Origin of the sequence: Kitasatospora sp. NPDC056800 (genome assembly GCF_042789775.1) — a bacterium.
GTDB lineage: Bacteria > Actinomycetota > Actinomycetes > Streptomycetales > Streptomycetaceae > Kitasatospora.
The window spans coordinates 1-55,532 of the sequence record NZ_JBHUAL010000024.1; the positions used below are offsets into that span (position 1 = coordinate 1).

The 55,532-nt window shown below is 73.7% G+C and carries 52 protein-coding genes and 2 tRNA genes (1 of these 54 running past the window's edge); 31 read left to right on the forward strand and 23 right to left on the reverse strand.

Annotation, left to right across the window (positions count from 1 at the left end; all coding sequences use genetic code 11):
• Positions 1-11 precede the first annotated feature (11 nt).
• The 4 genes from ACFRQN_RS08240 to ACFRQN_RS08255 form a co-directional block, all read right to left on the reverse strand.
• Positions 12-95, reverse strand: a tRNA-Leu gene (locus tag ACFRQN_RS08240).
• A 312-nt stretch (positions 96-407) separates the two neighbouring features.
• Positions 408-605, reverse strand: coding sequence for a hypothetical protein (locus ACFRQN_RS08245; protein ID WP_049649391.1), 198 nt, complete (start codon positions 603-605; stop codon positions 408-410).
• 303 nt (positions 606-908) lie between these two features.
• Positions 909-1,910 carry an alpha/beta hydrolase gene (locus tag ACFRQN_RS08250; RefSeq protein WP_380739179.1) on the reverse strand — a complete coding sequence of 334 codons (1,002 nt, stop codon included), beginning with the start codon at positions 1,908-1,910 and terminating at the stop codon, positions 909-911.
• Between the two features lie 24 nt (positions 1,911-1,934).
• On the reverse strand, positions 1,935-3,002 hold the full coding sequence (locus ACFRQN_RS08255; protein WP_380739181.1) for an alcohol dehydrogenase catalytic domain-containing protein: 1,068 nt from the start codon (positions 3,000-3,002) through the stop codon (positions 1,935-1,937).
• Between the two features lie 97 nt (positions 3,003-3,099).
• On the opposite strand from ACFRQN_RS08255, the gene ACFRQN_RS08260 reads away from it, so the two are divergent.
• Positions 3,100-3,693, forward strand: a complete 594-nt coding sequence (locus ACFRQN_RS08260) for a CGNR zinc finger domain-containing protein (RefSeq protein ID WP_380739183.1) — start codon at positions 3,100-3,102, stop codon at positions 3,691-3,693.
• 74 nt (positions 3,694-3,767) lie between these two features.
• Here the strand turns inward: ACFRQN_RS08260 and ACFRQN_RS08265 are convergent, their stop codons facing one another.
• A complete protein-coding gene (locus tag ACFRQN_RS08265) occupies positions 3,768-3,908 on the reverse strand; it encodes a DUF397 domain-containing protein (protein WP_369808254.1) in 141 nt (46 codons plus the stop codon).
• Positions 3,868-4,821 (reverse strand): helix-turn-helix domain-containing protein, encoded by a 954-nt coding sequence (locus ACFRQN_RS08270; RefSeq protein WP_380739186.1) that lies wholly within the window; start codon positions 4,819-4,821, stop codon positions 3,868-3,870. The genes ACFRQN_RS08265 and ACFRQN_RS08270 overlap by 41 nt, the downstream gene beginning before the upstream one ends.
• 160 nt (positions 4,822-4,981) lie before the next feature.
• On the opposite strand from ACFRQN_RS08270, the gene ACFRQN_RS08275 reads away from it, so the two are divergent.
• Together ACFRQN_RS08275 and ACFRQN_RS08280 are read left to right on the forward strand one after the other, a co-directional pair.
• Positions 4,982-5,410, forward strand: a complete 429-nt coding sequence (locus tag ACFRQN_RS08275; protein ID WP_380739188.1) for an ATP-binding protein — start codon at positions 4,982-4,984, stop codon at positions 5,408-5,410.
• A 14-nt stretch (positions 5,411-5,424) separates the two neighbouring features.
• Positions 5,425-5,976 carry a hypothetical protein gene (locus ACFRQN_RS08280; RefSeq protein ID WP_380739192.1) on the forward strand — a complete coding sequence of 184 codons (552 nt, stop codon included), beginning with the start codon at positions 5,425-5,427 and terminating at the stop codon, positions 5,974-5,976.
• 117 nt (positions 5,977-6,093) lie between these two features.
• Here the strand turns inward: ACFRQN_RS08280 and ACFRQN_RS08285 are convergent, their stop codons facing one another.
• Positions 6,094-6,660 (reverse strand): LysM peptidoglycan-binding domain-containing protein, encoded by a 567-nt coding sequence (locus ACFRQN_RS08285; RefSeq protein WP_049649385.1) that lies wholly within the window; start codon positions 6,658-6,660, stop codon positions 6,094-6,096.
• 307 nt (positions 6,661-6,967) lie between these two features.
• Positions 6,968-8,326 (reverse strand): alpha/beta hydrolase, encoded by a 1,359-nt coding sequence (locus ACFRQN_RS08290; RefSeq protein WP_380739195.1) that lies wholly within the window; start codon positions 8,324-8,326, stop codon positions 6,968-6,970.
• Positions 8,327-8,394: 68 nt separating this feature from the next.
• Here ACFRQN_RS08290 and ACFRQN_RS08295 point away from each other — a divergent pair, with 68 nt between their 5' ends.
• The 4 genes from ACFRQN_RS08295 (at position 8,395) to ACFRQN_RS08310 (ending at position 12,909) form a co-directional block, all read left to right on the forward strand.
• On the forward strand, positions 8,395-9,012 hold the full coding sequence (locus tag ACFRQN_RS08295; RefSeq protein ID WP_380739197.1) for a TetR-like C-terminal domain-containing protein: 618 nt from the start codon (positions 8,395-8,397) through the stop codon (positions 9,010-9,012).
• 154 nt (positions 9,013-9,166) lie between these two features.
• Positions 9,167-10,498: a tetratricopeptide repeat protein gene (locus ACFRQN_RS08300; protein ID WP_380739199.1), complete on the forward strand. Its 1,332-nt coding sequence runs from the start codon at positions 9,167-9,169 to the stop codon at positions 10,496-10,498.
• 59 nt (positions 10,499-10,557) lie between these two features.
• Positions 10,558-11,589, forward strand: coding sequence for an LD-carboxypeptidase (locus ACFRQN_RS08305; RefSeq protein WP_380739201.1), 1,032 nt, complete (start codon positions 10,558-10,560; stop codon positions 11,587-11,589).
• Between the two features lie 105 nt (positions 11,590-11,694).
• The gene (locus tag ACFRQN_RS08310) at positions 11,695-12,909 is read left to right on the forward strand and encodes an alpha/beta hydrolase family protein (protein WP_380739203.1); all 1,215 of its coding nucleotides are present in this window, start codon (positions 11,695-11,697) and stop codon (positions 12,907-12,909) included.
• 12 nt (positions 12,910-12,921) lie between these two features.
• Here the strand turns inward: ACFRQN_RS08310 and ACFRQN_RS08315 are convergent, their stop codons facing one another.
• Positions 12,922-13,101 carry a hypothetical protein gene (locus tag ACFRQN_RS08315; RefSeq protein ID WP_147409168.1) on the reverse strand — a complete coding sequence of 60 codons (180 nt, stop codon included), beginning with the start codon at positions 13,099-13,101 and terminating at the stop codon, positions 12,922-12,924.
• Between the two features lie 216 nt (positions 13,102-13,317).
• Here ACFRQN_RS08315 and ACFRQN_RS08320 point away from each other — a divergent pair, with 216 nt between their 5' ends.
• Positions 13,318-14,517: a pentapeptide repeat-containing protein gene (locus ACFRQN_RS08320; RefSeq protein WP_380739206.1), complete on the forward strand. Its 1,200-nt coding sequence runs from the start codon at positions 13,318-13,320 to the stop codon at positions 14,515-14,517.
• A 60-nt stretch (positions 14,518-14,577) separates the two neighbouring features.
• Here ACFRQN_RS08320 and ACFRQN_RS08325 read toward each other — a convergent pair whose 3' ends face one another.
• Positions 14,578-15,312: an alpha/beta fold hydrolase gene (locus tag ACFRQN_RS08325; RefSeq protein WP_380739208.1), complete on the reverse strand. Its 735-nt coding sequence runs from the start codon at positions 15,310-15,312 to the stop codon at positions 14,578-14,580.
• 166 nt (positions 15,313-15,478) lie between these two features.
• On the reverse strand, positions 15,479-16,864 hold the full coding sequence (locus tag ACFRQN_RS08330; protein WP_380739210.1) for an aspartate aminotransferase family protein: 1,386 nt from the start codon (positions 16,862-16,864) through the stop codon (positions 15,479-15,481).
• Between the two features lie 118 nt (positions 16,865-16,982).
• On the opposite strand from ACFRQN_RS08330, the gene ACFRQN_RS08335 reads away from it, so the two are divergent.
• The 3 genes from ACFRQN_RS08335 (at position 16,983) to ACFRQN_RS08345 (ending at position 20,303) form a co-directional block, all read left to right on the forward strand.
• A complete protein-coding gene (locus ACFRQN_RS08335; protein ID WP_380739212.1) occupies positions 16,983-17,732 on the forward strand; it encodes an SDR family oxidoreductase in 750 nt (249 codons plus the stop codon).
• 304 nt (positions 17,733-18,036) lie between these two features.
• Positions 18,037-18,564, forward strand: a complete 528-nt coding sequence (locus ACFRQN_RS08340) for a hypothetical protein (RefSeq protein ID WP_380739214.1) — start codon at positions 18,037-18,039, stop codon at positions 18,562-18,564.
• A gap of 188 nt (positions 18,565-18,752) precedes the next feature.
• Positions 18,753-20,303: an AMP-binding protein gene (locus ACFRQN_RS08345; protein ID WP_380739216.1), complete on the forward strand. Its 1,551-nt coding sequence runs from the start codon at positions 18,753-18,755 to the stop codon at positions 20,301-20,303.
• A 230-nt stretch (positions 20,304-20,533) separates the two neighbouring features.
• Here the strand turns inward: ACFRQN_RS08345 and ACFRQN_RS08350 are convergent, their stop codons facing one another.
• The gene (locus ACFRQN_RS08350) at positions 20,534-21,385 is read right to left on the reverse strand and encodes a helix-turn-helix domain-containing protein (RefSeq protein WP_380739218.1); all 852 of its coding nucleotides are present in this window, start codon (positions 21,383-21,385) and stop codon (positions 20,534-20,536) included.
• A gap of 162 nt (positions 21,386-21,547) precedes the next feature.
• Here ACFRQN_RS08350 and ACFRQN_RS08355 point away from each other — a divergent pair, with 162 nt between their 5' ends.
• Complete coding sequence (locus tag ACFRQN_RS08355) at positions 21,548-22,753, forward strand: MFS transporter (RefSeq protein ID WP_380739220.1); 1,206 nt, start codon at positions 21,548-21,550, stop codon at positions 22,751-22,753.
• A 32-nt stretch (positions 22,754-22,785) separates the two neighbouring features.
• On the opposite strand, the gene ACFRQN_RS08360 is transcribed toward ACFRQN_RS08355, so the two are convergent.
• Positions 22,786-23,748 (reverse strand): GlxA family transcriptional regulator, encoded by a 963-nt coding sequence (locus ACFRQN_RS08360; RefSeq protein ID WP_380739222.1) that lies wholly within the window; start codon positions 23,746-23,748, stop codon positions 22,786-22,788.
• A gap of 15 nt (positions 23,749-23,763) precedes the next feature.
• Between ACFRQN_RS08360 and ACFRQN_RS08365 the strand changes: the two genes are divergently transcribed.
• Positions 23,764-24,414: a cysteine hydrolase family protein gene (locus ACFRQN_RS08365; protein ID WP_310593173.1), complete on the forward strand. Its 651-nt coding sequence runs from the start codon at positions 23,764-23,766 to the stop codon at positions 24,412-24,414.
• Positions 24,415-24,640: 226 nt separating this feature from the next.
• Here ACFRQN_RS08365 and ACFRQN_RS08370 read toward each other — a convergent pair whose 3' ends face one another.
• Positions 24,641-25,423, reverse strand: a complete 783-nt coding sequence (locus ACFRQN_RS08370) for an SDR family oxidoreductase (RefSeq protein ID WP_375873176.1) — start codon at positions 25,421-25,423, stop codon at positions 24,641-24,643.
• Positions 25,424-25,526: 103 nt separating this feature from the next.
• On the opposite strand from ACFRQN_RS08370, the gene ACFRQN_RS08375 reads away from it, so the two are divergent.
• Positions 25,527-26,459: a sigma-70 family RNA polymerase sigma factor gene (locus tag ACFRQN_RS08375; protein ID WP_380739225.1), complete on the forward strand. Its 933-nt coding sequence runs from the start codon at positions 25,527-25,529 to the stop codon at positions 26,457-26,459.
• 107 nt (positions 26,460-26,566) lie between these two features.
• Here the strand turns inward: ACFRQN_RS08375 and ACFRQN_RS08380 are convergent, their stop codons facing one another.
• The gene (locus ACFRQN_RS08380; RefSeq protein ID WP_049649370.1) at positions 26,567-27,142 is read right to left on the reverse strand and encodes a nucleosidase; all 576 of its coding nucleotides are present in this window, start codon (positions 27,140-27,142) and stop codon (positions 26,567-26,569) included.
• Positions 27,143-27,502: 360 nt separating this feature from the next.
• Between ACFRQN_RS08380 and ACFRQN_RS08385 the strand changes: the two genes are divergently transcribed.
• The 10 genes from ACFRQN_RS08385 to ACFRQN_RS08430 all read left to right on the forward strand — a co-directional run bounded on the left by ACFRQN_RS08385 (position 27,503) and on the right by ACFRQN_RS08430 (position 41,153).
• A complete protein-coding gene (locus ACFRQN_RS08385) occupies positions 27,503-29,044 on the forward strand; it encodes a hypothetical protein (protein ID WP_241853154.1) in 1,542 nt (513 codons plus the stop codon).
• 22 nt (positions 29,045-29,066) lie between these two features.
• Positions 29,067-30,035 carry a glutamate ABC transporter substrate-binding protein gene (locus ACFRQN_RS08390; RefSeq protein WP_079272766.1) on the forward strand — a complete coding sequence of 323 codons (969 nt, stop codon included), beginning with the start codon at positions 29,067-29,069 and terminating at the stop codon, positions 30,033-30,035.
• 293 nt (positions 30,036-30,328) lie between these two features.
• Positions 30,329-31,690, forward strand: coding sequence for a hypothetical protein (locus ACFRQN_RS08395; RefSeq protein ID WP_234348701.1), 1,362 nt, complete (start codon positions 30,329-30,331; stop codon positions 31,688-31,690).
• A 5-nt stretch (positions 31,691-31,695) separates the two neighbouring features.
• A complete protein-coding gene (locus ACFRQN_RS08400) occupies positions 31,696-34,221 on the forward strand; it encodes a tetratricopeptide repeat protein (protein WP_380739227.1) in 2,526 nt (841 codons plus the stop codon).
• A gap of 3 nt (positions 34,222-34,224) precedes the next feature.
• Positions 34,225-35,535 (forward strand): PP2C family serine/threonine-protein phosphatase, encoded by a 1,311-nt coding sequence (locus ACFRQN_RS08405; RefSeq protein ID WP_117489804.1) that lies wholly within the window; start codon positions 34,225-34,227, stop codon positions 35,533-35,535.
• A 110-nt stretch (positions 35,536-35,645) separates the two neighbouring features.
• Entirely contained in the window at positions 35,646-37,001 is a 1,356-nt protein-coding gene (locus ACFRQN_RS08410) for a VWA domain-containing protein (protein ID WP_049660919.1), read from the forward strand.
• Positions 37,002-37,074: 73 nt separating this feature from the next.
• Positions 37,075-38,388, forward strand: a complete 1,314-nt coding sequence (locus ACFRQN_RS08415) for an FHA domain-containing protein (RefSeq protein WP_074005559.1) — start codon at positions 37,075-37,077, stop codon at positions 38,386-38,388.
• A 201-nt stretch (positions 38,389-38,589) separates the two neighbouring features.
• Entirely contained in the window at positions 38,590-39,507 is a 918-nt protein-coding gene (locus ACFRQN_RS08420) for an ABC transporter ATP-binding protein (RefSeq protein WP_049657872.1), read from the forward strand.
• Entirely contained in the window at positions 39,504-40,640 is a 1,137-nt protein-coding gene (locus ACFRQN_RS08425; protein ID WP_380739230.1) for an ABC transporter permease, read from the forward strand. The genes ACFRQN_RS08420 and ACFRQN_RS08425 overlap by 4 nt, the downstream gene beginning before the upstream one ends.
• 108 nt (positions 40,641-40,748) lie before the next feature.
• Positions 40,749-41,153, forward strand: a complete 405-nt coding sequence (locus tag ACFRQN_RS08430) for a globin (RefSeq protein WP_049657871.1) — start codon at positions 40,749-40,751, stop codon at positions 41,151-41,153.
• A gap of 46 nt (positions 41,154-41,199) precedes the next feature.
• On the opposite strand, the gene ACFRQN_RS08435 is transcribed toward ACFRQN_RS08430, so the two are convergent.
• The 5 genes from ACFRQN_RS08435 to ACFRQN_RS08455 all read right to left on the reverse strand — a co-directional run bounded on the left by ACFRQN_RS08435 (position 41,200) and on the right by ACFRQN_RS08455 (position 46,961).
• Positions 41,200-41,886 (reverse strand): hypothetical protein, encoded by a 687-nt coding sequence (locus ACFRQN_RS08435; RefSeq protein WP_380739249.1) that lies wholly within the window; start codon positions 41,884-41,886, stop codon positions 41,200-41,202.
• Positions 41,887-41,921: 35 nt separating this feature from the next.
• The gene (locus ACFRQN_RS08440) at positions 41,922-42,365 is read right to left on the reverse strand and encodes a thioesterase family protein (RefSeq protein ID WP_049657866.1); all 444 of its coding nucleotides are present in this window, start codon (positions 42,363-42,365) and stop codon (positions 41,922-41,924) included.
• Between the two features lie 128 nt (positions 42,366-42,493).
• The gene (gene ettA, locus ACFRQN_RS08445) at positions 42,494-44,158 is read right to left on the reverse strand and encodes an energy-dependent translational throttle protein EttA (RefSeq protein ID WP_380739232.1); all 1,665 of its coding nucleotides are present in this window, start codon (positions 44,156-44,158) and stop codon (positions 42,494-42,496) included.
• A 403-nt stretch (positions 44,159-44,561) separates the two neighbouring features.
• Positions 44,562-45,998: a Cys-Gln thioester bond-forming surface protein gene (locus ACFRQN_RS08450; RefSeq protein ID WP_181970694.1), complete on the reverse strand. Its 1,437-nt coding sequence runs from the start codon at positions 45,996-45,998 to the stop codon at positions 44,562-44,564.
• A 354-nt stretch (positions 45,999-46,352) separates the two neighbouring features.
• Positions 46,353-46,961, reverse strand: coding sequence for a single-stranded DNA-binding protein (locus tag ACFRQN_RS08455; protein WP_380739235.1), 609 nt, complete (start codon positions 46,959-46,961; stop codon positions 46,353-46,355).
• 654 nt (positions 46,962-47,615) lie between these two features.
• On the opposite strand from ACFRQN_RS08455, the gene ACFRQN_RS08460 reads away from it, so the two are divergent.
• Positions 47,616-47,691, forward strand: a tRNA-Arg gene (locus ACFRQN_RS08460).
• Between the two features lie 250 nt (positions 47,692-47,941).
• Here the strand turns inward: ACFRQN_RS08460 and ACFRQN_RS08465 are convergent.
• A complete protein-coding gene (locus ACFRQN_RS08465) occupies positions 47,942-48,559 on the reverse strand; it encodes a TetR/AcrR family transcriptional regulator (RefSeq protein ID WP_380739237.1) in 618 nt (205 codons plus the stop codon).
• A gap of 75 nt (positions 48,560-48,634) precedes the next feature.
• On the opposite strand from ACFRQN_RS08465, the gene ACFRQN_RS08470 reads away from it, so the two are divergent.
• A complete protein-coding gene (locus ACFRQN_RS08470) occupies positions 48,635-49,183 on the forward strand; it encodes a GNAT family N-acetyltransferase (RefSeq protein ID WP_074005555.1) in 549 nt (182 codons plus the stop codon).
• A gap of 105 nt (positions 49,184-49,288) precedes the next feature.
• On the opposite strand, the gene ACFRQN_RS08475 is transcribed toward ACFRQN_RS08470, so the two are convergent.
• Positions 49,289-50,827 (reverse strand): MFS transporter, encoded by a 1,539-nt coding sequence (locus ACFRQN_RS08475; RefSeq protein WP_380739239.1) that lies wholly within the window; start codon positions 50,825-50,827, stop codon positions 49,289-49,291.
• A gap of 152 nt (positions 50,828-50,979) precedes the next feature.
• On the opposite strand from ACFRQN_RS08475, the gene ACFRQN_RS08480 reads away from it, so the two are divergent.
• The 3 genes from ACFRQN_RS08480 (at position 50,980) to ACFRQN_RS08490 (ending at position 53,266) form a co-directional block, all read left to right on the forward strand.
• A complete protein-coding gene (locus ACFRQN_RS08480) occupies positions 50,980-51,669 on the forward strand; it encodes a TetR family transcriptional regulator (protein WP_241853153.1) in 690 nt (229 codons plus the stop codon).
• A 35-nt stretch (positions 51,670-51,704) separates the two neighbouring features.
• Positions 51,705-52,514: an enoyl-CoA hydratase/isomerase family protein gene (locus ACFRQN_RS08485; protein ID WP_079272763.1), complete on the forward strand. Its 810-nt coding sequence runs from the start codon at positions 51,705-51,707 to the stop codon at positions 52,512-52,514.
• A 134-nt stretch (positions 52,515-52,648) separates the two neighbouring features.
• A complete protein-coding gene (locus ACFRQN_RS08490) occupies positions 52,649-53,266 on the forward strand; it encodes a hypothetical protein (protein ID WP_375873165.1) in 618 nt (205 codons plus the stop codon).
• Between the two features lie 37 nt (positions 53,267-53,303).
• Here the strand turns inward: ACFRQN_RS08490 and ACFRQN_RS08495 are convergent, their stop codons facing one another.
• A complete protein-coding gene (locus ACFRQN_RS08495; RefSeq protein WP_049655719.1) occupies positions 53,304-54,530 on the reverse strand; it encodes an acyl-CoA dehydrogenase family protein in 1,227 nt (408 codons plus the stop codon).
• Between the two features lie 125 nt (positions 54,531-54,655).
• Here ACFRQN_RS08495 and ACFRQN_RS08500 point away from each other — a divergent pair, with 125 nt between their 5' ends.
• Positions 54,656-55,279 carry a TetR family transcriptional regulator gene (locus ACFRQN_RS08500; protein ID WP_049655722.1) on the forward strand — a complete coding sequence of 208 codons (624 nt, stop codon included), beginning with the start codon at positions 54,656-54,658 and terminating at the stop codon, positions 55,277-55,279.
• Positions 55,280-55,366: 87 nt separating this feature from the next.
• A protein-coding gene (locus ACFRQN_RS08505; protein WP_380739241.1) for a cellulase family glycosylhydrolase crosses the window boundary here: on the forward strand, positions 55,367-55,532 show its 5' portion. The gene runs 1,292 nt beyond the window's last position; the window shows 166 of its 1,458 coding nt (coding positions 1-166); it begins with the start codon at positions 55,367-55,369; the stop codon falls past the right edge of the window.

The window sequence follows — 55,532 nt, forward strand, 5'->3', positions numbered from 1 at the left end:
CCGTTCATCTGTGCGCGAGGGGGGAGTTGAACCCCCACGCCCTTTCGGGCACTGGAACCTGAATCCAGCGCGTCTGCCTATTCCGCCACCCGCGCATCTGGGTGATGAGGAAAACTATAGACCATCCGGAGGGGTACCTCCGACCACCTCCGGGCAGACGGCCGGGGGCTACTCCGCTCCCAGGATTCGGAGGCCGTGCTCCTCCTGGAAGTACGCGTAGTCCTTCAGGTTCAGCGTCGCCAGCGGAAGGTCGTAGGTGAGACAGCAGGCCGCGATCCACATGTCGTTGACGGGACGCGGAAGACCGGCCTTCAGGCCGGCCGCCGAGAGCCTGCCCCCGCCAACCTGCGCTTGTGCGTCAGGGACGTGACGTCGGTGTCAAGAATGACAGGCTGCACCTTGCTCCCTCAGGCCACGTTCCGCTGGCGTTCGGCGCGGACGAACGCCAGGAACTCGTCGAGCTCTTCGTCCGACTCGAAAGTGTCGGCCTGGAGCTCATCGAGGGACCGTATGGGCTGCGTGTTCTTGGCTGCCAGCAGTTCCTCGACCGTGACTCGGGGGCGCGCGGGCGGGTAGATCGGGCGTTCAACTTCCGAGGCGCTCATGAGTGGCCTCCCGCAAGTGATCGGCTAGGGCTTACGAAAGCCATGATAGAGCCCGATCACACCGGGTGATGCCTTCGCTACCCGTCCGCCGCCCCTGGGCTCCGCAGGCGGGGAGCGGCCATGGCGGTGTCTCCTTCCGCGGCCGCTCAGGCCTGGAACTCGTCGATGACGACGGCACCGGTCGGGCCGTACGTCTCCAGGGACTCCAGCACGTCGCCCGCCTCGTGGAGGCTGACGATGCGGGTATAGACCATCCGGAGGGGCACTTCCGACCACGTCCGGGCAGACGGCGGGAGACCGGGTCTACGCCGGGAGCTGGGGACTCTGGGGCGCGGGGGCGCGGAAGTGGCGGGCGAGGTAGCCGAGCCAGGCCTGCTCGAAGCTCTCGGCGAGCTGTGACTCGGGGGCGAACAGGTCGAAGGCGTGGTACGCGCCGGGGTAGAGGTGGAGTTCGACGGGGACGCCGTGGGCGCGCAGGCGCATGGCGTAGTCGAGGTCCTCGTCGCGGAAGGAGTCGAGTTCGCCGACGGCGACGAAGGTGGGCGGCAGGCCGCCGAGGTCCTTCGCGCGGGCGGGGGCGGCGTACGGGCTGACCTGGTCGGTTCCGGCGCGGTCGCCCAGGATCGCCCGCCAGGCGAGGAGGTTGGTGGCGCGGTCCCAGATGCCGAGGTCGGTGATCTCGTGGCTGGACGCGGTCCGGTTCCGGTCGTCGAGCATGGGGTACATCAGCGCCTGGAACAGCGGCGTGGGGCCGCCGTGGTCGCGGACCAGCAGGGCGGTGGCCGCCGCGACTCCCCCGCCGCCGCTCTGGCCGCCGATGCCGATCCGGGTGGCGTCCAGGCCGAGTGCCCGCGCCTCGTGGAGGAGCCACCGGTGGGCGGTGTGCCCGTCCTCGGCGGCGCCGGGGGCGGGGGTCTCCGGGGCGAGCCGGTAGTCGACGGCGGCGACGGCGCAGCCGAGCCGTGTGCTGAGCCGCTTGAGCCAGGGGTCGTCCTGGGCGGCGAAGCCGAGTACCTGCCCGCCGCCGTGGAACCAGAGCAGGACCGGCAGCGGGCCGGGCCCGGCGGTGGTGGGCCGTAGCAGGCGGATCGGCACGTCTGGGCCGTCGGGCCGGGTCGCGCGGTGTTCGGTCACGGTGACCGACGGGTCGTCGGGGGTGGAGTCGGCGACGGCCGCGGCGAAGGCGCGGAGGGTCTCGCGGGTGGCGGGGATGTCGGTCAGGTCGAACGCGCCGTTGGGGGTCATCGGGACGGCGTCGAGGGCCCGGCGCAGTTCCGGGTCGACCAGCAGGCGGGGAACGGGCATGGTCGTGCTTCCTTCCACCGGTGCTCAGGCCCGGAACTCGTCGATGACGACGACGCCGGTCGGCCCGTACGTCTCCAGGGACTCCAGCACGCCACTCGCCTCGTGGAGGCCGACGGTGCGGGTGACGATCCGGCCGGGGTTGAGGCGGCCGGCCTCGATCATGTTGAGCATGGTGCCGAACCGCTGGCCCTGCATCCCGAAGGCGCCCAGGAACTCCAGTTCCTTGACCATCATCACGTCGATCGGTAGCCCGACGTCACCCTTCTCCGCACCGGTGGTGTGCCCGAGTTGGAGGTGGCGGCCGCGCGTGCGCAGGGAGAGGACGGAGTTGCGGCAGGCCTCGGCGATGCCGACGGCGTCGACGGACACGTGGGCGCCGCCCCGGGTGAGGGTCCTGACCGCCTCGGCCGGGTCGTCGGTGGCGGCGTTGACGGTGTGGACGGCGCCCAGGGCGCGGGCGGCGTCCAGCTTCTCCTCGGAGATGTCGACGGCGATGACGTTGGCGCCGGTGGCGGCCGCGATCTCCACCGTGGACAGGCCCATGCCGCCGCCGGCCCCGTACACGGCGACCCACTCCCCGCCACGCACGCGGGCCTGGTCGACGACGCCGTGGAAGGCGGTCATGTAGCGGCAGGCGAGGGCGGCGACATCGACGAATCCGACGGCCTCCGGCACCCGGACGAGGTTGACGTCGGCGAAGCGGACCATGACGTACTCGGCGAAGGCGCCCCAGTAGGAGACGCCGGGGACGAGCGAGTCCACGTGCTCGCACACGTGCTGGTTGCCGCTGCGGCACATCTCGCAGGAGCCCTCGCCGGGGTTCATCGGGAAGATGACCCGGTCGCCGTCCCGCCAGTCCCGAACGTCCCGGCCGACCTCCACGACGGTGCCGGCGAACTCGTGGCCGAGGACGAACGGGGGCTTGACCTGCGGCCCTCCCGTCCAGAAGTCCCCGGCCCACAGGGCCCAGTCGGTGCGGCAGATCCCATTGGCGCCGACCCGCACGATGGCGCCGTCGGGCGGGCAGACGGGGTCGGGCACGTCACGGATGACGAGGGGCTGGTGGAGTTCTTCGATGACTGCGGCGCGCATGGACGCGACCTCCTCGGGGAAAGTCCACCGGTTCAAGTGGTGGACCTTGAAGCTATGCGCCCGCTTCGCCGCGTGTCAACCGCTTAGAGTGGTGGACATGAGTGACGAAGACGGCCGACGAGAAGGGCGCCAGCGCGCCAAGACCGACTTCCGGTTCGACGACGCACGGCTGTGCTTCGCCTTCGCCGGCACGCTCGCCGACCGCGGCAAGGAACTGCACGTCGAGCGGCTCGCCGAACCGGAGGACCTGAGCCGGTGGAGCGTGGAGAGCGGCTGCACGACGGTGGCACCGAGGTGCGACGAGGCAGAGCTGGAGGGAGCGAGGCGGCTGCGCGAGGCGATCCAGCGGACGGGCGTCGCGCTGGCGGAGGGGGCGCCGCCCGCGCCCGAGGACGTCGTGGTGGTCAACGGCGCTGCGGCCGAGGCGACTTCGGCACCGGTGCTCGCTGCGGACGGGGCATCCGTGCGGTGGGACGGGGACGGGATCGCGGCCGTGCTGTCGATGGTCGCGCGGGACCTGATCGCGCTCTGCGCGTCCGACGAGCAGCGGACGCGCGTGCGCATCTGCGGAAACCCCGACTGCGGAACGCCGTTCGTGGACACGTCGAGGGCGGGCGCGCGGCGCTGGTGCTCGATGAAGACCTGCGGCGCACTCGCGAAGAAGCGCGCCTACCGGGCGAAGGCGAAGTAGTCAGGGGCGGAGAACGCCTCGGGGCGGGGCGCCAGTTGGCGCCCAGCCCCGAGGGAGGGATGTGGAGGGGTGACTCAGCCCTCGATCGGCAACTCGCCGGCCCGGACCGCCGCGACGAAGGCGTTCCAGGAGGAGTCGGGGAAGAGGAGGGAGGGGCCGCCGGGGTCCTTGGAGTCACGCACCGGGACGGCGCCGGGGAGGAAGCCAAGGGCCACCTCGATGCACTCGCCCGCGTCGCCCGTGCTGTAGCTGCTCTTGCTCCAAGCAGCCTTTCTCAGATCGACGTTCTGCAAAACGGTACTCCTCCATCGCATCGGCGATCAGGGCCCTGGTTTCTCCTGGCGAGAGTACACCGCCGCGCATCATGTCGAAGTCCCGCCTGGACTGCTCGACAACCGACGGGGCGTCGCTGAAGTGCCCGCGATACAGGCTCTCCGAGTACACCCACTCCCTGCCGTCCGGCATCAGCATCAGCACCAGCGAGGCAGATGGCGCAACTGGCATCGCACTGCCGAACGGCATCACCTCGACCACGATGTTCGACTGCTCCGTCACCGCGAGAAGATGCTCCATCTGCCGCCTCATCACACCCGGCCCTCCGAAGACCGTACGAATGGCAGCCTCATCGAGCACCACCATGAGGGTCGGCCCATCAGCGACCAGGAAGCGGTGCTGCCGCATCAGCCGGGTCTCAATCCGCTCGGCTAGCAACTTCGGATTGTTGCGCGCGTTTCCAGTCGCGAACATCGCGCGGACGTACTCCTCGCACTGCAACAAGCCATTGATCCGAGAGTACTGAAGCACCCGAATCGCCAGCGCTTCGTCCTCCAGTTCCATGAACTTCTCGAACCAGTCCGCGCTTTCGATGTCCGCCTGCCAGTCCACCCGCTCCCACAGCCGGACCAGCAAGCCCCCCATGGCCAGGATTTCGTCAGCCCTCTCGACGGTCTCCCGGTCCATCGACCTCCTCCCACCCTCGAACCGGGTGATCACCGTGCGGGAGAAGCTCAGGAGCTTCCCCAGCTGCTCCTGGGTGTAGCCGGCTCGCTCACGCGCGAAGCGGAGCGCTTCGCCGAACATCTCCGCCGGGTTCGCCGTCGGCTCGAGCCCAAGGCGCCGATGTGCCACGTGTTTCCCCCTTAGGTGCCACGGATCTCCGTACTCCGTTTTGGTCGCAACCGTAACTCCGACACCCTCATCATTGATGCCGGAATGCAATCTTTTGCATGCATAGCGTTACATCGCGCGCCCCCTTCACACCCCCTCCGCCCCCGTGAGGTGCTCCCCCATGCTCTCGCCCCGTCGGCCCCGCGCGTTCGTCGCGCACCTCGACTCCCGCGCCGAATCCGCGCCCTTGGCGCGCTACTTGCTCCGCGCGTACCTCTCCGGGCTGCCCTCCGGCGACCGCTACTCGGACACCGCCGAGCTGCTCCTCGGCGAACTGTTCGCCAACGCCGTCCAGCACTCCGACGCGCCGGACGACCGCCACATCGAGATCCGCATCGCCCTGATCAACTCCCGCCTGCGGCTGGAGGTCCACGACGCCGGCAGCGGACACCCCACGCTCCACACCCCCGCCCCTTCCGACGAGCACGGGCGCGGCCTGTTCCTCGTCAACAAGCTCGCCGAGCGCTGGGGCTGCACCTCCCGTCCCGACGGCATCGGCAAGTTCGTCTGGGTGCTCGTCGCCCCCGCGCCCGCCACCGCCCTCGCCTGAAAGCCCGAACCCCCATGCAGCTCACGACCCTGGCCCGGCACGCCCTCTCCCGGGGTGCCACCCCGGCCGCGGCCTTCGCCCTGATCGCCCGCCTGGGCCACCCGTCCCTGCCCGTCGCGCGCGCCGTCTGCCTCGCCCTCGACATCCCCCTCGCCGAGACCACCCGCCGCCTGGCCGAGTGCTACGACGCCCTGCTCTCGAACCCCCGCCCGGACTCCGAGAACGACACTGGTGAACTCCTCGAAGCCCTCGGTGTCTTCGACGTCCCCAAGTCGCTCACCGATACCGAACTCACCGTCGTCGAACACTTCCTGGCCGCCATCGACGCCCACGGCAGCCTCCGCCCCGGCCACCGTCACGGCCTCCAGCGCTGGTTCACCACCGGCAACCTCACCACGGCCTACCTCTCCCTGGCCGCCGCCCATCCCATGCCCCGCACCGGCGACCCGGCCCTGTACTGGGCCACGCTCGTCACCGCCGGCGAACTCCTCACCGCTGCCCCCGGCCCCGACAGCCGCATCAAGTACGCCCTCGCCCACTGCCGCACCCAGGCCGCCCGCACCTGAACGCCCTGCGTGGGAAGTCGGCGGGGCCGACTTCCCACGAGCCGGTCACCGGCACACCGGATCGACGATCCGGTGATCAGGGCGAGGTGCCCGGGCGCGGACGCCCGGACCGCACGATTACGGAATCGTCAGCACCTGACCGACGTTCACCAGGTCCGGGTCGTCGATGCCGTTGGCCTGAGCGATCTCCAGGTAGCGGCTGCCGTCACCGTAGAAGCGCTCGGCCACGGCCCACAGGGAGTCCCCGGGCTCGACGGTGTAGGTCTGCACCGCGACGGGCTCCGGGGTCGGGACCGGCTCCGGCTCCGCGACCGGAGCCGGGGCCGAGACCGGGGCCTCGGCGGCGAGGGGGAAATCGGTGTTGGTGTCCGTCGCCCACCGCGCCCCGCCGTCCCGGGCGTACAGCACCACGTTGCGGTCGGCCTGCACGACCAGGCGGTCGACGTCCTGGCCGTCGGTCCCGGTGGACCACGCCGCACCGTCGCCCTTGTAGAGCACGAAGTTGCCGTCCTCCTGGAGCACGGCCCGCTCGACGCCCTGGTTCTGGGTCTCGGTCGCCCACACGACGGCGCCCGGCTCGGAGAGCACCAGGTTCCCGTCCCCCTGGAGGGTCAGCGTGTAGGCACCGCCGGTCAGGGACTGGCCGAGACCGAGTTCATTGCCAGCGTACAGAGTGTCACTCATGGATATTCCTTTCGGATAAGGGACTTGGCGTCTTCGCGCCCGGCTAGCGGCACGTCAGAGAGAGGCAGCCTCACCGCCGCCGGCGCACGAACACCAGTCCTTGGACTCTAGGTGCCATCGGGGTTTGCACACAATTCACCGCATCGGGTGACATCCCCGGCACGGCGGCCCCGCCCCTGCGGCCGCCCGCGACTGCCCCCCGATCACCCCGCCCCGCACGAGAAGTCGACCCCGCCGACTTCCTGTGCAGAGCAGTCTCCCCCGGCACGGCCGCCGGCGGTCCACCCCGTACGCGGCTGCCGGGCCTTCACTCGTGGTCGCGCAGGAAGGCCGGAATCCCCTCGCGGGTCGGGGAGTTCGGCAGGGGCGCCGGCTGGTCCTGGAGGAACGCGCCGATCACGGCCGCGGCCCGGTCGTTGTTGCCGTCGAGGCCGTTCCACATGTGGTGCCCGACCCCCGGCATGAACTGGGTGCGCTGGATCGCGGGGTCGGCGGCGAGGACGGCGGTCGCCCATTGGCGGACCTGCGAGGAGCACTCGGCGATCATCAGCATCGCGGGGGTCCGGGACCGCCCCAACTGCGGTGCGATGGACGCCGAGTCCCTGACCGTCCGCTGGACGCGGAGGCTGGCGGCGGGGCTGAAGGAGAAGTTCCGCGCGCTGTCCTCGACGGGGATGCGGTGCGCGTCGCCCGCGCAGTAGGCGGATGCGGTGTCGCCGCCCAGGTCGGCGGCGGTGAAGGCGTTGTCGCCCTCGGCCTGTCCGATCAACCCGGTGCCGGGGCTGAGGAGTCCGAGCCGCATGAGGCCGAACGCCACGGCGTAGCGGGGGACGTGCGTCGATCGCGGCCCGGTCGGGTCCGGGGCGAGGCCGCGCGCGGATTCGCGGCCCTGGTGCCCGGCGGTCCGCGCGGTGGGGCCGTCCATCGGGCCGGGTTCGGCGATGACCGCCCGGTGCACGCGCGCGGCGGTTCCGGGATCGGCCAGGGCCCGGGTGAGCACGACCGCGCCCGAGGAGAACCCGAGGACGTCGACCGCGCCCCCGCCCAGGCGGTCGACGAAGGCGCCGAGGTCGCGGACCGACCGGTCGGCCGTGTACTGGTCCATGGGGAGCAGACCGCTGCGTCCGCCGCCGGGCTGCTCGTAGGCGTAGACGTCGTAGCCCTGCCCCGCCAGGAGCCGCAGGAACCGGTGGTCGAGCAGCGAAATGCCGCGCACTGGACCGCCGTTGAGGTACACGAGCGGGACGGGGTGCCGGGGGCCGGGCCCGGCGGGTGGGTAGTGGTACACCGCGACGCTGCTGCCGGTGTCCAGGCTCCAGTGCTCCGTGGCCACGAACGGCAGGTCCGGCGGGTACTGCCGGGCCGTGGGCACGGTCGGGACGCAGACCGGCGCCGTCAGCGCCGCCGCGACGACCACCGGCAGGAACGGCACGAGCCGGGCCACCCGGGTGCGGCCCCGGCCCCGGCTCCGGCTCCGGCTCCGCCACAGTGCGAGGGCGGTCCCGCCCGCGAGGACCGGCAGCCAGGCGGCGAGCCCCGAGCCCGCCCCGTCCGTGAGGACGACCAGGGCGAGGAAGGCAAGGACCGACGCCAGGACGGCGGCCAGGGCCGACAGCGAGCGGGCGGCGCGGCGTAAGAGGGTCGCGGGCAGGGCGAACGTGGACAAGGCGGAGCCCTCCTTGTTTCGTAACGCTGTTTCAAAACGACGTTATCAAAGGCGGTAGGCTCCCCGTCATGGGAAGGCCGAAGACGAACGACGAGACCGTCGGAGAGCGCCTCGTGGCGTGCGCGACCGAATGGCTCGCCACCCGCCCGCAGGAGACCGTCACGGTCCGGGCCGTCGCCGCGGCCGCCGGGACCTCGACGACGGCGGTGTACTCCCTCTTCGGCGGCAAGGACGGACTGATCGCGGCCGTCCGCGACCAGGCCGTCGCCGGCCTGTTCCGCGCCGTCGCGGACGTACCGACCTCCGCGGACCCCCTCGCCGACATCTACGCCCTCGCCACGGCCTACCGGCACTGGGGGCTCGAACACCGCCACCTGTACACGGCGCTGTTCGGCGGGGTGCAGTCCTTCGAGCCGTCGGACACGGTCGGCACCAGCGACCCCGTCCGACCGCTCACCGCCGCGATCGACCGGGCCGTCGCGGAGTCCGTCCTCGACGGCCCGGCACCCTCGATCGCCCTCTCGCTCTGGGTGACCCTGCACGGGCTCGTCACCCTCGAACTCGCCGGAGCCCTCGACGCCCCCACCGCGCGGGCCGCGTTCCCGTCGACGATCCACGCCGCACTGCGCGGCTGGACGACCCCCGCGGTGTTCCGCGGACTCCGCGAAGCCGAACCCACCCCCTGACGAGTCCGCCCCGCGCGCGAGAAGTCGGACCGGCCGACTTCTCGTGCGCGCGGGCGGTGGACGCCGAGGGCTTGCCCGTACGGTCCGACCCCGGTCCGCCCCTGGACGGGGCGAGCCCAGGGCCGCTGTCAGTGGCGGTTCGTACGCTCCCCGCGTGACCATCGACGACCTCTCCTGGCAAGCGCACAACCTCGGCGGCGTCCACCCGCGCATGGCGCAGACCCTCCTCGACCTGGGCCAGGTCGAGCTGCTCGCCCGGGCGGCGCAGGAGCGCGGGGACTGGAACTGCGCGAAGGCGGCGGCACTGGAGCTGGGCGCGGCCGGGGAGTTCGAGCGGGCGCTGGCACTCCTGGACCCGTTCACGGACATCGGCTGGCGGGCCGCCGAGTGGGTCACCGCCGAGGTCATGATCCGGCAGGGCGAGGCCGACGAGGCCCTCGCGATGGTGCGCCCGGACGCGGCCGAGCTGGACGACGCCCACGTGTGCGTGCGCTACGCCGAACTGTCGGCGAAGGCCGGGCGGATCGACGAGGCCATCGAGGTGCTCACGCCCCACCTCGGGGCGTCCTGGCCGCTGTCGTGCCTGGTCGAGGCGACCGAGGGCCAGGGAGCGGACGACCAGGTCCTCGACGTCCTCGCCCAGGCCGCGGAGCGCGCGGGGACCGAGCCCGCGGACTCGCTGGAGCGGTGGCAGGTGCTGCTCCTGACCGCCCGGGTCCTGGAACGCGCCGGGCGTACCGACGCGGCCGTCGAGACCCTGCGCACCGAAGTGGCCGCCGGCCGGCACCACCCCGTCAACTTCCCCGAGTACCACGCGGAACTCCTCGCCCGGCAGGGCCTGATCGAGGAGCTGGCATCCCTCGCCGCCGACCAGCCCTACGCCGCCTTCGACGCGTACGCGAAGGCACTGGAGGACGCGGGGCGCGCACCCGAGGCCGAGGCCCTGCTGCGCGAACGCATCGAGGCCCACGACCTCTCGAACGACCGCGCGGCACTGATGGACCTCCTCGTCCGCCAGGGCAGGATCGACGAAGCCGTCGAGACCGGCCGGCCCACCTTCGACTACCACGACTGCGGGAACCTCCTCCACCGGACACTGGACCTGCTCGTCGACGACGGCCGCCCCGACCGCGCGCTCGAACTCGTGGAAGGGCTCACCGGCCCGTACGCCGAAGGGCACCCGGACGACGTCCTCCAGCTGCGGCTCCGGCTGCTCGGCGAGGCCGGCCGCTGCCCGCAGGGCATCGCGGAGGCCACCGCCCTCAACGAACGGCAGCCCGGCGCGTGGGACACCTCGCTGGCACGGCTGCTGGAGCTGGACGGCCGGCTGGAGGAGGCCGTCGCGCTCCTCCGCGCGTCCACCCACTACCGGGCCACCCTCGACCTGGCCGACATGCTGCTCCGGAACGGCCGCCCGGCCGAGGCCCTCGCCGCCATCCCCACCATCGCCGAGGAACGCGCGGCCGCCGAACGGCGGGGGTGGTGACAGAACCCTTCCGGCGAAAGTCGGGTGACCCCGCCGACGGCGGCGGCGACACTGGCGCCATGACTGGTTCCGCACCGCCTCGACTGCTTCGACCGCGTGCCCTGGCGCCCGGAGACCTCGTCGTCATCGCCGCGCTGTCCGGTCCGCTGCCGCCCGCGTACGAGCCCAACGTCCAGCGGACGGTGGTCGTGCTGGAGCGGATGGGATTCCGCGTACGTCGCGCTCCGCTCCTCGAAGCGGGCCACCGCCACTGGTGGAGCGCGGCCACCCCGGCGGAGATCGCCGGGGAGCTCAACGCCCTCCTGCGCGATCCCGAGGTGCGCGCGATCGTCGCCAGTGACGGCGGCCAGACGGCGCTCGGCTACCTCGACCTGATCGACGTCGAGGCGATCAGGGCCGACCCCAAGCCGATCCTCGGCTACAGCGACATCTCGCTGCTGCACCTGGTGCTCCACGCGCGCACGGGCCTGGTCGGGTTCCACGCCGACATGGCCGTCCCCGGCTTCGGCGGACACTGGCGGTCCGCGCCCGCGGCGCGCCAGGCTGAACTCGAGGCGCTCTACGCCAGGTTGCTGACCGGCACCGAGGCGATCGGCGCACTGCCCGCGAGCCCGTCATGGGAGTGCTGGCGTCCCGGCCGTGTCGAAGGGCCGCTGATCGGCGGGTTGATCAACCGGATCGTGCTGGCGCAGGCGACGCCCTTCGCGCTGCCGCTCGAACGGTTCGACGGCGCGGTGCTGTTCTGGGAGGAGATGGGCGGCCTGGCCTCGTACGTGTGGAGCTACCTGCACGTGATGCGGCACAGCGGCATCCTCGACCGGATCGCCGGCATGGTCGTGGGCGTCCCGCGCGAGATCGGCGGCCTCGAACCCGGCGCGTCCCCGACCCTGCGCGAGATCGTCCTCGACGTCCTCGGGGACCGTGACATCCCGGTCCTGGGCAACGTCGACTTCGGGCACGCCGGCCCCAATCTGCCGATGCCGGTCGGCGTCCGCGTCGGCCTCGACGCGCGGCAGCGGACGCTCGCCCTGCTCGAACCGGCGGTGGGGCCCCACGAGCCGACCAAGGGAGCCCCGCGCCGCACGACGTAGCCCCGGCGTATGACCCGGTACCCCGTGGGGGCTACGAACGACAACAGGACGGTTACCTCGACGGGTTGATCCGACACGGAGCCTCGGGACCCTAGCGTCTGTCCCATGAGACGCAATCGCCGTATCAGCGCAGTCGCGGTGCTGACGCTCGCCGCCCTCACCACTGGAACCGGCGCCGGGTTCGCCGCCACGGCCGGACCGTCGGCCGCACCGGTGGCCGCACCGGTGGCCACGCGCGCGTTCGCCACCGCACCGGCCGCGGCCGCCGCACCCGCGCGGACCTTCCAAGGCGCGCTCCCCGCGCCGACCGGCCCCTACGCCGCCGGCGAGGACGTCATCCACCTCACCGACACGAGCCGCCTCGACCCGTGGGTGCCGTCATCCGGCCCCCGCCAACTGGCCGTCACCATGGTCTACCCGGCCGTGCCCGGGACGGGGACCCCGGCCCCTTACATGTCCCTCGGCGAGGCAACCGGAATCGTCCAGCGGCAGAACCTGCCGGCGAGCTCCGGCATCACCCCACAGACCATCGCCGGCGTCACCACGCACGCCTTCGACGGCGCGCGGCCGCAGCCCGGCAAGTACCCGCTGGTGGTCCTCTCACCCGCGTACGAGGACCCGCGCGTCACGCTCACCGCGCTCGCGACCGACCTCGCCAGTCACGGCTACGTCGTCGCGCTCGTCGGCGACACCTACGAGGACAGCGGCGAGACGCTGGCGAACGGCCAGACGACGCCGTGCGCGATCTGCGGCGACCCGTCGCGGATCGACTCCATCCCCACCAACCGCGCGCGGGACGTGTCCTTCCTGATCGACCAGTTGACGCACGGCAATACCGCGTGGCGCCTGGCACACCTCATCGACAAGCACGAGATCGGCATGGCCGGACACTCCATCGGCGGAGCGGCGGCCTCCGCCGCGATGGTCGCCGACCCGCGCGTACGGGCCGGCGTGAACATGGACGGCGCCTTCAAGCCGGTCCCGACGCCCGGCCAGATCAACCGGCCGTTCCTCATGCTGGGTTCGCCCGACAACCACCCGGCCGGTGGCGGCGACACCACGTGGGGGCAGGCCTGGGACGCCCTCGGCGGCTACAAGAAGTGGCTGACGGTCGCCGGCGCCGACCACTTCAGCTTCAGCGACCTGGACCTGCTGCACGAGCAGGCCGGGTTCCCGGCGCCGCCCCTCTCCCCGGCACGCGGGGTGGAGATCACCCGCGAGTACGTGACGGCGTTCTTCGACCGGACGCTGAAGGGGATCGACGGTCCGCTGCTGGACGGCCCCTCGCCGGACAATCCGGAAGTGGTCTTCCAGCGCTAGTGCGGCGCCGGACTAGCCCCGCTGGGCGACCAGCCAGGCGAGCAGGCCGGTCACGGTGGCGCCGCCCGCCGCCGTGGCCATGCCCCGGACGAAGTACAGGGCGACGGTGCGCCGGACGACCCGCCACCGACGGCGCCGTCCGGCCACCTCGCCACTCCGTCCCGCCCCACCGGGCCGACCGTGCTCGAACATCGCGCTCCTCCTCATCCCTCGGGACGGCCGCCTCTCACGGCCTGGATCAACCCTGGCGGCGGACGGAGGCAGCACCGCGCCCGGTCGATGAGACCGGATGAAACCGGAGGCCTGCCGCCAGGAACCCGCGTTCAACTGACAGAACCGCCCCGCCACTTCATGATGGACCGACAGTTACGGACGAAATCTGACAGTCCATCGAGGGGTAGCGCAGCCTTGGCGGGAATCGTCGTTCCGACCAGCGAGAAGCTCCCGCCCGGGCCACGCAGGGACCTGGTCGAAGCCCTGCACGGGCTGTACCGGGGCGCGGGCAAACCCAGCCTCCGCGAGATCTCCCTCGGCATCAAGCAGCGCGACGAGCTGCCGACGACGGTGAGCCACGACACCGCGAGCCAACTGCTGCACGGCGTGGCCGTACCCGCCTGGGCGCGGGTGGAGTCCATGGTCCGGTACCTGGCCGGCACCGCCGTCGGGCGGCAGAAGCCGGACCCGGAGGACGAGGTCGAACGCTTCCACCGGCTCTGGCTGGCCGCCGACGACGCGGAACGGGACGTGCCGGCGCCACCCCCCAAGGCGGGCACCACGGATGCGGCGCTACGGGAGGAGCTCCGGTCCACCGACCCGGAGCGCCGCATCGCCGCCCTCTACCGCCTGGAACGGCTCGCCTGGCGCACCCCGCCGCAGGACCAGGAGGCCACCGAGCCGTCCTGGCCGTCGATGCTGGGCGACTTCCTCCGGGAGGCCCGCCCACTCGGGGGTTCCACCAGCCCGGAGCCGGATCCGGCCGAGGACGTCCAGGTGGCGGTGCTGATCCTGGGCCGTCTGCCCGAGCGGTATTCCGGCGGCCACTTCAACCTTTCGCGGCTCGATCTCCGGAACCTGGTCTGGGACGGGGCCCGGTTGTGGCGGGCCAACCTGAGTTCGAGCCTGTTGTCGGGCAGTTCCCTGGAGTACGCGCAGCTGGGAGACGCCCGACTCGTGGAGGCGACCCTCACCGGTGTCGACCTGGACTCCGCCGATCTCACCTCGGCCGACCTCACCCGGTGCGATCTCTCCGGCACGACCATGGTGGACACCAGGATCCCGGACGCGAACCTGTCCGGCGCCGTCCTCACGGGAACGGAGCTGGTGGGCGCCTCGGCCCCCCAGGCCAGGCTGCGGGGATGCAAGGCCTCGGGCGCCGACTTCCGCCACGCCGACCTGAGCGAGACCAGCTTCAAGTGGGCCGTCCTGACGAACTGCCACTTCGACCACGCCAAGCTCGCCAGCGCGGACCTCACCGGCGCGGTGCTGAGCGGCTGTTCCTTCGCCGGCGCCGACCTCTCCCGCGCGCGCTTCACCAAGCGCGGCCTCACCGAGGCCCAACTGACGCCGGCCCAGCTGCAGTCCATCAAGGTCGTACAGAACCCCGACTGACCGAACGCCCCCGACTGACGGCGTTCACGCGCCGCCGACCTTCCGCGCGGTGCGGGCCGGCTACAGCGCCGCCAGGTACGCCTCCAGGCGCTCGACCAGCTCTTCCGGGTGGCCGAGCATCGGGAGGTGGTCGCCCGGCATTTCGTCCGGCCGGAGGCCGAGCCGGTCGTGGACGAGCCGGCGCAGGAAGGCGGGCGGGAAGAAGCGGTCGCCGGTGGCCAGCAGGAACCTGGTCGGCACCTGCGGCCAGGCCTCCAGGGGCCACGGTGTCCCGAACGGCGTGGCCGACTGGCGTCGCCCGTGCTCGGTGAGGAGTTCCTCGGCCAGGGCGGGCGGGGTGTCGTGCAGGAAGAGGGCGCGCTCGTCCTCCTCCGCGCCCTCCGCCACGCCCCTGTCTCGGTCGGACTCGCGGCGGGCCTCCGGGTAGCCGGTGTTCTCCCACCACGCGCCCGGCGTCTCCCCCGGCGCCGGCACCTGGGCCTGGAGCATGACCAGCAGGTCCACCGGCAGCCGGGCGCACACCAGCGGGCCGGTGAAGCCGCCGAAGGAGTGCGCGACGACCACGAGCGGGCCCGTCCGGTCGCCGGCCGGCCATTCAGGAGCCACCGCCGACGCATCCGACGACGACACCGCCGACACCGCCGCGTCCGCGTACTCGGCCAGCCCGGCCGTGTCGTCCTCGCACGGCAGGTCCGGCGCGACCACCTCGTGGCCCCGCCCCCGCAGCTCGGCCGCCAGTGGCTCCCAGCACCAGGAATCGGCAGCCGCGCCGTGGATCAGCACGAACGTCGCCATGGAACAGTCCCCCTCGTACGCCGGTCAACTCCGGTATCCCGGACCTCTCCTTGCCGCGCGCGAGTGTACGACCCGCCTCCGACAGTCACCGGTGCACCCGCCCGCCTCCGCCCGGCCGCGCGCGGGAAGTCGGACCCGCCGACTTCCCGCGCACAACAGCGCCGGCTCACAGAGTGCGGAACGCGCCGTCCACGGCCTCGCAGGTCTCGTCCAGGTCGTCCTCCGTCACGGCGGCCGAGACGAACCAGCAGGCCATCCCGTACGCGTTGACGTGGATCCCCCGGCGGAGCAGCTCGTGGCGGAACGCGTGGTGGCGGGCCTGGTCGCTGCGGAGCAGGTCCCGGTAGTGCCGGGTCGGCTCGCCGTCGGCGGTGAACACCACCTGGAACATCGCCCCCACCCCCTGGACCGCGCAGGGGACGCCCCGGTCCCGGGCGGCCCGCCGGACGGCCTCCATGATCCGTCGGCCGCTCTCCTCGATGTGCTTCACGGTGTCCGGCCGGTTCAGCCTGCGCAGCGTCACCAGCGAGGCCGTCGCCGACAGCGGCGAGGCGTTGTACGTGCCGCCGTGCTTCACCCGTCCCTCGGCCACCGGCTCCATCACCGCGCGCCGCCCCGCGAAGGCCGCGATCGGCAGGCCCCCGCCGAGCGCCTTGGCGTAGACGGCGAGGTCCGGCACGACCCCGAACAGCGCCTGGGCGCCGCCGGGGCCGGTGCGGAAGCCGGTGCAGACCTCGTCGAAGACCAGCACGATGCCGCGCGCCGTGCACTCCTCCCTCAGCAGCGCCAGGTATCCCGGCGCGGGCATGGTGCAAGCGTTGTTGGCGACGATCGGTTCGCAGACGACGGCGGCGAGTTCGCCCCGGTGGGCGTCCAGGACCGCGCGCAGCGCCCCCGGGTCGTTCCACGGGCAGACCACGACGTCGCCGACGACACCGGCCGGGATGCCGGCCGAGTGGGGCACGGAGCGCGGCGCGCCGTACGGCCCGGCCTCGGCGGGGTCGGGCCGGTTGGAGACGGCCAGGGTGTCCGACCAACCGTGGTAGTGGCCCTCGAACTTGAGCACCTTGGACCGCCCGGTGTACCCGCGGGCGGCCCGCACCGCCCCCTGCACCGCCTCGCTGCCCGAGTTGGCGAACCGGACCAGTTCCGCGCAGGGCACCATCTCCCGGATCAGTTCGGCGAGTTCGACCTCCACCGTGTTGCAGGTGCCGAACATCGTGCCGGCGCCCAGGACGGCACCGAGCGCCTCGGCGAGCTGCCGGTCGGCGTGGCCCAGCACCGCACTCCCGTAGCCGGCGAGGTAGTCCACGTACGTGTTGCCGTCGACGTCCCGGACCCGCGCGCCCGAACCGCCCACCAGGTAGAGCGGGTAGGGGTCGGGGCCGGTCGAGGTCAGCCGGGCGGAGGAGCTGACGCCGCCCGCCAGCGACTCCTTGGCCCGCTCGAACCACTGCCGGCTGCCGTCGGTCCGGCCCGGTACCGGGCCGGGGACATTCACGTGCGCCGGGCTGCGGCCGTTCGACTGCGCCGCCGGGTTACGGCCATTCATGTGCGACTCCTGTTTGGTCGAGGGTTGTCCGGGCACGCTCGGGGTGCCCTTCGTCGGGACGGGTTCCTGCCGGACGGCATCGCGAGCAGAGCAGAGCGGAGCAGAGGGGACGTGGGGCATGGCGGAGCGGACGGCGGTCGTCACCGGGGCGGGGCGCGGCATCGGGCGGGCGAGCGCGCTGGGCCTGCTGGCGGACGGCTGGACGGTGGTCCTGGTCGGCCGCCGCAAGGAGCCGCTCGCGGAGACGGCCGGGCTCGCCGCCCCCGCCGACCGCGACCGCGCCGTCCCCTTCCCCGCCGACATCACCGACCCGGTGGCCGTGGACGGCCTGTTCGAGTTCGTCGAGGAACGGTTCGGACGGCTGGACCTCCTGTTCAACAACGCCGCCGACGTCATGCCGTACACCCCGACCGAGGACGTGGCCGTCGAGGACTGGCACCGCGTGATGGACTCCATCGCCACCGGCACCTTCCTCTGCTCGCGCGCAGCCTTCCGGATCATGAAGCGTCAGACCCCGCGCGGCGGACGGATCATCAACAACGGCGCGCCTTCCGCACAGACGCCCCGCCCGGACTCCGCCGCCTTCACCGCCGCCAAGCACGCGGTGGCCGGGCTGACCCGCTCGCTGTCCCTGGACGGCCGCCGCCACGACATCTCCTGCGGCCAGATCGACATCGGGAACGTGACCCCGCCCGACCACCCCCAGCCGGCCGTCCTCCAGGCCGACGGCTCACGGCGGGTCGAACCGACCATGGACATGCGGCACGTGGTCGACATGGTGCGGACCATGGCCGGGCTGCCGCTCGGGGTGAACATCCAGTCCGTCCTGGTCATGCCCAGCGCCATGCCGTACGTGGGCCGCGGCTAGCGCCGATCTCTCGGATCGCGCCGGGCGCCGCGCCGCCCCCGCACGGAACGTCGCGGCACCGCCCTGACCCATGTCCCGTCCCCCGTCCGGTTGCCACTGCCTTTCGACGGGCGTCGACCGCGGTTCACCGGGCCGTTGCCCGGATGTCCCCGCGACGCCACCGAAGCCGACGCCCCGAAGCTTCTGTCCCACCCCGGCCCGAAGCAATCCGCCGACGCGGCGAACGGCCGAAAAGTCGTCTCCCCCTCCCGCGGTGCCCCTCGCGGCGCGATCATCGTGCCGACGCCCGGTCACCACCAGCCCGTTGGGGGAGCCCTTGTTCCGCGACACCCGCCCGCACGGCATCCGCATACCGACGCACCGCGAGACCGCCGAGGAGTGGGGCGAGCAGATCGCCGTGCTCCGCGACGCCCCGCGCGGGTGGCGCTTCCTGCTGGGGCGGCTGTCCTCCGACGGCTACCTCTGCCACCTCGACCTCAACTACCACCTGGACGGCGAACTCGTGGCCGTCGTCCAGACCTCGCGCCCCGTCCCGTCCGGCCACCGGGTGGGCTCCCTCACCACCCCGCAGTCCCAACTCTCCACCTTCCTGGCGAATTCGGACCGCCTCGACCCCCGCATCCACCTCGCCCCGCCGGACGGCCCGCCCACCCCCGGCGAGGTCCGGCTCCACGGCGTCCCCGTCCCCGTCGAGGTCCACCGCAGCCACGGCTGCCGCAGCGCCCTGATCTCCCGGCTCCCCTCCCAGCCCGGCTACGCGATCGTCACCGCCGCGACCGAGCACTGGGACACCGCCACCGACCTCGCCCTCCGGCCCCCGGCGGCGTTCTGACCACGCGGGCCCCGCAACGGGCGTGCGCCGGAACGGGTGTGCGCCCCGAAACAGGCGCGCGCCCGCGATCATTCCCCTGTCCGGGTGACGGACGATCACATTCGGCCCTCCTCGGCAGTTCCCGGACCAGGGGCGGAGGTTGGGGTTAGCCTGTGGACATGGTTGCAAACTACAAGGAAGAAGTAGCCATGCCCGACGCGGAGTTCGTCAGCGGTCCCGCTCTGATCCTCCAGTCCCTCGCCTCCGATCCCGACCGGCAGGCCGTCGTCACCACCGACGGCGCCGAGATCACCGCCGGCGACTTCGCCGCCGCCGGCTACCGCCTCGCCCACGAGCTGATCGCCCGGGGCGCCGCCCGCGGCACCACCGTGACCCTGCTGACCGGCAACACCCCCGAGGCCCTGAGCGCCCGGTACGCGGCGGGCCTCGCGGGGGCCCGGGTGGTGAACCTGTACGACGGCATGAGCACCCCGGTCCTGGCCGAGATCACGGCGAGCGTCGACACCACCGTGCTGCTCGTGGACGCCGAACGGTACGCCGAGGCAGCCGAGTTGCTCCCGCTGATCGACGTGCTGACCGTCCTCACCCTCGGCCCCGGGCCCGGCGGCGACCCCGCCGCCCTCGGCGAGGACGTCATCGCCGCCTCCGCCCACCGCCCCGCCGAACCCCCGGACGTCCGGGTCGGGCCGGAGGACGACCTCAGCATCCGCCACACCGGCGGCACCACCGGCATCCCCAAGGGCATCCTCAGCCTGCACGGACCGTACCGCCGCATCTTCGACGCCCCGATCGGCAGCGACCCCGCCGCCGGCGCGCCCCGCCTCCTCGCCGCCACCCCGCTCGCCCACCTGGCCGGCATCTTCGCCGACCTGACCCTCCAGCACGGCGGCACGGTGGTCCTCCAGCGCTCCTTCGAGCCCGGCGCGGTCCTGGCCGCCATCGAGCGCGAGCACATCACCGACCTCTGGGTGCTGCCGCCGCTGCTCCACCAGCTGCTCGACCACCCGGCGATCGGCCGCACCGACCTGTCCAGCCTGCGGTACCTCTCCTACGGGGGCAGCGCCGCCTCGCCGACCCGGATCCGCGAGGCGCTCAAGGTCTTCGGGCCGGTCCTGGTGGGCCTCTACGGGATGTCGGAGGCCCAGCTGATCTCCTTCCTCACCCCGCAGGAGCACGACCGGATCGGCCCCGGCGGCCAGGTCCCGGTCGGCCGGCCCGTCCCGGGCGTCGAGGTGGCGATCCGCTCCGACGACGGCACCGACCTGCCGACCGGCGAACAGGGCGGGATCCACCTGCGCTCCGACGCCGTCATGGCCGGGTACTGGAAGCGGCCCGACCTCACCGCCGCGGTGCTCCGGGACGGCTGGCTGAACACCGGGGACGTCGGCTACTTCGACGAGGACGGCTACCTCTACCTCTCCGACCGGGTCAAGGACCTGATCATCGTGGTCGGCGGCCACGTCTACCCCTCCGAGGTGGAGGACCTCCTGCTCACCCACCCGGCGGTCGCCCGCTGCGCCGTCTTCGGCGTCCGCGACGACCAGGAGGCGGAGCACGTCCACGTCGCCGTCGTCCCCGCCCCGGGGCAGCGGCCCGACCTGGACACCCTCCGCGCGTTCGTCACCGATCGCAAGGGGCGGATCTTCGCCCCCGAGGTGCTGCACCTCGTGGACGAGATCCCGCTGACGCCCGTCGGCAAGCCGGACAAGAAGCGGCTGCGCGCGGCCGCCACGGCCTGAAGGCCCGCACCCGCCGGACCGCACCCGCCGGACCGCGCCGTGCGCGGCCGCCGGGTGGCGGCCGTGGCGGCGGCCGCACACCGAACCGGCACCGGTCCCCACGGGAATCCCCACCCGGCTTCACCCCAAGGTGGGGTTTGGCTCAACACGCCACGGGCCCCGTGCCGAGAAGCCAACGGGGTGGCGGCGCTGAGGGCCGCCACCCCGTCGGCTTCCCCCCCGCTCCCCCGCTACGGCTGCCGCGACCGCGCCAGCGCGTCGAGCGCCGCCGCGGCGGCCGGGTCCGGGCCGGGGGTGTAGACCTCCAACCGGTGGTCCGGCCGGTCGGGTTGGAGCCACACCTGGTACGTCACCTCCAGCGGCCCGACCGCCGGATGGTCCAGCGTCCTGCTGCCGAAGGTGCACTCCCGCACGTTCCCGCCCGCCCACCAGGCGGCGAACTCCGGGCTCTTCATGCTGAGTTCGCCGATCAGCCGGGCCAGCTCGCGGTCCTCCCCGTACCGCCCGGCGACCAGCCGCAGGTAGCCGACGTGGGTCCGGGCGTAGTGCTCCCAGTCCCGTTCGAGCGCGCGGGTGCGCGGGTCCAGGAACAGCAGCCGGCTCATCGACGGCCGGGTGGCCGGATCATCCGGCGCCCCGTACGGGAGGTGTCCGGCGAGCAGCGCGTGGCCGAGGCGGTTCCAGGCGAGCACGTCGTTGCGGCGGCCGAGCAGCAGGGCGGGCACGTGGTCCAGCGAGGCGAGGAGGTGCGCCGAGCGCGGGTCCGGCTGCTCGGCCGGAGGGCGGCTCCGTACGGCCCGGGGCGGGCGGCGGGCGAGGTCGCCCAGGTGGGTGCGCTGGGTGGCGTCCAGGCGCAGGACGCGGGCGATCGCGTCGAGCACCTGGTCCGAGGCGTTGGTGCTGCGCCCCTGCTCCAGCCGGGTGTAGTAGGCGACGCTGATGCCCGCCAGCCCGGCCAGCTCCTCCCGGCGCAGCCCGGCCACCCTCCGGTGCTCGGCCGGCACGCGCAGGTCCAGCTCGGCCGGGGTGACGGCGGCGCGGCACAGGCGCAGGAACTCGCCCAGCTCGCTGTTGGCTCCCATGCCCACCGAGGCTACGGCGGAAGGTTTCCGCAGGCCAGCGCCGCGGGTGACCCTCCGAGGAGTAGGAACGACAGGTGGCTGGCCGGGGGCGCGCGGGGCGCCGGAGCATGGCCCCGTCCGGCCGCGCCCCGGCCCCGCCCCAGCCAAGGACCCTCCACCGCCATGCCCTCCGCCCTGCTCGCGCTCGCCCTCAGCGCCTTCGCCATCGGCACCACCGAGTTCGTCACGAACGGCCTGCTGACCGCCCTCGCCACCGACTTCGACGTCACCGTCGCCCGCGCCGGGCTGGTCACCACCGCCTACGCCGTCGGCCAGGCCTGCGGTCCTGCGCTCGCCCTGCTCACCCTGCGGATGCCCCGCCGGCGCCTGCTCGTCCTGCTGATGCTGCTGTTCACGGCGGGCAACCTCGCCTCGGCGCTCGCGCCGACCTTCGGCCTGCTCCTGGCCACCCGCTTCCTCACCGGGTGCACCCACACCGCCTTCTTCGGCGTCGCCTCCGTCGTGGCCTCCCGGCTCGTCCCGACGGCCCGGCGGGGAGCCGCGATCGCCCTGGTGTTCACCGGGCTGAGCCTGGCCAACGTGCTCGGCCTGCCGATCGGCACCCTGGCCGGGCAGGCCTGGGGCTGGCGCGGGGCGTTCGTGCTGGTCGCCGTGTTCGGCGCGGCGGGACTGCTCGGCCTGCTGCGGCTCCTCCCCCGTACGGACACCGCCCCCGCCGACGCCCCCGCCTCCGCCGCGCCCTCGCTCCGCGCCGAACTGGCCGTCTTCGCAGGCCTCCGCCTCTGGCTGGCCCTCGCCGCGACGGCCGTCGGCTTCGGCGGGCTGTTCGCCTCCTTCACCTTCGTCCAGCCGATGCTGACCGCGGTCACCGGCTTCGGGACGGGCGACGTGGTCTGGCTGCTGGCCGTCTACGGCGCCGGGCTGGTCGCGGGCAACTGGCTGGCCGGCCGGGCCGCCGACCGCGCCCTCGTCCCGACGACGGCGGCCCTGTTCGCGGCCCTCGCCCTCACCCTCGCCCTCTTCACCGCCACCGTCCACCACAAGGGCGCCGCCGTGGCCACCCTCTTCCTGCTCGGCTTCTGCGGCTTCGGCCTGCTCACCCCGACCCAGGCCTACGTCCTGCGGGTCGCGGGCCGCGACTCCGCCCTGGTCGGCACCGCCAACACCGCCGCCTTCGGCGTGGGCATCACCCTCGGCTCCCTGCTCGGCGCCGCCGTCATCGAACACGGCGGCCCCCACCCCGGCACCGCCCTCCCCCTCACCAACCTCGCCGGCGCCGCCATGACGGCCCTCGGCCTGCTGGTCTTCGCCCTCTCCGCAGCAACGGGCCCCCGCCGCCCCGCCACCGCCTCTCCATCAACTCCCTGATGACGTCCACCGGTTCAGCCGGTCCGAACCGCTCAGCCGTCCTCGCGGCCGCGAAAGGCCCGGCGGTACTCGCGGGGTGCGACGCCGACCCGGTCCACGAAGACCGGCCGCAGGGAGACCGCGGAGGCGAAGCCGCAGTGGGTGGCGACGGTGTCGACGGGCAGGTCGGTCTCCTCCAGGAGGCGCTGGGCGGTGAGGACGCGCTGGTCGAGGAGCCAGCGCATCGGGGTGGTGCCGGTGGTGGCGGTGAAGCGGCGGGCGAAGGTGCGTTCGGACATCAGGGCGGCGGCGGCCATCCGGCGCACCGTCCAGGGGGTGTCGAGGGAGGCCAGGACCTCGGCGCGGAGGCGGGCCAGCGGGTCGTCGCCGACGGCGGCGTCCGGGACCGGGGAGGGCAGGAACTGGTTCTGGCCGCCCGCCCGGAAGGGCGCGGTGACCATGGCGCGGGCGATGGTGGCGGCGGCCCGCTGGCCGTGGGCGGTGCGGACGAGGTGCAGGCAGAGGTCGATGCCCGCCGCGACGCCGGCCGAGGTCCACAGGCCGTCGCCGCCGGTGAAGAGCACCTCGGGCCGGACCGTCACCGCCGGGAAGCGGCGGGCGAGTTCGGGGGCGAGCGCCCAGTGGGTGGTGGCCTCGCGGCCGTCCAGCAGGCCGGCCTCGGCGAGGACGAAGGCGCCCGCGCAGAGCGAGGCGATCGGGACGCCCGCCGCGGCGACGGCCCGCAGGGCGCCCAGGACCTCCGGGGTATGCCGGGCCCCCGGGTCCTCGACGCCCGGCACCACCACCAGGTCGCAGTCGGTGAGCGCGCCCAGGGCGTGGTCGGGGAGCCGCTCCAGCCCGCCGCCCAGCCGCACCCGGGCGCCCTCCGGCCCGCAGACCCGCAGGTCGAAGAGGGGCTGGCCGGGCCGGATGGCCCGGTTCGCCCACACCTCGCCGATCACGGCGTAGTCGAAGGCCCGGACACCGTCGAAGATCAGGCAACCCACCGTACGCATGGCAGGAATCTATCGATGGTCGGCATCTCCGCCCATCACGCCTCCCCGGTACCGCCGACCACCATGGACGGCATGACGAACCTCGACGCCTTCGACGCCCCCCTCGCCCTCGACCCCGACGCCGTCCTGCTGCTCATCGACGTCCAGAAGGGCTTCGAGGCCCCCGCCTTCGGCCCCCGCGACAACCCGCAGGCCGAGCAGCGGATGGCCGAGCTGATCACCGCCTGGCAGGACACCGACCGCCCGATCGTCACCGTGCAGCACGACGGCCCGGGCACGCCGCTGGCCGGGGGCACCCCGGGGCACGACCTGAAGGACTTCGTCGCCGGGCTCACCCCGGCGCTGCACGTCACCAAGACCGTCAACAGCGCCTTCTACGGCACCCCCGACCTGCACGCCTGGCTGCAGGAGCGCGGCGCCCGGCAGGTGGTGGTCACCGGGATCATCACCAACGTGTGCTGCGAGACCACCGCCCGGATGGCCGGCAACCTCGGCTACGACGCGATCTTCCCCACCGACGCCATGCACTCCTTCGACATGGCCGGCCCGGACGGCACCACCATCCCGGCCGCCGACCTCGCCCGCGCCACGGCCGCCACCCTGCACGCGATGCGCTTCGCCAAGGTGGTGACCACCGAGGACGTCACCGGAGCCGCCCGGGCCTGAACAGCGGCTCGTAGGCGTTGCCCTCCTCGGCATTGAGCAGCACGTACGACGCCCCGGGGCCCAGCGCGAGCTCCCGCAGCCGCGCCAGGGCCCCGAAGGCCGGGGGACGTCGGGCCCGAGCACGGCGGCCGGGGGGCCGCTGAGCCCGAGCGCGGCGGCGGAGTCGGCGCGGACGGCGTCGAGGAGGGGCACGGCGGCCACCCCACGGACCACGACGGGGCAGCCGTCAGGCCGCCAGCCGCTCCGCCAGGTACTCCTCCCAGGTCCGCCGCCCGTGGTCGGCGCCCGCCGGGGCCAGGTTCTCCCCCGCCCGGTACGCCCGCCCGACCTTGCCCGGCACCCGGAGCGGCAGCCGCCGGCGGCTGCGGCCGCGCGCCGCGAGGTAGCCGCGGGTCAGCTCCTCCATCGCGTACACCGTCGGACCGGCCAGGTCGGGCACCGCCCCGGCCGGCTCGCCCAGCGCCAACTCCACCAGCCGGGCGGCGACTTCCCGCACGTCCACGGGCTGCCAGCGGACCCCGCCGGGGGCCGGGACGAGCGGCAGCCGGGCCGTCTTCTCCGCCACCGTGAACGCCAGGTCGTGGAACTGCGCGGCCCGCAGGACCGTGTACGGCAGGCCCGATTCGGCCACCGCCCGCTCGGCGGCGTGCTTGGCCCGGAAGTAGCCGAGCGGCAACCGGTCCGCGCCGATCACCGAGATGTACACCAGGTGCCGCACCCCGGCCCGCCGGGCGGCGGCGACCAGCAGCCGGGTGGCGACGTCGTCGCCCTTGGGGCCGCCCGCCAGGTGCAGCACGGTGTCCACGCCCGCCAGCGCCCCGTCCAGCCGGGCGGCCGCCGTCGCCGGGTCGCCGAGCAGGTCGCCGCGCACGTACGCGACGCCGTCGGCGTCCGGGCGCTCCCGCCGGCTGAGCACCCGCACCGGCAGCCCGGCCGCGCGCAGCAGCGGGACCACCTGCCGGCCCAGGGTCCCGGTACCTCCGGTGACCAGCACCGTGTTCTTCGTCATGACCGTCTCCGATTCGTCCCGGGAGGGGAGTTGATCTCCCCGCCGCGGCCGTTGTTGGGTGACTCCTGCTGCCCTGACCCCCGGCGACGAAGGAATGTGACACGTGGACGAGAAGGTGGACGGGGAATCCTCCCGGACCGCGCTCTTCGAGGAGCACCGCCCGCACCTGCGCGCGGTCGCGTACCGGATGCTCGGCTCGATCAGCGAGGCCGAGGACGCCCTCCAGGAGGCCTGGCTCCGCTACGACCGCACCGACACCGCCGGGGTGGACAACCTCGGCGGCTGGCTGACCACGGTGGTCTCCCGGGTCTGCCTGAACCTGCTGCGCACCCGCGCCCAGCGCCGCGAGGAGCCGCTGGAGCCCGCCGGGCCGGGCGGCGAGCCGGGCCCGCCGCGCGTCCCGGACCCGCTGCTGCGGCGCGAGGGCGTGGTGGACCCGGAGCAGGAGGTGATGCTCGCGGACTCGGTCGGGCTGGCGCTGATGGTGGTGATGGAATCGCTGTCACCGGCCGAGCGGGTCGCCTTCGTGCTGCACGACCTGTTCGCGGTGCCGTTCGAGGAGATCGCCCCGCTGATCGAGAAGACCGCCGCCGCCACCCGCCAGCTGGCCAGCCGGGCCCGCCGCAAGGTGCAGGGGCAGGCGCCCGTGCCCGACCCGGACCTCGGCCGGCAGCGGGCGGCCGTGGACGCGTTCTTCGCCGCCGCCCGCCACGGCGACCTGGACGCGCTGCTCGCCGTGCTCGACCCGGACGTGGTGCTTCGCTCGGACGGCGGCGCGCTGCTGGCCCGGCACACCGTGGTGCTCTCGGGCGCCGGCACGGTGGCCGGCCAGGCCGTCCTGTGGGGCACGCTGTCCCCGTTCGCCCGCCCGGCGCTGGTCAACGGCACCGCGGGCGCGGTGGTCATCGGCGACAACGGCCGGCCGCTGTCGGTCATGGCGTTCACCGTGGTGGACGGCGCGATCGTCGCGATCGACGTGCTCACCGACCCGGAGCGGCTGGCGGGCCTGGACCTCACCGACTTCCGGAACGGCTGACCCGGGAGGCGGGGCGGGGAGGGCGGCCGCGCCCTCCCCGGTCAAGCCCGGTCGGCCCTGCGTTCCCCCCGGTCACCGCGCCACCCTGACCAGCCCCTGAGGCGACGTCACCAGCCCTGCGCGACCACCCAGTCGGCCAGCTTCCGGGCGCAGTCGTCCACCGCCTCCTTCCAGCTGTGCTCCGCACCGTCCCCGGCCTGGTCGCTGACGTGCTTGACCAGCCGCACCGGCAGCCCGGCGCGGTGGGCGACGGTGGCGACGGCGTAGCCCTCCATGTCCACCAGGTCGGCGTGCTCGGCGAGCCGGTCGCGGGCGTCCGTGTCGGAGACGAAGAGGTCGCCGGTGGCCAGCACCGGGCCGTCGCCCTTGCCGATCACCAGCGGGGCCCCGTACTCACGCCCGGTGAGCGCGTGCAGGGCGGCGGTGTCGAGGTCGTGCTGGATCACCTGGACCACGTGGTGGGTGCCCTCCCAGCCGGGGCGCAGCGCGCCGGCCGTACCGAGGTTGATCACCTCGGACGGCTTCTCGCCCTGCGCGAGGACGGTGGCCAGCGCGACGGCGGCGTTGACCTTCCCTATCCCGGTGAGCAGCACGGGCAGGCGGTCGTCCAGGTGGGCGGCCTCCTCGCGCACGGCGACGACGAGCAGCGGACGGTCGGGCGAGATCGTTCCAAGCAGGCGCATACCTCCATCGTACGGAGCGAGGGGTCGCCGCACCCGGGAAAGCCCGCCCGCAACCGGACCCCCGCGCTCCGCCCGGCCGGGGGAACCGCGTAGGGTGCGGCCCGCGTCGGACGGTTCGCCACCTCTCGGGACGACCGGCAGGAGACGACCGACGGGAGCGGCACGAACCGTACGGGCCGTACGGAGCGTACGGGCCGCACCAACGGCACCGGCCGCGACGGTGCTGCGGGCCGTCCGGGGGACGTGCACGACATGCTCAAGATCGGCGCAAGTCAGGTGTGGTCGGGGGGAGTCACGGCCATACTGCTGCCATCGGTCGGGCCCCGGGGACGGGCCCGGCCCCAGGGGAGGATGAGGCGGGTGGCAACACCAGTAGGCAACGGCGCGTCCGGCGCCGCGTTCCCGGCACGGCCGAACCAGCTGCCGGGGGCGCCGGGCGCCGCGGTGGCGACGGCCGTGCCGGTGGCGGCGGCCGCACCGGGGGCACCGGCCGTCCCCGGATCGGCCCCGCTCGCGAAGTCCGGCGGGGCGCCCCCGGCGGCCAGACCCGGTGGGGCGCCCGAGAAGCGCCCTCCGGCGGCCGTCGCCACCGGCGTGCGCGCCCGGCTCGCACAGGCCACCCGCACACCCCCAGGGCGGCTGCGACTGGCCGGCGTGGTGCTCGCGGTGCTCACCGTCGCCTTCGGCGGGCTCACCGCCTGGCAGCTGGAGACCAGGGCGCAGGCCGCCGACCGGGTGGTCTCGTACAGCCAGCCGCTCAGCCGGGACGCCGCCGAGATCCACCGCAGCCTGGCCGACGCCGCCACCACCGCGGCGAGCGGCTTCCTGCTGGCCGGCGCCGAGCCCGACGCGGTCCGCACCCGCTACGAGCAGGACATCGCCACCGCCGCCAAGCTGATCGCCCAGGCCGCCGCCCGGACCACCGCGACCTCGCCCGCCCAGGGCTCGCTCTCCCGGCTGAACCAGCAACTCCCCGCCTACGCCGGCCTGGTGGAGACCGCGCGGGCCGACAACCGGCAGGGCATCCCGCTCGGCGGCGCCTACCTGCGGTACGCCTCCGAGCAGATGCAGACCGTGCTGCTGCCGGCCGCCGCCGAACTGGCCGCGGCCGAGAACCAGGAGCTGGCCGACGACTACGCCGAGGCCAAGGCGGTGCCGTGGGGGGCGTACGGCCTGGCGCTGGTCACCCTGGCCGCGCTGGCCTGGGTGCAGCTCACGCTGTTCCGCCGCACCAACCGGGTGTTCAACATCGGGCTGCTGGGCGCCACCGCCGCCGTCCTGGCCGGCGGGCTGTGGCTGGCCGTCACCGGTCTGACCACCAGCGCGGCGCTCAAGCGGAGCGTCCACGAGGGCGCGGCCCCGCTGAAGGCGCTCAACACCGCCCGGGCGGACGTGCTGACCGCCCGGCTGGCGGAGAACCTCCACTTCGTCGCCCGCGGCTCGACCACCAAGTACGCCGACCAGTGGACGAAGGCCGTCGGAGACCTCGCCGGAACCACCGACGTCCCGGCGGACCGGTCCGCCGGCTCGCTGCCGGAGGCCCTCCGCCTGGCCCCCTCGGCCGCCCAGCCGAGCGTCCGGGAGGCCGCCAAGCAGTTCGACGAGTGGCGCAAACGGCACGACGAGGCCCGGAAGCGGGAGGTGTTCGAGGCCGACTACCAGGGCGCACTGGAGGCCACCGTGACGGCCAAGGGCGACGCGGCCACAGCCGACGCCTCCTTCAACGCCACCGACAAGGCGCTCGCCCAGGCCGCCGACATCGAGCAGGACCGCTTCAAGCAGGCCGCCGAGGGCACCGGCGGGGACCTGCGCACCGCCGCCGTCGCCGCCGCGCTGCTCGGCCTGGTGGCCGCGGCCGCCGCGCTGCGCGGCCTGGGCCGGCGACTGGCCGAGTACCGGTAACGGGCAAGGGGGAGAGCGACCGATGCGCACCAGGGGTTTCAGGAGCTTCAGAGGTTCCGGCGGTTCCGGGAGGAGGACCAGGCCCGCCGTCGCGGTGGCCCTGCTGGCGGCCGGCGCGGCCGTGCTCGCCGGGGGCGGCCCGGTCGGCGCCGCGCCGGCGGCCGTGCACCGGACGAAGCAGGACCAGCAGGAGCAGGCCGACGGCTGCGACGTCACGAAGAGCGTGCCGCCGAGCACCGACGACGGCCCGGCCGTGAAGGCCATCAAGGCCAGGCGCAGCCTGGTGATCGGCGTGGACCAGAACAGCTACCGCTGGGGCGCCCGCAACCCGAACACCGGCCAGATCGAGGGCTTCGACATCGACCTCGCCCGGGCGATCGGCGCGGCCGTCATGGGCGACCCGGAGAAGGTGGTGCTCAAGCCGGTGGCCACGGCCGACCGGATCGACGCCATCAAGAAGGGCCGGGTCGACCTGATCGTCCGCACCATGACGATCAACTGCAAGCGGATGGAGGACGTCGCCTTCTCCAAGCCGTACTTCAACATCACCCAGCGCGTCCTGGTGCCGACGGCCTCGCCGGCGAAGAACATCGACGACGCCGTCAAGGACCAGCGGGTCTGCGCCGCCGCCGGCTCCACCGCGCTGACCGTGGTCACGGAGAAGAAGACCGCCCGGCAGGTCGTCACGGTGGAGAACCAGCTGGACTGCCTGGTCCTGATGCAGCTCGGCAAGGTCGACGCGACCATGACCGACAACGGCCTGGCGGCCGGTCAGGCCGCGCAGGACCAGACCGTGCGGATCGTGGACGGCGAGGCCCAGCCGGAGGTGGTCGGCGTCGCCATGCTGAAGGACAGCACCGACCTGACCGCCCGCGTCAACCAGGTCCTGGCCGACTACTACGCGCGCGGCGACTGGGCCCGTTCGTACGAGCACTGGCTCAAGCCGTACATGCTCAACGAGGCCGACCGCTACTGGCCGGGCACCCGCTGAGCCGGAGTCGGGGCCGCCCCGGGGTCCACCCCGGGCCGGTCCGGGGGCGACGCGGGGGACGGCGCGGAGGAGGTAGCGCGCGGGCCGTCAGCGGGGCGTTGACGGTGCCTTGACGCCCCGCGCCCGCTCCGCCCGAACGGCCACCGGCTAGGGTTCGGGACGATCACCACGGGGAGACCGGTGGTGGACACGGGGGTTGTCGTGGGACCGCACGTCCGGTACGTCCAGCACGTCAGGCACGTCAGGAACGTCAGGCACGTCGGGATCGCACGCGAGGAAGGAAGGACACCGCGGTGGCGGCATCGGCTGGCCCGGTACTGAACCGGGAGGAGGTCGACCGCGCGCTCGCCCGCCTCGGCGCGGAGCGGGACGCGGTCGAGTCGGCGCTGCTCGCCCTCCAGGACCACTCGGGCCTGCGGCTGCTGGACGGCGCCGAGCTGTCCGGACGCACCCTGGAGCGCTGGTCCGTCGCCGGCAAGGGCCTGCCCCTGCTCTGGGCGCTGTTCGACCGCTACTCCGAGGCGCTGGCCTCGGCGCGCGCCGTCCGGGCCCGCAAGGCCAAGCCCGGCGCGCCCGAACTGGCCGAGCTGAGCGAACTGCTGACCGGCGACGCGGTGACCGTCCCCGGCGGGGTGGTGCCGGACGGCCCGCAGGTGCTCGGCGCGCCGGCCAGGCTGGTCGAGCGGATCAGCCTGGACGCGCTGATGGTGCGGATGAACTCCTGGTACGCCACCGTGCTGGAGGTGGTCAGCGCCGCCGACGCGGTCTGGTCGGCGCTGCCCGCCCGGATCGACCTGCTGCTGGCCGAGCTCCAGCGGGTGCGCACCCTCGCCGCCTCGCTCGGCGTGCGCACCGGGAGCCACCCGCTGGGCGACGACCTGGCCGGGATCGAGCAGGACCTCACCGGGCTGCGCGCCGAGGTCCACGGGGACCCGCTGGCGCTGTGGCGCCCGGCCCGGGTGCCAGCCCAGCGCGGCACCGTCCCGGAGGGCTCGGCCTTCGCCGGCCCCGCCGGGGTGGTCGACACCGAGCGGTTCGACCGGGCCGGGCGGGCGCTGGACGGCGTCCGGCTGGAGCTGGAGGACCTGCTGCGGCTGCGCGACGAGGCCGAGGAGCGCCTCCAGGGCGTCGGCGACCTCCTCCAGCGGGCCGACGCCACCCTGGCCGAGGCCCGCCGGGCGCGCGGCGAGGTGCTGGCGAAGATAGCGTCCAGCGACGTCCCGGCGGTGCCCGGACCGGCCTCGGCGCTGCGCGAACGGATCGTCGCGGCCCTGGACCTGCGCCAGGCCGGGCAGTGGGGCCGGCTGGCGCCGCTGCTGGACACGCTGGAGGACGCCGCCGCCAAGGAGCTGGGCCGGGCCCGGCAGTCGCTCACCGAGGTGACCCAGCCGCTGGCCGTCCGGGCCGAGCTGCGCGGCCGGCTGGACGCCTACAAGGCGATGGCGGCCCGGCTGCGGGTCTCCGAGGACCCGGAAGTGATCGAACGGTACGAGAAGGCGCGCTGGCTGCTGTGGAGCGCGCCCTGCGACCTGCGGGCGGCGGCCGCCGCGGTGGCCCGGTTCCAGCAGTCGCTGCGCCCGGCCCAGACCGAGGCCGGGCAGGCACAGGAGGCGGCCGGCCAGGAGCCGGCCGACGGACAGGTCCAGGGGGGCTGAGGGTGATGGGCGGGACGTGCGAACGGCCGGAGTGCTCCGGCAGCGGCAGGATCGACGCCGACGGCTACTGCGACGAGTGCGGGCTCGCCCCGGCGGGCGGGACCACCGCGACGACCGGAGCGGCGGGGGCACCGGGCGCGGGGGCGACAGGGGCCACGGGGACACCGGCCGCCGGCCCCGGCGCGCCCTGCCCGCGCGACTGCTCCGGCACCATCGACCCGGACGGCTACTGCGACGAGTGCGGCCTGACCCCGCCCGGCGGCGACACCGGCGTCACCCAGCCCCACGTCCCCTCCGCCCGGGTCTCCCCCGGCCCCGGCCGGAACGGCTCCGGCCGCTCGCTGTCGGTCCGCACCGGCTCGGCCCGCTCGATGTCCGGCCGCTCCCGCTCGCACCGCTCGACCCGCACCGGCAGCAGCCGCTCCCTCTCGGTCCGCTCCACCCGGGGCGGCTCCACCGCCGGCACCCGCAACCGGCTGGGCGCCGGCCTGGTCACCGTGCCGACCGTCGAGGCGGCCGACCCGTCCCAGGCGGTGCTGGCCGACCCCGAGGTGCCCGAGCGCAAGCGGTTCTGCTCCAAGTGCGAGACCCCGGTGGGCCGGGAGAAGAACGGCCGCCCCGGCCGCCCGGACGGCTTCTGCACCAAGTGCGGCACGCCGTACTCGTTCACGCCCAAGCTGCGCCGCGGCGACCTGGTCGGCGGGCAGTACGAGGTGGTGGGCTGCCTGGCGCACGGCGGGCTCGGCTGGATCTACCTGGCGGTGGACCGGCGGGTCCACGACAAGTGGGTGGTGCTCAAGGGCCTGCTGGACACCGGGGACGAGGACGCGCTCGCGGCGGCCGTCGCCGAGCGGCGCTTCCTGGCCGAGGTGGACCACCCGAACATCGTCCGGATCATCAACTTCGCCGAGCACCCGGACCTGCGCACCGGCTCCACCGACGGCTACATCGTGATGGAGTACGTCGGCGGGAAGTCGCTCAAGGACATCGCCAACGAGCGCCGCACCGCGGACGGCCGGCGCGAACCGCTGCCCGTCGAGCAGGGGATCGCGTACGCGCTGGAGGCGCTGCCGGCCCTGGGCTACCTGCACGGCCGGGGCCTGGTGTACTGCGACTTCAAGATCGACAACGTGATCCAGAGCGGCGACACGCTCAAGGTCATAGACATGGGCGCGGTCCGCCGCTTCGACGACGACGGCCCGATCTACGGCACCATCGGCTACCAGGCCCCGGAGATCGCCACCGACGGCCCCTCCGTCGCCTCCGACCTGTACACCGTGGCCCGCACCCTCGCGGTGCTCACCTTCGACTTCCAGGGCTACAGCGGCACCTACCGCGACTCGCTGCCCGGCCCGGAACAGGTCGAGGTCTTCGCCAGGTACGAGTCGTACTACCGCTTCCTGGTCCGCGCCACCGACCCGGACCCGGCCCGCCGCTTCGCCTCCGCCGAGGAGATGGCCGACCAGCTCACCGGCGTGCTGCGGGAGGTCCTGGCCCTCCAGGACGACCGGCCCCGGCCCGCGCCCTCCACCCTGTTCGGCCCCGAACTGCGCGTCGTGGACACCGAGTTGGTCCTGCCCACCGAACAGGCCGGGCAGCTCCGGGTGGCCCCCCTGGACCCGGCCGCCGCCGCCCTCGCACTGCCCGTCCCCCGGGTCGACCCCGGCGACCCGAACGCGGGCTTCCTCGCCGTCCTGGTCACCCCCGACCCCGAGGAGACGCTCGCCGCACTGGCCGCCGCGCCCGCCGTCTCGGTCGAGAGCCGGCTGCGCGAACTGCGCGCCCTGCTCGAACTCGGCCGCCACGACGACGCCGTGAACCGCCTCACCGAGCTGGAACGGGACCAGCCGGACGACTGGCGGGTGGTCTGGTATCGCGGGCTGACCGCCCTCGTCGACGGCTCCTCCACCGCCCTCCGGGCTGCTGCGGAGGCCTTCGACGCCGTCTACGACGCCTTCCCCGGCGAGGCCGCCCCCAAGCTGGCCCTCGCCATCTGCGCCGAGCTGCTCGGCGACGGCGGCGACGCGGCCGAGTTCTACCGGCTGGTGTGGGCCACCGACCACGCCTACCTGAGCGCCGCCTTCGGGCTGGCCCGGGTCCGGCTGGCCGAGGAGGACCGGACCGCCGCGGTCCGCGTCCTGGAGACCGTCCCGGCCACCTCCAGCCACTACACCGCCGCCCGGATCGCCGCCGTCCGGGCCCGGCTGCGCGAGCGCCGGACCACCGACGACCTGGCCGCCGACCTCGGCGCGAGCTCCGCCCAGCTGACCGCGCTGCGGCTGGACGCCCGCCGCCGCGAGGAGCTCGCCGTCGAGGTGCTCGACACGGCCCTCGGCTGGGTCGGCGCCGAGGAGGCCGCCGGCCGGCGCACCACCGACCTGGTGGTACTGGGACGTCCCGCACAGGAGCGGGAACTGCGCTTCGCCCTGGAACAGTCCTACCGGGTACTCGCCCGGTTGGCCGACCGGGCGGAGACCAGGATCGAGATGGTGGAACGGGCCAACCGTGCCCGTCCCAGGACGTGGGTGTAGCAGATGCCGCAGCAGACCGAGTGCCCGAGCTGTTCGGAGCCGATGGACCAGGAGGACGCCTACTGCGGCTCCTGCGGGACCGGCCGGGACGGCCGGGCGGCCCCCGGCTCGATGCCCACGAGCTGGGCCGCCGCCCGCGGCGAGGCCGTACCGTCGCCGCGCGGGCAGGTCTGCGTGCACTGCGGGCAGCCGCAGGTCGCCCCGGACGGCTACTGCGAGGGCTGCGGCAGCGCCCAGCCGCGCCCGCGCGACCACATGGAGAAGGCGCTCGGGGGCGTCGCCGGGGTCAGCGACCGCGGCGTGCGCCACCACCGCAACGAGGACTCCTTCACCGTCGCCGCGACCTCGCTGCCCGGCGGCGAGCCGGTCGTGGTCGCCGTGGTGTGCGACGGCGTCTCCTCCTCCGACCGCCCGGACGAGGCCTCGGAGACCGCCGTGGACGCCGCCTCCGAGTCGCTGCTGACCGCCCTGGAGGCCGGCCGGGACCCGAACTCGGCGATGCGCCAGGCCGTCGCCGACGCCGCCGACGCGGTCGCCGGCCTCGCCACCGACGGCGCCGGCCCCACCCGGCCCGACCTCAACGCGCCCGCCTGCACCTTCGTCAGCGCGATAGCCGCGGGCGGCCGGGTCACCATCGGGTGGGTCGGCGACACCCGGGCGTACTGGATCCCGGACGACCGCGCCGCCGCCGAGCCGTTCCGGCTCACCCAGGACGACTCCTGGGCGGCCCGGATGGTCGAGGCCGGGCTGATGAGTGAGGCCGAGGCCTACGCCGACCCCCGCGCGCACGCGATCACCGGCTGGCTCGGCGCCGACGCCGAGGAGGTCGTGCCGCACACCCTCGACTTCACCCCGCACGTCCCCGGGGTGGTGCTGATCTGCACCGACGGGCTGTGGAACTACGCCGAGGCGGCCACCGACCTGGCGTACTACGTGCGCCCGGACGCCCGCACCGAACCGCTCGCCACGGCGCAGACCCTGGTGAAGTTCGCGGTCGCGGCCGGCGGCCACGACAACATCACCGTCGCCGTGCTGCCGATCGACCCGCCCGCCGCCGCCCTCGAGGCGGCCGAGGAGACCCCCACCGCGTTCGACCTGCCGGTGATCGCTCCGCGCGCGGCCGCCCGGCCGGCCCCGGAGGAGGACGAGGACTACGAGCCGACCCTGCCGGACCTCCCGGTGATCGGCTCCGCCGCCGCCCCGCTGCCCCCGGCCCCGCCCGTACCCCCGGTCCCCCCGGCGCCGTCCGTCCCGCCGACCGCGCCCGCCGTTCCGCCCGTCCCGCCGCAGCCGCCGCACCCGCCGACGGCCTGACCCGACCACCCGCCGGACGCTCCGGCGGCACGGCCCGCCGGCCCCGCCCGGCGGGCCGCCCCACCGTCCTGAGCACGTCCACCCCTCACCCGACGGGAGCCGACCGCCCCATGGCAACACTGGCGAAGCCGAACCTGCCCAGGTTCAACGTGGAGATCTTCCAGAACGAGTACCTGGCCGACGGCGCCCGCGAGGTCAACGCCATCGTCACCGTCACGGCGACCGGCGGCGGCACCTCGGGCGGCCGGCCCCTCGGCTTCGCCGACGCCACCGCGGCGGGCGCCGGCACCGCGGCGGCCGTGGTCGTCCTGGTGGACTGCTCGGGCTCGATGGACTACCCCAAGACCAAGATCAACGGCGCCCGCGAGGCCACCGCCGCCGCCATCGACGCGCTGCGCGACGGCACCGCCTTCGCCGTCGTCGCCGGCACCCACGAGGCCCGCGACATCTACCCCGGCGACGGCACCCTCGCCACCGCCTCCGCCACCACCCGCGCGCAGGCCAAGGAGTCGCTGCGCCGGCTCACCGCGGCCGGCGGCACCGCGATGGGCACCTGGCTGGCCAAGGCCGACCAGCTCTTCCTCACCCGCCGCGACATCGCCATCCGGCACGCCGTCCTGCTCACCGACGGCAACAACGAGCACGAGTCGGCCGAGGACCTGGCCCGCACCGTCGAACGGGTGACCGGCCACTTCACCGCCGACTGCCGCGGCGTGGGCACCGACTGGCGGATCGACGAGCTGCGCCGCATCTCCTCGGCGCTGCTCGGCACCACCGACATCGTCGCCGAGCCCTCCGGCCTGGCCGAGGACTTCCGCTCGATGATGGCCGGCGCGATGGGCAAGCAGGTCGCCGACGTCGCGCTGCGGATCTGGACCCCGGCCAACGCCAGGGTCCGGTTCGTCAAGCAGGTCGCCCCCGCGGTCGAGGACCTGAGCTCCCGCCGCACCGAGGCCGGCCCCCGGGCCGGCGACTACCCCACCGGCTCCTGGGGCGACGAGAGCCGCGACTACCACGTCTGCGTCGAGGTGCCGGCCGCCTCGGTCGGCAACGAGATGCTGGCCGCCCGGATCAGCCTGGTGCTGCCCGAGCAGGTCGCCGGCGGCACCCCCGAGGTGCTCACCCAGGGCCTGGTCAAGGCGGTCTGGACCGACGACCTGGCCTCCTCCACCCGGATCAGCCCGCAGGTCGCCCACTACACCGGGCAGGCCGAGCTCGCCTCCTCCATCCAGGAGGGCCTGGAGGCCCACCGGGCCGGGGACGTCGACCGGGCGACCGCCAAGCTGGGCGCCGCCGTCCGGATCGCCCACGCGACCGGGAACGAGGGCACCTACAAGCTGCTCCAGAAGGTGGTGGACGTGGTGGACCCGAAGGAGGGTACGGTTCGGTTCCGTAAGAACGTGAGCGAGGCCGACTCGATGACCCTTGAGACCCGGTCGACCAAGACGGTACGTGTGAAGAAGTGACCGCTGAAGACGTGACCGGGCCGGCACCCCGGCGCGACGCCGCACGGAGCCGGCCCGAAACGAGGGGGACCTGATGCCGATCTGCCCGAGGGGCCACGAGTCGCAGGCCGAGGACTGGTGCGACTTCTGCGGCTTCCCGATGACTCCGCCGGCCCCTGCGCCGGGGGCGCACGGAGGCTACCCGGGGGCGCACGGGGGCGAGCCCGCGCCCGGTGCGCACTCCGGACACCCGGGGTACGGCGGCGCCTCCTTCGGCGCGCCGCCGCCTCCGCCGCCGATGCCGCCGGGGGCCGTCCCGCCGCCCGGGGCACCCCTGCCGCCGCCCGGCCTGGTGCCCCCGGGCCGGCACGGGGCCGTACCCCCGCACGGGGCCGTCCCGCCGCAGGCCGGACCGCAGGGCCTCACCGCGGGCCTGGCCGTCTGCCCGATCTGCCGCAGCCCGCAGACCGGACGGTTCTGCGAGGAGTGCGGCTACGACTACGAGCTCTCCACGCCCTCGCGCCGCCAGGTGCCCGGCGCGGCACAGCAACAGCAGCAACAGCCGCAGCAGCAGCCGCCGCTGAACATCCCGGCCTCCTACGGCGGCCCCCCGCCGCAGCAGGCCCAGCACGGCCACGCCCAGGCCGGTCAGCCGCCGCACGGCCACGCCCCGGCGGGACAACCCCCGCACGGCCAACCGCCGTTCGGCCAGCAGCCGCTCGGGCAGTCCCCGCTCGGCCAGCCACCGGCGGCCCAGCAGGCCGTCGCCCCGCCCGTCCCCCAGCAGCCCCAGGCCCCGGCGCACCAGCACACCTACGGCTACCCGCCGCCCGAGGGCGCGTTCCCCGACACCTCGGTGCGCGAGGACTCCGGCCCGGTGTACGCCCAGCCGACCGGCCCCGGCCCGAACAACCGCGGCGGCGACTTCGGCACCTCGTTCAACCTGGCCCCGCCCGTCCCCCAGCAGCCCCAGGAGACCGCCCCGGCCGAGCCGGTGCGGACCAACTGGATCGCCGTGGTCTCGGCCGACCGGGACTACTTCACCGACATGATGGCCCGCAGCGGCCCCGAGGCGGCCGGCCTGTTCTTCCCGCCGTACTGCCCCGAGCGCCGGATCCCGCTGACCGGCCGCGGCCAGCTGCGGATCGGGCGGCGCAGCCAGCACCGCGGCACGGTGCCGGAGATCGACCTGTCCGTCCCGCCGGAGGACCCGGGCGCCTCGCACCAGCACGCGCTGCTCGCCGAACAGGCGGACGGCAGCTGGGTCCTGGTGGACCAGGACTCGACCAACGGCACCACCATGAACGGCGGCGCGGAGCCCGTCCCGCCGCACACCGCGGTACCGCTGAACGACGGCGACCGGATCCACATCGGCGCCTGGACCACCATCACCGTGCACCGCGGCTGACCGGCCGTCGGTCGGAGGGGATTCTCCGACTGAAAACCCGTCAAATCGTTACCTGACCACACGTCGGTGACAACTCCGGCCGGGCCGGGCGGAATTCGACATCCGCCCGGCCCGGATTTGTTTGGACCATCCTCAAAATATCCGCAAATTCGCCGCCGCGGGCGTGCGCCGGAGCCTTCCCTGCCCCTAGGCTCAGGCCACATGACTGCTGCTATATCCGCTGACGGCATCCGCCAGCGGTACGGGGATGTGCAGGCCGTCGACGGGGTGTCGTTCACCGTCGAGGCCGGCGAGTTCTACGGGATCCTGGGCCCGAACGGCGCCGGGAAGACCACCACGATGGAGATCCTGGAGGGCGTCCGGAAACCGGACGAGGGCCGGGTCGAGCTGCTGGGCATGGCGCCCTGGCCGCGAAATCCGAAACTGCTGCCGCGAATCGGCGTGCAGTTCCAGGCCTCCGCTTTCTTCCGGAAACTGACGGCCCGGGAGACCATCCGCACCTTCGCGTCGTTCTACGGGGTCGGCCCCAAGCGGGCCGACGCGATGCTGGAGCGGGTCGGCCTCTCGGACAAGGCCGAGACCCTGACCGACCAGATGTCCGGCGGCCAGGCCCAGCGCCTGTCGATCGCCTGCGCGCTGGCCCACGACCCGGAGCTCGTCTTCCTGGACGAGCCCACCACCGGGCTGGACCCGCAGGCCCGGCGCAACCTCTGGGACCTCCTGCGGGACATCAACGCCGAGGGCCGCACGGTCGTGCTGACCACGCACTACCTGGACGAGGCCGAGGTGCTCTGCGACCGGGTCTCGATCATGGACCACGGCAAGATCCTGCACACCGGCGCCCCGGCGGCGCTGATCCGCGAGATCGACGACACCGTCCGGATCAGCGTGGCCTCCGGCCAGCTCCCGCTCGAGCGCGCCCGGGAGCTGCTGACCGCGGCCGGCGCGGAGATCGCCACCCTGGAGGACGACAGCGTCTCGCTCTCCGTCTCCACCCGCCTCCCGGCTCCGGTGCTCAGCGTCCTCGCCGAGCAGAACGCGCTGCGCGGCCTGGAAGTGCGCGGCGCCACCCTGGAGGACGTCTTCCTCCAGCTGACCGGACGGGAGTTCCGCGCATGACCGCCACCACCCCCACCGAGCCGCAGGCCCCCGCCCGGCGCGGCGGCCCGGCCGCCGGCGAGCGGGAGCGGGTCAGCGCGTTCTGGAGCCTGTCCCGCGCCATGCTGCTCGGGATGAAGCGCGACCGCACCGCGGCCTTCTTCATCCTGCTGTTCCCGCTGGTGTTCCTGGTCTTCTTCGGCTCCGTGACCAAGGGCTCCGGCAGCCCGCACGCCAAGGTGGCGCAGGTCGGCGCGGTGAAGCTGTTCGACTCGATCCAGGGCGAGGACCGGGCCGGGCTGGACAAGGTCCTCACCATCACGAAGACCGACGACGAGGCCGGCACGCTGGAGAAGGTCCGCAAGGGCGACTACGACGCGCTGATCAAGCAGGGCCCGAACGGCACGGTCGAGCTGCGCTACACCGCCGCCGACCAGGTCCGGGCCGGCGCGCTCCAGGGCATCCTCAACTCGGTGGTCCAGAGCGCCAACCAGGCCGCCACCGGGCAGAAGCCGGCCTTCGTGCTGGACTCCCAGCAGGTCGAGGACAAGTCGCTCAAGCCGATCCAGTTCCTCACCCCCGGCCTGCTCGGCTGGGCCGTCGCCACCGGCGCGGTGTTCGGTGCCGCGCTGACCCTGGTCAACTGGCGCAAGACCAAGGTGCTGCGCCGGCTGCGGCTGGCCCCGCTCAGCGCCGGAACCGTGATCAGCTCCCGGGTCCTGGTCTCGCTGCTGACCGCGTTCCTGCAGACCGCCGTCTTCCTGGTGGTCGCGACCAGCTTCTTCGGGCTGAAACTCACCGGCAACTGGTGGCTGGTCATCCCGCTGGTGGCCTGCGCGACGCTCGCCTTCATGTCGATCGGCCTGCTGGCCGGCTCGGTCGCCAAGACCGAGGAGGCGGCCAACGGCATCTCGCAGATCATCGTGCTGCCGATGTCCTTCCTGTCCGGCTCGTTCTTCCCGCTGGACGGCGCCCCGGAGTGGCTGAAGGCCGTCTCCAAGGTCATGCCGCTGCACTACCTGGTCGAATCCGCCCAGTCGGTGCTCACCCGCGGCGGCGGCGTCATGGACGCCGTGCCGACCATGGGCGGCCTGCTGCTCTTCGCGGCCGTGCTGACCGGCATCTCCTGGAAGCTGTTCCGCTGGGAGGACTGACCGTCCGGCGCTGATCTGCTACGCCGACGTCCGCCGGTCCCCTCCCGACGGGGTCGTACGCCTTTGGTCCCGGTGTACGACCCCGTCGGCGTCTGCGACCATGGTCGGGTGAGAGAGATCCGGCGAGGCACGTTGAGCGAGGAGACCTTCTACGACCAGGTCGGCGGTGAGCCGACCTTCCGGCGGCTGGCCCACCGGTTCTACGAAGGCATCGCCGAGGACGAGTTGCTGCGGCCGATGTACCCCGAGGAGGACCTCGGACCGGCCGAGGAGCGGATGGCCCTCTTCCTGATGCAGTACTGGGGCGGCCCGCGCACCTACAGCGAGCGGCGCGGCCACCCGCGGCTGCGGATGCGGCACGCGCCGTTCAAGGTCGACAAGGCCGCGCACGACGCCTGGCTCACCCACATGCGGGCGGCCGTCGCGGACCTGGAGCTGCCGGCCGAGCACGAGCAGCAGCTGCTCGAGTACCTGGTCTACGCCGCCGCCTCGATGATCAACACCCCGGGCTGAGCCCCGGACCGCTCCTCGGCGGGGCGGGCCGGGCCCCGGACCGCCGTTACCGGAGCGGGCTGAGGCCCAGCCCCGCGCCCGGCGCGGCCGCGGTCCGCACCACCACCGAGCCCACCGGGGAGCTCAACCGCAGCCAGCCGCCCGCCCGGTGCACCGAGAGCGGCGCCTCGGGGCTCAGGAAGCCGATCCGGTACGAGGCGTGGACGGCGCGCAGCGGCAGCTCCGGCAGCACCGAGACCGGGCGGGACCACACCTCGTCCGCCAGCCGGTCCAGCACCGCGCGGGTGCGGTGGTGCTCCGGGACGGCCTCGCTGCGCTCGCGGAACTCCCCGACCGCCGCCATCAGTTCGCGGCACACCTCGGCCGCCGGCGGGGTGCCGACCGGCCGCCAGCCGGTGCGCGGCGGCAGCAGCCCGGCCCAGGCCGGACCGGTCACCGGCGCGGGCAGCGCGACGGCGCCCGACCCGGCGTCCACGCCGTCCAGCAACCGGCCCGCGGAGACGGTCAGGTCCACCGGCTCGTCCAGACCGTCCAGCCGGGCCGTGCGGATCGCCAGCACGCCCGAGTCGCCCAGCGGCAGCCGTCCGAAGACCGCCAGCACGCCGTCCCCCTCGCCCGGACCCACCGCCTGGATCCGGACGGCCGCCGCCCGGTCGAAGCGCAGCAGGCGCAGCAGGAAGGCGGAGAGGTCGGCGGCCTCCCCGGTGTCGGTCAGGGCGAGACGGGCGGTGATGGTCACAGTGGTTCAGCTCGAATCGTCGGGTGCGGTCAGACGGCGGCGACTACCGGCTCTTCGTCCATGAAGCGGCCGAGGAACTCCCGCTCCACCGGCGAGATCCGGCGCGGCCGGCCCTCGGCCAGGTCGTAGGGGACGACCACGGTGGACGCCCGGACGTACACGATGTCGCCGCCGTCCTCGGCGACGTCCTTGATCTCGTACGAGACGGTCAGCGAGGCGCCGCCGATCTTCGTCACCCAGGTCTCGATGGTGACCGGCTCGGGCCGGTGCACCAGCGGACGCTTGTAGTCGATCTCGTGGCGGGCCACCACCGAGCCGCCCGCGAACTCCCCGGCACCGGCCGCGGCGGCCTGGGTGAACATGAAGTCGATCCGGGCCTCCTCCAGGTAGCGCAGGAAGACCACGTTGTTGACGTGCCCGAAGGCGTCCATGTCGGACCAGCGCAGCGGGCAGGCGTAGATGTGGCGAGCCACGGGAGTTCTCCTCGGTGTCCGGTCGCCCGCCGCCGTCCACCGCCGGGGCGGCGGGCGGTCGGCGACGGGCCGCGGCCCGGCAGGCCGCCCCGGAGGGCAGTCTGCCGGGCCGTCGTGACGGCTGGGTGTCAGCCTCGGGTCAGCTTCTTGTACGTGGCCCGGTGCGGACGGGCGGCGGCGGCGCCGAGCCGCTCGATCTTGTTCTTCTCGTACGACTCGAAGTTGCCCTCGAACCAGAACCACTTGCTCTCGCCCTCGTAGGCGAGGATGTGGGTGGCCACCCGGTCCAGGAACCAGCGGTCGTGGGAGATGACCACGGCGCAGCCGGGGAACTCCAGCAGGGCGTTCTCCAGCGAGGAGAGCGTCTCGACGTCGAGGTCGTTGGTGGGCTCGTCGAGGAGCAGCAGGTTGCCGCCCTGCTTGAGGGTCAGCGCCAGGTTCAGGCGGTTGCGCTCACCACCGGAGAGCACGCCGGCCGGCTTCTGCTGGTCCGGGCCCTTGAAGCCGAAGGCCGACACGTAGGCGCGGGACGGCATCTCGACCTGGCCGACGTTGATCCAGTCCAGACCGTCGGAGACGACCTCCCAGAGGGTCTTCTTCGGGTCGATGTTGGCGCGGGTCTGGTCGACGTAGCTGATCTTGACCGTCTCGCCGACCTTGACCGTGCCGCTGTCCGGGGTCTCCAGGTCCTGGAGCATCTTGAACAGGGTGGTCTTGCCGGCGCCGTTCGGGCCGATGATGCCGACGATGCCGTTGCGCGGCAGGGTGAAGCTCAGGTCGTCGATCAGGACCTTCTCACCGAAGGCCTTGTTGAGGTTCTCGACCTCGATGACGATGCTGCCCAGGCGCGGGCCCGGCGGGATCTGGATCTCCTCGAAGTCCAGCTTCCGCATCTTGTCCGCCTCGGCCGCCATCTCCTCGTAGCGGGCCAGACGGGCCTTGGACTTCGCCTGGCGGCCCTTGGCGTTGGAGCGGACCCACTCCAGCTCCTCCTTGAGGCGCTTGGCGCGCTTGGCGTCCTTCTGCCCCTCGACCTTCAGGCGGGACTGCTTGGACTCCAGGTAGGTGGAGTAGTTGCCCTCGTAGCCGATCGCGCGGCCGCGGTCGAGCTCCAGGATCCAGCCGGCCACGTTGTCCAGGAAGTACCGGTCGTGGGTGACGGCGACGACGGTGCCGGGGTACTTGGCCAGGTGCTGCTCCAGCCAGTTCACCGACTCGGCGTCCAGGTGGTTGGTGGGCTCGTCGAGCAGCAGCAGGTCGGGGGACTCCAGCAGCAGCTTGCAGAGCGCCACACGGCGCTTCTCGCCACCGGAGAGCTTGGTGACCGGCCAGTCGCCGGGCGGGCAGCCCAGGGCGTCCATGGCCTGCTCCAGCTGGGCCTCCAGGTCCCACGCGTTGGCGTGGTCCAGCTCCTCCTGGAGCTTGCCCATCTCGTCCAGCAGGGCGTCCGAGTAGTCGGTCGCCATCAGCTCGGCGATCTCGTTGAAGCGGTCGAGCTTCCCCTTGATCTCCTTGACGCCGTCCTCGACGTTCTCCAGGACGGTCTTGGTCTCGTCCAGCGGCGGCTCCTGGAGCAGCATGCCGACGGTGAAACCGGGCGAGAGGAAGGCGTCGCCGTTGGAGGGGTGCTCCAGGCCGGCCATCATCTTCAGCACGGTGGACTTACCGGCGCCGTTGGGGCCCACGACGCCGATCTTCGCTCCGGGGAGGAAGCTGAGCGTCACGTCGTCAAGGATGACCTTGTCTCCGTGAGCCTTGCGCACCTTGCGCATCGTGTAGATGTATTCCGCCACGTGAGATCGCTCCGGCGTCGTCGGGAGTATTCGGCTTGCAGCCTTCCATTGTGCCGCACCCGGCCCTGAGGCCCGAATCGCCTGGATGACCCCACCGGGGTATCCGGAAGCGCTCCCGCCCGCCCCGGCCCCGCCACCCGGACCGCGGCCGCCCGGGGCCCCCGCTCCCGCCCTCCCGGCCGCCTCTCCGCGGCCCGCACCCCGGCCACCCCGGGCCCCGCCGCCCCGTGGCCGACGCCCCCGGAGGCCCGCCCGGGAAACGCGACGGCCCAGCTCCCCGCAGCGGGTGCGGGGAGCCGGGCCGGTTGCCGCTCTCAGGGCCTCGGGAGGTCGGTGACCCCCGGCCCGCTCGGGCGGTTCCGTCGCTTCGGGCGCTTCGGGCGCCTCAGGCGGTTCGGACGGTTCAGGCGGTGGTGCGACCGTGGCGGCCGCGGCGGCGCAGGACGAAGACGGCGGCGCCACCGGCCACGACCAGGCCACCGGCGACGGCGGCGAGGATCGGGGTGGAGTCATTGGCACCGGTCTGGGCCAGGCCACCGGTGCCCGGGGCGGCGCTGGTGGTCGCCGGGGTCGGCTGGCCGGCGCCGGTGCTCGGGGTGCCCGACGGGGCCGCGCTCGGGGTGCCGGACGGCGTGCCGGTCGCGGCGGGGGTGGTCGGGGCCGGGGTCGGGGTCACGCCGACCTTGCAGTCCAGGACGCCGGTGAACTGCTTGGTGTAGCCGTTCGGGCCGGTCACGGTGAAGTCGTAGTGCGCCTTCTCCTCGACCTTGACGAGCACGCTCTCGGTCTTGCCCGGCTGGACGGCGACCTGCTGCTTGCCGACCGTGACGGTGGCGGCCTCGTCACCGCTGTTGGTGACGGACACCCGCACGCCGCCGGTGGCGCACTCCTCCTTGGCGGTGCTGTCGATCAGCGCGCCCTTGCCCTGCTTCCAGGTGGCCTTGGCGCCGCCGGCGACGTTCACCTTGGTGGAGCCGGCCAGGATCATGGTCTGGCTGTGGCGGCCGCGGGAGTCCACGCCGCTCATGAAGACCCGGCCGCTGAGCACGGTGGCCTCGGCGGTGGCGTTGATGGCGGCCTTGCCGTCCGGGGTGCCGGCCGGCACGTCCAGGAACAGCGGGGTGTCCTTGCCGATCGGACCGGCCAGGCTGCCGTTGACCGGCTTGCTGTCCTTGTCCAGCAGCTTGATCTTGTCCGCGGCGTCGCCGGTGACGGTCAGCTTGACCTCGTTCGCGCTGGAGTTCAGCAGGAACGGGCCGAGCTTGCCGCCCGACTTCCCGGAGACCGAGTCCGGGGAGAGGGTCAGCGAGGGCTTCGGCTCGGCCGCGACGCCCTTGTTGGCGTCGCCGACGAGGTAGTCGCGCAGCTTCTTGGCCTTGTCGTTGCGCGGGACGGCGTTCTTGTTGTCCGAGAACTTCCAGATCGCGGCCTGGGTGCCGGCGGCGGCGTCCGCGTCGGTCAGGCTGTCGACGCCGGCGGCCGTCGCGAGGGACGTCAGGCTGGCCTGCGGGTACGAGTTGTCCAGGATCCAGCGGATCTTGGGGGCGTTCGCGTTGCTGTTGAGCGAGCTCGACGCCCAGTCCGCCTCGTGGTACTTGGCGCCGCTGTCCAGGTAGACCGGGTTGTCGAAGTCGATGCAGTACGTCCGGAGCTTCTCCCCGGCAGCCGTCTTGAGGGTGAACAGGCCGCCGTCGACGGTGCCCTTGCCCTCGACGTCGATCTTCTCGCCGAGCATCTCGTTCTGGACTTCCGCCGTCACGCCCGAGGTCGGGGCGCCGGCCGCGACCGCCGCACCGGCCGCGAACAGGCCTCCGCCAAGCGCCAAGCTGGTCGTGAGCATGACAGTGGTTATCCGGGACAGACTCCGCCCCTGCCTCTGGAACATCTGGGATCCCTCCGGGCCGGGCCGCACCGAGTGGGCGGCCCGCCGACTTGCCGTTCCGCGCGTGCCCCCTGTGGCACTGCTACGGGTATGAACCAGACGAATCCTATTGAGCCCCAGAGGCCCGGAAACCCCCATGCGAAATCAGGACGATTCCGTATCTGGATCGTTATCAATCCCCTCAGGTCCCACACAAGCTGACGGTCGGCCAGAAAGTCCCGGGCCGCTTTCTGTTATCCGGTCGGATTGCGCGTGCGGGCACAACGACGTTCTCGATCAACATATTTGTCGACAGGGAAGGTCACCGACCGATCAGGTCAGGGCATCCTCGGCGCCACCTCCCCGCTCCGCCCCGGACACCTCGCCCGACTCCCCCGCGGCCGGCCGCCCGCCCGGCGGCAGCGCCCGGACGACGGGTGCCGCGACCGCCGCCGGGGCCGGCGCCGGGGGCACCCCGGAGCCCCTGCGCGCCTCCACCGCGCTGACGATCCACCCCGGCACGGCCTCGCCCCCGCCCTCCGCCCCGGCCGGACCGGCGCCGCCCGGCGGCTGCCCGCGCACCCCCGCCGCCCACCGGAACGCCGTGGTACCACGGGTGAGGTCGTGTCCGACCGATCGGGCGTCGATCTCGGCCCGGCTCCGCTTCACCTCCCCCTCCGTCCACTCGCGCACCCGCAGCCGGCCGCTCACCAGCACCGGATCGCCCTTGGACAGCGAGCCGATCAGATTGACCGCCAGCGCCCGCCAGGCCGTCACCGCCACCCACTGCGTCTCGCCGTCCACCCAGCACTCGCGCTGCCGGTCGTACCGCCGCTCGGTGCAGCCGAGCCGGAAGTTCGCCATCGGCACCCCGCCGCTGGTTTCGCCGTAGCTCACCTCCGTCGCCACATTGCCGATCACCGTCACATGCGTCTCGCTCACGGCGCACCCTCCGTTCTCGCCGATGCACCGTACGGAATCGACCGGTGCGCCTTGAGCGTGCACTTCGGGGGAAATCCGGGCCACCGACTTCCGAAATCCTGTGGATAACTCGGGCCTGTGGAACTGTTGTCACCCGCAGGGGTGAATTTCAGCCTTCCGTCGCCGCTTCGACCCCGCTTCTTCGCGGCCATGACAACAAACTCGCTGCTCGCCGCCCGGCCGGCGCACCCCGGAACCCGCCCGGGAACGCGCCCCGGAAGGCGCCCCGACGGCCGTCCGCGCACGTCATACGACCGGCGCAACCGCGATTAAGGCCCCCACCCGCACCGTCGGCGCCGCATTCTCCGTGCCGAATCCATAACGGGTGAGGAGGCAGCCCCGTAACGACTGCACAACGTCCGGCGCGGAACACTCCCAGACCGCTGCACTCACGGCCTTCACCTGCGATTATCGGACCGCTCCACCGAACCGACACACCAACGGCGGTGTCGTCACACCCGGCCTGGGAACCGGTCACCCTTATCCTGTCCCCGACAGGGCGAGGGCCCACCACCCCCACCCCCACCCTCAGGTACGGGGCCGGACAGCGCGCGCCCCGGCGCTCGCCAGCCCGATCCCGGCCACGGTCGCGCCCGCCAGGGCACCGCCCGTCCCGCCCCCATAGCTCAGCGGATAGAGCACCCGCCTTCTAAGCGGTAGGTCGCAGGTTCGAATCCTGCTGGGGGCACCACCCCGCAATTCCGCAGGCCACCACTCCGGCGGACACTTTCCGTGTCCGCTCCGGACCAGTCGGTAATCCCGTACACCAACCGTTCCGCGCACTCATCGCACAGAACTCGTGACCATGCGTGTCGGGCCGTCGGGAAAACGGGGCGAAAAACGGGTCCAACCGGAACAACCGGAATTCCCGGTGAATCCCCCACCCCGAACACGCCGGAGCCCGCCCCGGGCCGGGCCGGCGCGCCCGGAAGCGCCCCGGCCTACCCCGCCAGCCCGGCCAGCCCGGCCAGGTAGGCGTCCAGCAGCTCCGTCTGCCGCTCCGCCGGGAACTCCTCCGGGGCGAACAGCGCCTGGACCACCAGGCCCAGCACGAAGGCCTGCGCCCCCGCCGCGAGCGCGGCCGGGTCGGCCCGCGCCGGGAGCTCCCCCAGCCGCTGGGCGTCCGCGACGTGCGCCGTGAGCGCGGTGCGCGAGCGCGCGTAGCGGCCCGCGTGGGCGGCCGCCAGCTCCGGGTCGGCCAGGGCGTGGTCCCAGGAGCCGACCCAGATCCGGTTGTCGGCGGCGGCCTCGCCGTCCAGCGGCAGCACGTCCAGCAACGACGCCCGCACCCGGGCCAGGCCGGCCGGCGGCGCGCTGCCGTCGGCGGGGGCGGTGCGCCGGGGCCGGGCCAGCGAGCGCCGGTCCAGCTCCTCCAGGGCGTGGCTCAGCAGCGCCCGCTTGTTCGGGAAGTAGTGCGTCAACAGCCCGGTGGAGGCACCCAGTTCGGCGGCCACCGCGCGCAGGGTCAGCCCCTCGAAGCCCCGGGTGGAGAGCACCCGCCACACCCCCTCGGAGACTTCCGAGCGTCGGGCGTCATGGTCTCCACGGGCCGGTGTCATGGGGGCTATCTTACGTACCAAACGTTTGTTATGAATAGTCCAGCCAACCTCAGCACCACCCGTGAAAGGCCGCCCGTGTTTGCCGTACCGCTCACCGAGAACGCCGAACTGCGCCCGCTGGAGCCCTGGCAGGCGCCCGAGTTCCTGACCCACCTCGACCGCGCCCGCGCCCACACCGACCCGTGGATCCCCTGGGCCACCTTCTCCGTCGACCTGGAGTCCGCCCGCGCCACCCTCCAGCGCTACGCCGACGGCCTGGCCGCCGACCAGAAGCGGATCTACGGGATCTGGCTGGACGGCACCCTGGTCGGCGGCGTGATGTTCGTGAGCTTCGACGCCCGGTCCGGCGTCTGCGAGATCGGCGCCTGGACGGAGCCGGCCGGCGAGGGCCACGGGCTGATCACCGCCGCCGTCAAGCAGCTGCTCGACTACGCCTTCACCACCCGCGGCATGCACCGCGCCGAGTGGTGGTGCTCCTCCGTCAACGCCCGCAGCCGGGCGGTCGCCGAGCGGGTCGGCATGACCCGCGACGGCGTGCTGCGCGAGTGGTACCCGTACAACGGGGTCCGCTACGACAAGGAGATCTGGGCCGTGCTGGCCGACGAGTGGACCAGCCGGGCCTGAACCGGGAACGGCGCCGGGCCCGGTGGACTCCCCCGCCCACCGGGCCCCGCACCGCACCGCACCACACCGTCCCGGCGGCCCACCAGCCCGCCGGCCGCCCACCCGTCAGGCGGCCGGCGCCACCCCCGCTGACCCGGCCGAGCCCGCCAGCTCGGCCGGCCGCAGCCGCAGCACGCACACCAGCGCCAGCGCCAGCACCCCGCCCGCCGACAGGAAGACCACGTCCACCGCGTCCGTGAAGCTGCGCACCGCGTGCTCGCGCGCCGCCCCGGTCAGCGCCCGGACCGCGCCGAGCGGCCGCCCCGGCTCGCCCGCCTCGAAGACCCGGGTCAGCACGGTGCCGAAGAGCGCCGCGCCGAGCGCGCTGCCGAGGCTCTGGAAGAACCGGATCCCCGTGGTCGCCACCCCCAGCTGGTGCCGGGGCGCGGTCTCCTGCACCACCGTGACCAGCTGGCCGATCAGCTGCCCCAGCCCGCAGCCCAGCAGGGCGAGTTCGGCCAGCACCGCCCACAGCCCGGTGTCCGGCCCGCTGAGGCCGAGCAGGGCGAGGGCGAGCGTGGCGCAGGCCGCGCCGGCCGCCAGGAAGGTCCGGGGCGGGTGGCCGCGCCCGGTCAGCCGCCCGACCAGCAGGCCGGCCGCCGTCATCCCGGCCGCCATCGGGACCAGGTAGAGGCTGGCCGAGGTCGGGGCCACGCCCCGGGCGATCTGCAGGTAGAGCATCACGTACATGATCGAGCCGACCATGCCCATCCCGACCAGCCCCTGGATCGCGAAGCCCAGCCGCACCGCGCGGATCCGGAACAGCGACAGCGGCAGCACCGGCTCGGCGGCGGTGGCCTGACGCCACAGGAAGAGGCCGAGCGCGGCCAGGGTGGCGGCGGCGAGCCCGAGGATCACCGGGGAGGTCCAGGCGTGGTCCTTGCCGCCCCACTCGGTGACGAGCAGCAGCCCGGTCGCGAAGGCCGCCGCGAGGGCCGCGCCGACGAAGTCCAGGCTCCGGCGGCCGGTCGCCCGGGGCAGCCTGACCACCAGGGCCACGCCGACCAGCACCAGCAGGCCGAGCGGCAGGTTGACGTAGAAGACCCAGCGCCAGCCGAGGTGGTCGGTGAGCAGCGCGCCGACCAGCGGGCCGACCGCCATGCCGAGGCCGGCGACGATCCCGCCCACGGCCCCGCCCTTGGCCCCGCCGCGCTCCTCCGGGTCCTTGAACTGGGCGATGACCACCATGGTGACGCTCATCAGCCCGCCGCCGCCGACGCCCTGCACCGCCCGGAAGGCGATCAGCTGGTCCATCGACTGCGCCGCCCCGCAGAGCGCCGAGCCGAGCAGGAAGGTGCCGACGGCCCCGAGCAGCACGCGCTTGGCGCCGTACACGTCGCAGAGCCTGCCGTACAGCGGCAGCAGCGCGGTGGCGGCCAGGGCGAACGCGCTGACCAGCCAGGGCAGCCGGTCCACGCCGTGGACGGGATCGAGGTCGCGGACGATCGGCACGGTGGCGGCCGACACGATGTTCATGTCGAGCACCGCCAGCACGATCGTGACCAGGCAGAGCAGCATGCCCAGCTTGCGCTGGGCCGGGGTCATCAGCGCGGTGTCCGGCGGCGCGGGTGCGGCAGCGGGTACGGCAGCGGCGGTGGTGGCCATGGTCGGGTCCCCCCAGGGTCCGTCGGATTCGCGCCGGGGCCGGGGCGGCCGGCGGCACGCCCTCACCATCGCAGCGTTTTTGGACTCGGTCAATTCTTCATCCCGACCAATCTTTCCGCCTGGTCAACATTTGATCCTGGTACAGTCCCCCCATGGCGATGCGACCCGCACAGGACTTCGGCCCCGACGTCGACCTCGACGCCCTCCCGCTGCGCGAGCGCAAGAAGTTCCAGACCGGCATGCGGATCTTCCGCACGGCCGTCGCGCTGTTCACCGAGCGCGGCTTCGACCAGGTCTCGGTCGCGGAGATCGCCGCCGCCGCCGAGGTGTCCAAGATGACCGTCTTCAACTACTTCCCCACCAAGGAAGACCTGGTCATGGGCCCGATGGAGCAGCACCTCGACGAGCCGGCCCAGGCGGTGCGCGACCGCGCCCCGGGCACCTCGGCGGTGACGGCGCTGCGCGAGCAGTTCCTCGCCGCACTGGAGCGCTTCGACCCGGCCGCCGGGCTGAACGACGACCGGATCGTGCTCGACGTGGTCCGGCTGATCCACCGCACCCCCGCGCTGACCGCCCGCGCCACCCACGGCTTCGACCGGCTGGCGCACGCCGCGCTCGCCGCCGAACTGCTCGCCCAGGACCCGGCCCACGACGAACTGACCGCCCGGGTCGCCACCGCCCAGCTGCTCGCCGTCCGGGTCGCGCTGATCGCCGCCAACCACCGGCGGATGCTGGCCGGCGAGCGCGCCGCCGACGCCCTGCCCGCCGTCCTGGAGGAGGCCCGCCGCGCCTTCGCCCTGCTCGAGCACGGCCTCGGCGACTACTGCACCCGCGCCGCCTGAGAGAGTTGGCGCACCACGACCGACCGGAGGTGCGCATGGACCAGCCGCTGCTCACACGGGACCGCTCCGCCCTGCCCGCGCAGGCCGACGGCCTCAACGCGTACGTCGGCGAGGACGGCGTCGCCGTCCTGGAGTTCGCCCGCCCGCACCGCCGCAACGCGGTGACCCTGGCGGTCTGGCAGGCGCTGCCCAAGGTGCTGGAGCAGCTGGCCGGCCACCCGGGCGTGCGCGTCCTGCTGCTCACCGGCGCCGGCAACACCTTCAGCGCGGGCGCGGACATCGCCGAACTCTCCGAGGTGTACGGCGATCCGGACCGCGCGGAGGCCTACCACGCGACCAACGTCGCCGCCGAGGAGGCGCTGGCGGCCTTCCCGCACCCGACCCTCGCCGTGGTGCACGGCGCCTGCGTCGGCGGCGGCTGCCAGCTGGCCGTCGCCTGCGACCTGCGGTTCGTCGCCGAGGACGCCCGGCTCGGGATCACCCCGGCCAAGCTCGGCGTGGTCTACCCGGCGGTGCCGACCGTACGGCTGGCCCGGCTGATCGGCCCGGCCCGGGCCAAGTACCTGCTGTTCTCCGGCGAGTTGGTGGCCGGCCGGGACGCGCTGCCGCTCGGCCTGGCCGAACGCGTCCTGCCGGACGCCGAACTGGACGCCGCCGCCCTGGACTTCGCCCGGCTGCTGACCCGTCGCTCCGCCCAGACCGTCGGCGCGGCCAAGGCCGTCCTGGACGCCCCGCCCGAGCGGGCCGACGAGGTCCTGGCCCCCTGGCTGCTCCGCGCCCGGGAGGGCTCGGACGTCCGCGAGGGCCTGGCCGCCTTCCTGGAGGGCCGGCCCGCCCGGTTCTGAACGGGAACGGGTCCGAGCGGGAACGCTCCCGCGCGGGAACGGTGCGGGCCCGGCGGAAGGGGCCGCACCAGCACCCGTACGATCATCCGGCCGGAACCCGTCCACCCCTTCCCGCCCCCGGAGCACCCACCCCGATGACGACCGAGGCCCAGGCCGTGCCCGCCCCGCCCGCCCCCACCCGCCGGACGGCCCTGGCCCGCCGGATCACCGACGGCCTGGAGCCGAAGAACGTGATCCTCGTGCTGCTCCCGCTGCTGGGCGGCCTCCGCTACGGCTGGGCGGGCATCGGCTGGGCGCTGTTCGCCGCCCTGTTCGCCGCCGTCGTCCCGACCCTGATCATCGGCCACGGCATGCGCAAGGGCACCGTGGCGGACCGTCACGTCGGCCGACGGCAGCGCCGGCTGACCCTCTTCCCGCTCATCATGGGCTCGGTGCTGCTCAGCTTCGCGGTGATGATCGGACTGGACGCCCCGGCCGACCTGACCGCGCTGGTGCTGGCGATGTTCGCCTCGCTGGTCCCGATCCTGGTGATCACCGTCTGGTGGAAGGTCTCCGTGCACACCGCCGTGGCCACCGGCGCGGTGGTCTGCCTCGCCATCGCGCTCGGCCCGCTCTGGCTGCTGCTCGGCGCGCTGGTCCCGCTGATCGGATGGTCCCGGGTGGTGCTGCGGGACCACACCGCCGCGCAGACGGCCGTCGGCGCGGCGGTGGGCGCGCTCGCCGCCGGCCTCACCTTCTGGGCCGCCCGCTGACGGACGGCCCACCGGCCCGGGCGACCAGGACGACCGGTCAGCGGATCGGCACCCCCGAGATCGCCCGGGCGATCACCAGCCGCTGGATCTCGCTGGTCCCCTCGAAGATCGAGTAGATCGCGCTGTCCCGGTGCATCCGCTCCACCGGGTACTCCCGGGTGAAGCCGTTGCCGCCGAGGATCTGCATCGCCTGCGCGGTCACGTACTTGGCGGTCTCGCCCGCGTACAGCTTGGACATCGAGCCCTCGGCCGCCGTGAACGGCTGGTTGTTGACCGCCATCCAGGAGGCCCGCCACACCAGCAGCCGGGCCGCGTCGATCCGGGTCCTCATGTCGGCGAGCTGGAAGGCCACGCCCTGGTTGTCGATGATCGGCCGGCCGAACTGCTCCCGGGTCCTCGCGTAGTCCAGCGCCACCTCGTACGCGGCCCGGGCGATGCCGATCGCCTGCGCGCCGACGGCCGGCCGGGAGGCCTCGAAGGTGGCCATCGCCGCGTTGCCCCTGCCGCCGGGGCGCTTGACGCCCTCGCGGGCCCGGGCGAGGCGCTCGTCCAGCTTCTCCTTGCCGCCGAGCAGGCAGCTGCCGGGCACCCGGACGCCGTCCAGCACCACCTCGGCGGTGTGCGAGGCGCGGATGCCGTGCTTCTTGAACTTCTGGCCCTGGCTCAGCCCCGGGGTGCCCGGCGGGACGACGAAGGAGGCCTGGCCCTTGGCGCCGAGCTCCGGGTCGACGGTGGCGACCACCACGTGGACGGCGGCGATCCCGCCGTTGGTGGCCCAGGTCTTGGTGCCGGTGAGCACCCACTCGTCCTTGGCCTCGTCGTACACCGCCCGGGTGCGCAGCGCCGAGACGTCGGAGCCGGCGTCCGGCTCGGAGGAGCAGAAGGCGGCCACCTTGACGTCCTCCGGGGTGCCGAACATCTGCGGGGTCCAGGTGCCGATCTGCTCGTCGGTGCCGTTGGCTAGCACCGCGACGGCGGCCAGGGTGGTGCCGACGATGGACAGCCCGATGCCCGCGTCGCCCCAGAACAGCTCCTCCATGGCGATCGGGATGCCGACGCCGGAGGGGTCGAAGTACTGCTGGGCGTAGAAGTCCAGCGAGTAGATGCCGAGTTTGGCGGCCTCCTGGATGACCGGCCAGGGGGTCTCCTCGCGCTCGTCCCACTCGGCCGCGGCGGGGCGCATCACGTCGGCGGCGAAGCCGTGCAGCCAGTCGCGTACGGCGAGCTGGTCCGCGCCCGGGTCCAGCGAGAACGTGCTGCTCATGGTGCGTGCCTCCGAAGACGTGTGCGGCCGACCGGGGTGTTACCTCGGGTAACATCGTCGGAGTCTGCTACTGATTGGTAACCGGTGTCAACGCCCAGACGGACCCCAACTCCGAGGAGCAGCGCATGTCCCGAGAGCCCCGCCGCGAGCAGCTGCTCAACGCCGCCGACCGGGTCGTCCAGCGCGAGGGGCCGGGCGCCAGCATGAACGCCATCGCCGCCGAGGCCGGCATCACCAAGCCGATCCTCTACCGCCACTTCGGCGACCGGAACGGCCTGATCAGAGCCCTGACCGAGCGCCACACCGGCGGACTGCTGGCCGCCGTCCGGGCCGCCCTCGCCGAGCCGCTGGAGCGCCGCGACCGGGTCGAGCACGTCCTGGACACCTACCTCGCCGGCATCGAGGCCCGCCCCCAGGTCTACCGGCTGCTCACCCACCCCGAGCCCGGCGACCCGAGCGGCGCCGGCAACGCCCTCGCCCCCGCGCTCCGGCAGATCGCCGAGGAGATCACCCGGGCCGTGCAGAGCCAGGTCGACCTCGGCGCCGACCGCGACCTGCTCGCCGAGGCCTGGGGCCGGGGCATCACCGGGATGGTGCTGGCCGCCGGGGACTGGTGGCTGGAGACCAGACCCTGCTCGCGCGCCCGGATGGTGCAGGCGCTGGCCGACCTGCTCTGGGGCCGGCTGGCCGCCGCCGCGGACCGGCCTACCGCCGTCCTGCCGACCGCGCCCGAACCGGCCGCGGACTGAGTCCTCCGTAGACCGAACTCTTGTGCGGCGCACGGAAGTCCGGGCATCATCGGGCCCCACCCCACCCCCCGCCGTGCGAGGTCCCCGATGCGCCTGCGCCGCACCGCCGTCGCCCTGCTGCTCGCCGCCACCGCCGTCCTGACCGCCGTCCCGGCCTCGGCCCACGACGGCCCCCCGGACCGCTTCCCCACCGGAACGGCCACCGCCGCCGACGGCCGTACCGCCCTCACCGACGCCCAGGGCCGCCGGCTCC

What these genes read in the sequence shown, in the direction of transcription:
- ACFRQN_RS08275 (WP_380739188.1), top strand. Translation starts at nt 4,982, where the DNA reads ATGCTCTCGCCCCGTCGGCCCCGCGCGTTCGTCGCGCACCTCGACTCC.
- ACFRQN_RS08370 (WP_375873176.1), bottom strand. Translation starts at nt 25,423, where the DNA reads ATGACGAAGAACACGGTGCTGGTCACCGGAGGTACCGGGACCCTGGGC.
- ACFRQN_RS08500 (WP_049655722.1), top strand. Translation starts at nt 54,656, where the DNA reads ATGTCCCGAGAGCCCCGCCGCGAGCAGCTGCTCAACGCCGCCGACCGG.
- ACFRQN_RS08465 (WP_380739237.1), bottom strand. Translation starts at nt 48,559, where the DNA reads ATGACACCGGCCCGTGGAGACCATGACGCCCGACGCTCGGAAGTCTCC.
- ACFRQN_RS08485 (WP_079272763.1), top strand. Translation starts at nt 51,705, where the DNA reads ATGGACCAGCCGCTGCTCACACGGGACCGCTCCGCCCTGCCCGCGCAG.
- ACFRQN_RS08355 (WP_380739220.1), top strand. Translation starts at nt 21,548, where the DNA reads ATGCCCTCCGCCCTGCTCGCGCTCGCCCTCAGCGCCTTCGCCATCGGC.
- ACFRQN_RS08490 (WP_375873165.1), top strand. Translation starts at nt 52,649, where the DNA reads ATGACGACCGAGGCCCAGGCCGTGCCCGCCCCGCCCGCCCCCACCCGC.
- ACFRQN_RS08450 (WP_181970694.1), bottom strand. Translation starts at nt 45,998, where the DNA reads ATGCTCACGACCAGCTTGGCGCTTGGCGGAGGCCTGTTCGCGGCCGGT.
- ACFRQN_RS08345 (WP_380739216.1), top strand. Translation starts at nt 18,753, where the DNA reads ATGCCCGACGCGGAGTTCGTCAGCGGTCCCGCTCTGATCCTCCAGTCC.
- ACFRQN_RS08365 (WP_310593173.1), top strand. Translation starts at nt 23,764, where the DNA reads ATGGTCGGCATCTCCGCCCATCACGCCTCCCCGGTACCGCCGACCACC.
- ACFRQN_RS08285 (WP_049649385.1), bottom strand. Translation starts at nt 6,660, where the DNA reads ATGAGTGACACTCTGTACGCTGGCAATGAACTCGGTCTCGGCCAGTCC.
- ACFRQN_RS08495 (WP_049655719.1), bottom strand. Translation starts at nt 54,530, where the DNA reads ATGAGCAGCACGTTCTCGCTGGACCCGGGCGCGGACCAGCTCGCCGTA.
- ACFRQN_RS08425 (WP_380739230.1), top strand. Translation starts at nt 39,504, where the DNA reads ATGACCGCCACCACCCCCACCGAGCCGCAGGCCCCCGCCCGGCGCGGC.
- ACFRQN_RS08325 (WP_380739208.1), bottom strand. Translation starts at nt 15,312, where the DNA reads ATGGCGACGTTCGTGCTGATCCACGGCGCGGCTGCCGATTCCTGGTGC.
- ACFRQN_RS08335 (WP_380739212.1), top strand. Translation starts at nt 16,983, where the DNA reads ATGGCGGAGCGGACGGCGGTCGTCACCGGGGCGGGGCGCGGCATCGGG.
- ACFRQN_RS08280 (WP_380739192.1), top strand. Translation starts at nt 5,425, where the DNA reads ATGCAGCTCACGACCCTGGCCCGGCACGCCCTCTCCCGGGGTGCCACC.
- ACFRQN_RS08475 (WP_380739239.1), bottom strand. Translation starts at nt 50,827, where the DNA reads ATGGCCACCACCGCCGCTGCCGTACCCGCTGCCGCACCCGCGCCGCCG.
- ACFRQN_RS08400 (WP_380739227.1), top strand. Translation starts at nt 31,696, where the DNA reads ATGGGCGGGACGTGCGAACGGCCGGAGTGCTCCGGCAGCGGCAGGATC.
- ACFRQN_RS08480 (WP_241853153.1), top strand. Translation starts at nt 50,980, where the DNA reads ATGGCGATGCGACCCGCACAGGACTTCGGCCCCGACGTCGACCTCGAC.
- ACFRQN_RS08315 (WP_147409168.1), bottom strand. Translation starts at nt 13,101, where the DNA reads ATGTTCGAGCACGGTCGGCCCGGTGGGGCGGGACGGAGTGGCGAGGTG.
- ACFRQN_RS08390 (WP_079272766.1), top strand. Translation starts at nt 29,067, where the DNA reads ATGCGCACCAGGGGTTTCAGGAGCTTCAGAGGTTCCGGCGGTTCCGGG.
- ACFRQN_RS08295 (WP_380739197.1), top strand. Translation starts at nt 8,395, where the DNA reads ATGGGAAGGCCGAAGACGAACGACGAGACCGTCGGAGAGCGCCTCGTG.
- ACFRQN_RS08245 (WP_049649391.1), bottom strand. Translation starts at nt 605, where the DNA reads ATGAGCGCCTCGGAAGTTGAACGCCCGATCTACCCGCCCGCGCGCCCC.
- ACFRQN_RS08250 (WP_380739179.1), bottom strand. Translation starts at nt 1,910, where the DNA reads ATGCCCGTTCCCCGCCTGCTGGTCGACCCGGAACTGCGCCGGGCCCTC.
- ACFRQN_RS08310 (WP_380739203.1), top strand. Translation starts at nt 11,695, where the DNA reads ATGAGACGCAATCGCCGTATCAGCGCAGTCGCGGTGCTGACGCTCGCC.
- ACFRQN_RS08405 (WP_117489804.1), top strand. Translation starts at nt 34,225, where the DNA reads ATGCCGCAGCAGACCGAGTGCCCGAGCTGTTCGGAGCCGATGGACCAG.
- ACFRQN_RS08380 (WP_049649370.1), bottom strand. Translation starts at nt 27,142, where the DNA reads ATGCGCCTGCTTGGAACGATCTCGCCCGACCGTCCGCTGCTCGTCGTC.
- ACFRQN_RS08415 (WP_074005559.1), top strand. Translation starts at nt 37,075, where the DNA reads ATGCCGATCTGCCCGAGGGGCCACGAGTCGCAGGCCGAGGACTGGTGC.
- ACFRQN_RS08360 (WP_380739222.1), bottom strand. Translation starts at nt 23,748, where the DNA reads ATGCGTACGGTGGGTTGCCTGATCTTCGACGGTGTCCGGGCCTTCGAC.
- ACFRQN_RS08410 (WP_049660919.1), top strand. Translation starts at nt 35,646, where the DNA reads ATGGCAACACTGGCGAAGCCGAACCTGCCCAGGTTCAACGTGGAGATC.
- ACFRQN_RS08260 (WP_380739183.1), top strand. Translation starts at nt 3,100, where the DNA reads ATGAGTGACGAAGACGGCCGACGAGAAGGGCGCCAGCGCGCCAAGACC.
- ACFRQN_RS08350 (WP_380739218.1), bottom strand. Translation starts at nt 21,385, where the DNA reads ATGGGAGCCAACAGCGAGCTGGGCGAGTTCCTGCGCCTGTGCCGCGCC.
- ACFRQN_RS08255 (WP_380739181.1), bottom strand. Translation starts at nt 3,002, where the DNA reads ATGCGCGCCGCAGTCATCGAAGAACTCCACCAGCCCCTCGTCATCCGT.
- ACFRQN_RS08305 (WP_380739201.1), top strand. Translation starts at nt 10,558, where the DNA reads ATGACTGGTTCCGCACCGCCTCGACTGCTTCGACCGCGTGCCCTGGCG.
- ACFRQN_RS08420 (WP_049657872.1), top strand. Translation starts at nt 38,590, where the DNA reads ATGACTGCTGCTATATCCGCTGACGGCATCCGCCAGCGGTACGGGGAT.
- ACFRQN_RS08330 (WP_380739210.1), bottom strand. Translation starts at nt 16,864, where the DNA reads ATGAATGGCCGTAACCCGGCGGCGCAGTCGAACGGCCGCAGCCCGGCG.